The sequence below is a fragment of the Pseudoxanthomonas sp. genome (genome assembly GCF_036845285.1).
Lineage (GTDB): Bacteria > Pseudomonadota > Gammaproteobacteria > Xanthomonadales > Xanthomonadaceae > Pseudoxanthomonas_A.
Map to the genome: position 1 here is coordinate 1 of NZ_DAIUEE010000011.1, position 56,866 is coordinate 56,866.

Here is a 56,866-nt window from a genome sequence, read left to right on the forward strand (position 1 = left end):
GACTTCGATCCAGCAACTACGGCCCACTCTGGTCCGGAAAGGCTAGGAATTACCTACTCAATAGAGGACGCGCACGCGCAGAGTGCCCGGGATCGCCGCCATCGCGTCGCGCAGGCTGGCGGTCTGCGCTTCGTCGGCGGTCACGTCGATGACCACATAGCCGACCTTCGGGTCGGTACGCAGGAACTGGCCATCGATGTTGATGCCGCGGTCGCGGAAGATGTCGTTGATCTGCGACAGCACGCCCGGCACGTTGCGATGGATGTGCAGGATGCGGCGGCTGCCGTCATGGCCGGGCAGGGTGACCTCGGGGAAGTTCACCGACGACAGCGTGCTGCCGTTGTCGCTGTAGCGCACCAGCTTGGCCGCCACCTCGATACCGATGTTGTCCTGCGCCTCCAGCGTGCTGCCGCCAACGTGCGGGGTGAGGATGACGTTGTCCAGTCCGCGCAGCGGGGATTCGAAGGCATCGGCATTGCCCTTCGGTTCCACCGGGAACACGTCCACCGCCGAACCGCCGACATGCCCTGACTTCAGCGCTTCGGCCAGCGCGTCGATGTCGACCACGGTGCCGCGCGATGCATTGATCACGTGCGCGCCGCGCTTGAGCTTCGCGATCTGCGCGGCGCCGAACATGTCCTTGGTCGCCGCCGTCTCCGGGACGTGCAGCGTCACCACGTCGCTCTGCGCCAGCAGATCGTCCAGGCTGATGGCGGCGCGGGCGTTGCCGAGCGACAGCTTGGTTTCGATGTCGTGGAAAAGCACGTGCATGCCCAGCGACTCGGCCAGCACGCCGACCTGGGTGCCGATATGGCCATAGCCGATGATGCCCAGCGTCTTGCCCCGCACCTCGTGGCTGCCGGCGGCCGACTTGCTCCAGCCGCCGCGGTGGCATTCGGCGTTCTTCTGCGGAATGCCGCGCATCAGCAGGATCGCCTGCGCGACCACCAGCTCGGCCACGCTGCGCGTGTTGGAGTAGGGCGCGTTGAAGACCGGGATGCCGGCCAGTTCCGCCGCGTCCAGGTCCACCTGGTTGGTGCCGATGCAGAAGCAGCCCACCGCGATCAGGCGGCGCGCCTGCGCCAGCACGTCGTCGCTCAGATGGGTGCGCGAACGGATGCCGACGATGTGCGCGTCGGCGATCCGGCGCTTCAGTTCGTCTTCCGGCAGCGACTTCTCGTGGAGCTCGATCTGCGTGTATCCCGCCGCGCGGAACGTCTCGACCGCCGTCTGGCTGACCCCCTCCAGCAACAGCACGCGGATGTCCTGCTTCGGGTACGAGGTCTTCTTGATCGACATTGCCGGAAAGGTCGCAGCGGAGGGGAAAGGGCCGCCACTATGCCAGATGGAGGACAGCGATGGTGCGCCGCGCAATGGAAAGCTGGGTTGCCATTTTTCCGCTTGGTTGCCCGTGAAACGAAGGGGCGTATCGGCTGGACGTCGCACGGCATCGCTGGCACGCTGTGCGCCCCCTGGAATGCATCCACGCAATGAGCGATCCGCGTCTGGAAACCCTGCTGCATGCCGTGCCGGCACTGCGTCTGAAAACCGATCCTGCCGACCTCGAACACTACGGTCGCGACTGGACGCGGCGCTGGACGCCGTCGCCGCTCGCCATCGCATTGCCGGCGACGGTCGAGGAGGTGCAGGCCGTCGTGCGCTGGGCCAACGAGCATCGCATCGCCGTCGTGCCATCGGGTGGACGCACCGGTCTGTCGGGGGGCGCGGTGGCGGCGAATGGCGAACTGGTGCTGAGCCTGGAGCGCATGAACCAGCCGCTGGACTTCAACGCGGTGGACCGCACCCTGACCGTGCAGGCCGGCATGCCGCTGGAGGCCGTGCACAACGCGGCGCGCGATCACGGCCTGGTCTATCCCGTGGATTTCGCCGCGCGCGGCTCTTGCGCGATCGGCGGCAACATCGCCACCAATGCCGGCGGCATCCGCGTGATCCGCTACGGCAATACGCGCGAATGGATCGCCGGGCTGAAGGTCGTCACCGGTGCCGGTGAGGTGCTGGAACTCAACAAGGCGCTGATCAAGAATTCCAGCGGCTATGACCTGCGTCATCTGTTCATCGGTTCCGAAGGCACGCTGGGCATGGTGGTCGAAGCCACCGTGCGGCTGACCGACCCGCCACCGCCGACCAATGTCATGCTGCTGGCGTTGCCGTCGTTCGACGTGCTGATGCAGGTGTTCGCCGCATTCCGCGAACGCCTGCAACTGGAGGCGTTCGAGTTCTTCACCGACCGCGCGCTGCAGCACGTGCTGGCGCATGGCGCACAGAAGCCGTTCGACGAGGTTCATCCGTACTACGTCGTCACCGAGTTCGCGATTGGCGATGAGGCGAAGGAAGCGGCGGCGATGGCGGCCTTCGAAGCCTGCATGGAACAGGGCTGGGTCAGCGATGGCGTGATCAGCCAGTCCGACGCGCAGGCGGCCCAGTTGTGGCGTCTGCGCGAGGGCATCACCGAGTCGCTGGCGCGCTACGTGCCGTACAAGAACGATGTGTCGGTGCGCATCTCCGCCATGCCGGCGTTCCTGGCGGAGACCCAGGCATTGCTCGGCGAGGCCTATCCGCAGTTCGACGTGGTCTGGTTCGGCCATATCGGCGACGGCAACCTGCACATCAACGTGCTGAAGCCGGATGGCATGGAGAATGCGGACTTCGTGGTCCAGTGCGAGCAGGTCACCAAACTGCTGGCTGCGTCGCTGCAGCGGCACCAGGGCAGCATCTCGGCCGAACACGGCATCGGCCTGGTCAAGAAGGGCTATCTGGAAAGCACGCGCAGTGCCGAAGAAATCGCGGTGATGCGTGGCATCAAGCGCGTGCTGGATCCGAACGGACTGATGAATCCGGGCAAGCTGTTCGACACCTGACAATACGGCCGGATTCAGCCTCGCGATGTCGATTGCGGGTAGTCTTTGCGCACCGCGCCGACCCGGCGTTCCCCCGTTTGGATGTCCATGTCCCGATTGATCCTGGCTGGCGTATTGCTGGCGTTCTCCGTGCCGGTCTTCGCCGGCAGCTTCGCTGGTTCGTCCGCCGGTGCTTCCTCGGCCGGCTCATCCGCTTCCTCGGGCAGTTCTTCCGGCGACGACAAGGTCGTGGTGCAGGCGCGCGAAGATGCGGCGAGTTTCGTCGCCAGCGACGGCCGCATCCGTGGCGCGCAGCTCGAAGCCGCACTGCGCCACCTGCGCGAGAAGGACGAGTCCGCGCGCAAGGCCAGCGACATGCAGCTGGCGCAGGCCATCCTGGCCCGCTGATGCCACTGCGTCGGCCCGGGGGCCGGCGCATCGCCGCGCTCCTGCTGTGGGTGTGGCTTCTTGGCCCGGCCGCCACGGCGGCCGCACTCGAGATCGACGCCTCCCGTCTGGATGCCGACGACATCGCCGCGACGCAGGCGCTGGTGGATGACGTGCTGCCGCGTCTGCCTGCGGCGTGGCGCGAGGGGTTGCCGCCTAGTCTCACCCTGCAATGGCGCGACGATCTGCCGGCGCATGTCGCGGGACGGCGGCGCGGGGATCGCATCCTGCTTCCCCACCGCCTGCTGCAGGCATGGCGCGCACGCGACACCGCATCCCCGGACGATGCTTCCGTGCTCGCCGTCCGCCAGGCGCTGGTGCATGAACTGGCCCATGGCTACGACCGTGCGCAGCGCAACGTGCTGTCCGGCGATCCACGCCTGCGCGATCTGGCGGGGTGGCAGCGCAGCGTGTTCTCCATCGCCGGGCGCCGGTCGCGCAACGACTTCGTCGCGCGCACGCCCGATCCGTACGAACTGGCGCGTCCGTCCGAGTTCGTGGCGGTGAACCTGGAGCATTTCGTACTCGATCCGGCCTACGGCTGCAGGCGCCCTGCATTGCATCGCCATTTCGCGACGCACTTCAACGCATCGATCCCGACGAAGCCATGCGCGCCCGGGCTGCCGTTCCTGGACGTGGATGCCGAGGCAGGCGACGCCTCGCTGCTCGCCCTGGATCCCTCGCGCGTCTACGCGGTCGACTACCTGCTGGCCGAAGGCAACACGCAGGCGATGAGCCGCTGGGGGCACAGCATGCTGCGGCTGGTGGTCTGCGCGCCGGGTCGTGCGCCGGGACCGGATTGCCGTTTGGACCTGGCACACCATCGCGTGCTGTCGTTCCGCGCCTTCGTCGGCGACGTGCAGATCTCCGGCTGGCGCGGACTGACCGGTTCGTACCCCTCGCGGCTGTTCCTGCTGCCGCTGGACCAGGTGATCGAGGAATACACGCGCGTCGAGCTGCGCGGACTGCAGTCGATTCCGCTGCGCCTGCGGACGGAAGAGATCGCTTCGCTGCTGGAGCGCGCAGCGCAGCTGCACTGGAGCTACGACGGGCGCTACTACTTCATCAGCAACAACTGCGCGGTGGAAACCTGGAAGCTGCTGCACGACGGCGTGCCACGGCTGGCCGGCGAACCGCTTGCCAGCATCACGCCTACCGGCCTGCTGGGGAAACTGGAGCGCCGCGGCATCGCGGATGCCAGCGTCCTGGACGATGCGGAGAAGGCGAGACGGCTTGGCTACTACTTCGAGCCGATGAACGCGCGCTACGAGGCCTTGTTTGCCGTCGCGCGCACCTCGCTGTCGCTGCCGCAGCCGGACGCGCAGGCGTGGCTGGCGCTGTCGCCGACCGAACGCGCCGTCTGGTTGCCGCAAGCGGATCTGCGCACCAGCGCAGCGCTGCTGGTACTGGAGAATGCAGCGCGACGCCGCCAGCAACTGCTGTTGCGCGACGAGCTGAAACGGCGCTACCTGAGGCGTGATGCGCCGGCCGAAGTCGCGCAGGCGCTGCAGGCCCTGCGCACATGGCTGGGCGACACCGGCTTCGTCAGTCGGCCCTCGGAACTGTTGCAGGATGGATACGGACTGCCGCAGTCCGCAGAGCGCGCTCGCCTCGCTGAAGAAGCCAGCCTTCGCGTGGCCCGGCTGCGAAAACAGGACGGGGCGTTGCGGGAAGAACTGGAGCGCTGGCTGCCGGCGGACCGGCGCGAGGTGTTGCGAGGCATCGAAAAAAACCTCGAGACGATCAGCGCGCGCCTGCGCCTGCCGTAGCGTGCGCCATGCGCATGATCGTGCGGTTTCACTGGTCGTGCGCGCAGCGCACGCTACGTCACTCCGCGCAGCCGGGAGTACTGTTGGCTGATCCATGACGGCCCGCCGTCGTGGCGTGCGCCATGCGCACGAACGTGGTCGGCATGGGCTTGGACGCGCCCCGTTGTCCTGGCGAAGGCCGGGATCGAGCGACTTCATGCGTACGAACGCATCAACGCACCGCCATCGCATGCAATGCCGGGCGGTTTCAGTGGTCGTGCGCGCAGCGCACGCTACGTCACTCTGCGCAGCCGGCAGTATTGTTGGCTGATCCATGGCGGCCCGCCGTCGTAGCGTGCGCCATGCGCACGAACGTGGTCGTAGTGGGCTTGGACGCGCCCCGTTGTCCTGGCGAAGGCCGGGATCGAGCGACTTCATGCGTACGAACGCATCAACGCACCGCCATCGCATGCAATGCCGGGCGGTTTCAGTGGTCGTGCGCGCAGCGCACGCTACGTCACTCTGCGCAGCCGGCAGTATTGTTGGCTGATCCATGGCGGCCCGCCGTCGTAGCGTGCGCCATGCGCACGAACGTGGTCGTAGTGGGCTTGGACGCGCCCCGTTGTCCTGGCGAAGGCCGGGATCGAGCGACTTCATGCGTACGAACGCATCAACGCACCGCCATCGCATGCAATGCCGGGCGGTTTCACTGGTCGTGCGCGCAGCGCACGCTACGTCGATCTGCGCAGGCGGCATTGTTGTTGGCTGATCCATGACGGCCCGCCGTCGTAGCGTGCGCCATGCGCACGAACGTGGTCGTAATGGGCTTGGACGCGACCGGTCACCCCGGCGAAAGCCGGAGCCCAGCGACCTCCGTCACGCCTGCAGAGATGCACAAGCCAACAGGCGCTGGGTCCCGGCCTTCGCCGGGAAGACGATCGGGGGAGGGCGCGCTTCCGTGCGCGCGGAGCACGCTACCTCAGTCGGCGCGGCCGCCGAACTCGCCCGTGGTCGTGTTGACCAGGATGCGCTCGCCGTTGGTGATGTACTCCGGCACCATGATTTCGATGCCGGTGCTGAGCTTGGCCGGCTTCGGACGCTTGGTGGCGGTGCCGCCCTTCAGTTCCGGCGGCGTTTCCACCACTTCCAGCGTCACGTGTTGCGGCAGCTGCAGCGCGACGGGCAGTTCGTCGATCACCTGGACGTAGCAGCCCGCCAGCCCGTCGGTGATGTAGCCGGCGTCATCGCCGATGACGTTGGCGTCCAGCGTATACGGCGTGTAGTCCTCGTCGTCGAGGAAGACGAAGGCGTCGCCATCCTTGTACGAATACGTGGCCTGGCGGCGCAGCAGCTCGACTTCGCTCAGGTTGTCGTCGGCATCGAAGCTGGCATCCAGCTTGTTGCCGCCCGGCACGCTGTACATGATGAAGCGGAAGCGCACGTTGCCGCCGCGGCCCTGCGGCGAGCTGCGCTCGATGTCGCGGATCTGGTACACGCCGCCGTTGTGTTCGACGACGTTGCCCTTCTTGATGTCGAAAGCTTTCATGGTGGTAGGCCGTGATGGGTGATGGGTGATTCGCTGTGGGTGGAAGCGAAGCGAACAATGCTTCGCTTCGTGGACCGAGGCAATGCGTGGCTGGGCAGATGATCCGGCGGCTGCACGGAGCCGCTCTTTCGGATCACCAATCGCCCATCACGAATCCCGGCTTATTTCGGCGCCAGGCGCACGGCGCCATCGAGGCGGATGGTTTCGCCGTTGAGGTAGGTATTGCCCAGGATGTAGGCGACCAGGTCGGCGAATTCTTCCGGCTTGCCGAGGCGGGACGGGAACGGGATCGATGCGCTGAGCGACTGCTGCACGGCCTCCGGCATGCCATCGACCATCGGGGTCCAGAAGATGCCCGGGGCCACCGTCATCACGCGGATGCCGAAGCGGGACAGTTCGCGCGCCATCGGCAGGGTCATGCCGACCACGCCGCCCTTCGACGCCGAGTAGGCGGCCTGGCCGATCTGGCCTTCGTACGCGGCCACGCTGGCGGTGTTGACGATCACGCCGCGCTCGCCATCGGCGTTGGGGTCGTTGTGCTGCATCAGGTTGGCGGCGGCCTTGGCCACGTTGAAACTGCCGACCAGGTTGACCATCACCGTGGCCTGGAACGTCGACAGCGGCATCGGTGCCTCCTTGCCGAGCATGCGACCGGCGCCGAGGATGCCCGCGCAGTTGATCGCCGCATTCAGGCCACCGAGGAACTCCTTCGCCGCGGCGACATTCGCGGCCACGCCGGCTTCATCGGTCACGTCGGTGCGGAAGTAGCGGACATTGGCCTCGCCCAGGTCGGCGACGGCGGCAGCGCCCTTGTCGTCGTTGACGTCGAACAGCGCCGCCTTGCCGCCGCTGGCGACGAGGCGGCGGGCCACGGCCAGGCCCAGGCCGGAGACGCCACCGGTGATGACGGCGCGGGTATCGGAAAGCTGCATGCGGTGAACCTGCTGCGGAAAGGGCGGCATTTTACGCGATGGCGGGCAGGGGGCGCTCGGTGGCCGCGCTATGTTCCCTTGTAGGAGCGGCGTAAGTCGCGACCGTAAATCCTCCTCCCCACAGCCCCTTCCGCAGAGCCGCAGAACCGGGGGCGCACTCATTCGCCGCCCAAAAGATATGGGCTGCTCGGGTTTGCGGTCGCGACTTACGTCGCTCCTACAGAAATACTCGCCACTCAGGCGTGCAGTGCCCGCTCCAGCGGAGCATCGGCGAGCCGGCGCGCGAACTCGTCCGGCGACAGGCCGGGGGCGAACAGGAAGCCCTGGCCGACCGGCACCCCGAGGTTCAGCAGGAACTGGCGCTGGGCTTCCGACTCCACGCCTTCGGCCACCAGGCCCAGGCCCAGGCTGCGCGCAATGGCGGACACGGCCTGGCAGACCGCGACGTCGGAGCGGTTGTTCGGCACGCCCTCGGTGAACAGGGGGCTGAGTTTCAGGCCGTGGATTGGCAGGCGCCGCAGGTAGTTCAGTGCGCTGTAGCCCTCGCCGAAGTCGTCGATGGTCAGCAGCACGCCCAGTTGGCGCAGGTCGGCGAAGGTGCGCAGCGTCGCCGGCGCGTCCTCGATCAGCACGCGCTCGGTGAATTCCAGCTCCAGCGCACTGCCGGGCAGGTCGAACTCGCGCAGGATGGTGCGCACGCGGTCGGCGAGGTCGTCGCCCGCGAATTGCCGGTACGACACGTTCACGGCCACCCGCACGATGCCAAGGCCCATGTCGCGCCACGTCGCCACCTGGCGGCAGGCCTCGCTCAGCACCCAGCTGCCGATGCGCACGATGTCGCCGGTGGTTTCGGCGTGGCTGATGAACACGTCCGGGCGCAGCTCGCCGAGCTGGTGGTTCTGCCAGCGGATCAGCGCTTCGCCGGCGATGATGCGGCCATTGCGCAGGTCGACCTGCGGCTGGTAGACGAGGCGGAATTCCTCGTTGTCCACGGCACGGCGCAACTGCGTCTCGATCTGCAGGCGATCCTGCTGCCGCTGCGCCAGTTCCTGGGTGAAGCTCTGCCAGCCGTTGCGCGCACGATGCTTGCTGTCGTACATCGCGATGTCGGCGTTCTGGATCAGCTGCTGCGGTCGCAGGCCGTCGCCCGGCGCCACCGCCAGGCCGATGCTGGCGGTGATGGCGAACTCGTCCTTGCCGAAGCGGAACGCATCGGCGAACGCGCCGAGCACCCCGTGCGCCATCGCCTCGGGCAGGTGTGGATCGTCGCCGGCATCGCAGATCACCAGGAACTCGTCGCCGCCGAAGCGCGCGATCATGCCCTCGGTGCCGACCGCGCCGCGGATGCGGTCGGACGCTTGCACCAGCAGTTCGTCGCCGGCGTTGTGACCCAGCACGTCGTTGACCATCTTGAAACGGTCGAGGTCGATGTAGAGCACCGCCACGCGCGCGCGCTCGGGATCGGCCAGCCGCGCGCCGAGTTCGGTCAGCACGGCGTCGCGGTTCATCAGTCCGGTCAGCGGGTCGGTGCGCGCCTGGATGCGCAGCGTCTCCTCGGCCTGCTTGTCCTGCGAGATGTCCTGCATGGTGCCGGTGATGCGCGAGGCACCCGGGTCGCCCGGTTCGGCATCGCCGATCACGCGGATCCAGAACGGGTGGCCATCGGCCTGCGTGCCCTGCAGTTCCAGGTCGAAGCCCTGTCCGCCGGCAGTGATCAGGTCCAGCGCGCCGCGCAGGCGTCTGCGGTCGGTCTCGCGCAGGCACGACAGCATGTCGGCCAGCGTGACCAGTGGCCGTGCCGCACCGAGGATGCGCTGGGCCTCGTCGGTCAGGTACATGCGGTCGCGGCCCAGGTCCCATTCCCAGCCGCCGATGTGTGCCAGCGACTGCGCGCGGTCGAACAGTGCGCTGTCGCGCTTGAGCTCGGTGACGTCGCTGTACAGGGTGCTGACCTGGGCCGGCACGCTGGCGCCGGGCGCGAACTGCGGAACCGAGGTGGCGGTGAGCCACAGCAGTTGTTTCTTTTCGCGGTGATACAGGCCCAGCAGCACGCTTTCGATCATCTGGCCGGTATCGAGGGCGCGTTGCGCAGGCAATTCGTGGCGCGCCATCTCGCGGCCGTGCTCGTCGACGATGTGCCAGCGGCCCAGTGCCAGTTCCTGGTCGGCACGCTGGTCCTCGCGGATGCCGAAGATGCGCATGGCCGCGCCATTGCAGTACTGCACTTCCAGGTCGCGGTTCTGCACCACGATGCCCTTGTCGATCGTTTCCATCAGCTCGCGGTAGCGCATCTCGGCCAGCCGGCGGCTGCTGATGTCGCGGGCGACGGCGACGATGCTCTTGCGCCCGTCGAAGCTGATGCTGGCGGAGTGCACTTCCACCGGAAACCGCGTGCCGTCGCCGCGCATGTTGGTGACCTCGATGACATAGGTCACGCCGCGATTGAGGGTTTCCCACACCGGCACCAGGTGGTCGCGCGGCAGGTCGGGATTCAGCACGTTGATGTTGTTGCCGACGATCTCGTCGCGGGGACGGCGGTACGCCAGCATGCCGGCCTTGTTGAGGTCGAGGACGGTGCCGTCCTCGGCGATGATGCTGACCGGGTCGGGGACGGCGTCGAACAGGTTGCGGTAGCGGGAGCGCTCGGTGTCGGCTTCGTGCTGCTTGGCGCGCAGCGCCTCGCCTGCCTGGCGCAGGAGGGTGGCGGTCGCTGCGTCCAGGTGGCCGGCCGTGGCCGCGCGTTCGAGCGCGGCGGCCAGCGCCATCGCGTCGACGTCGCTGGCCGGGTCGTGGCTCATACGGCGGCCAATGCCTTGCCGACGCGGCTGCCGGTTTCACGGCCCAGCCGCGAGGCCAGCCAGCGGCCCGTGTCCGCCAGCAGTTCCAGGTCGACGCCAGTGCGCAGGCCCATGCCGTGCAGCAGGTAGACCACGTCCTCGCTGGCGACGTTGCCGCTGGCGCCCTTGGCGTAGGGGCAGCCGCCGGCGCCCGACACGGCCGAATCGACCACGCGCACACCGACCTCGAGGCAGGCGAGGAGGTTCGCCAGTGCCTGGCCGTAGGTGTCGTGGAAGTGCACGGCCAGCGCCGGCATCGGCACCTCGGCGGCGACCGCCTTCAGCATGTCGGCTGCCTTGCGCGGCGTGCCGACGCCGATCGTGTCGCCCAGCGAGATCTCGTAGCAGCCCATTGCATGCAGCTGGCGCGCCACCCGCACGACATCGGCCACCGGCACCTCGCCCTGGTAGGGGCAGCCCAGCACCGTGGACACGTAGCCGCGCACCTTCACGCCGTCGGCGGCGGCGCGCTCCAGCACCGGGCGGAAGCGTTCGATGGACTCGTCGATGGACGCGTTGATGTTCTTGCGGGTGAAAGCTTCGGACGCGGCGGTGAATACCGCGACTTCCTCGACGCCGGCGGCGCGTGCGCGTTCGTAACCCGTCTCGTTCGGTACCAGCACCGGATAGGCCGTCCCGGGGCGCCGCTGGATGGCGGTGAACACCTCGGCGGCATCGGCCAGTTGCGGCACCCACTTCGGGCTGACGAAGCTGGTGGCCTCGATGCTGAGCAGGCCGGTGCGCGACAGCCGGTCGATCAATTCCACCTTGTCGGCGGTGGCGACGAGCGTCTTCTCGTTCTGCAGGCCATCGCGTGGCCCCACTTCGACGATGCGGACGAAGTCCTCTGCGGAGAGGGGGGCGGTGCTCATGTGCGCTTTCCCGTCTTGGCGCGGCGCATGCGCAGTGTCTTGTCGCGACCATCGAAGGTATCGAAGAGGCCGGGTTCCGCCTGCAGCAGCGTGCGCAGCCGTTCCGGCCGTCCTTCGAACAGGTAGGTGCTGGCGTCGACCTCGCGCGCCTTCAGCGATCCGTCCTGCACGCGCTGCATGATGTCCACCGTGTCGAGCATCGCGATCTGCAGGATATCGTCGTGGATGCGGTATTTCAGCAGCGTGACGGCACCCGCCGGCATGCCTTTGGGGATCGGCGGGGTTGCGGCCTTGCCGGTGCCGAACAGGCCTTCCAGTTCGCTGAAACCCAGTGCGAGATACCGGTCGCCTTCCAGCTCGAAGCCGAGTGCGGCGAACTGCGGCGAATCGGCGCGGCCGTCGTCGTGCAGGCGCACGCGGCAGGCGGCGTCCACCTCGGCATAGTCGTCCTTGCCCAGCGGTATGCGGTCCTGCGCGCTGTCGGGCAACGGAATCCAGCGCCCGACCAGGGCGGGGTCGCAGGCGAGCGGGGCCGGCGCGTGTTCGAACATCACGCAGCCCGCCAGCATGGCCGCCGTCATCAGCACGGCGACGATGCGTGCGGGCGGCTGCGGGGCGGGCCTCACTCCAAAGCCACCAGGATCGCGTCGGCGTCGACGAAATCGCCGGCGGCGGCACGCACGTCCGCCACCACGCCGGCACGCGGCGCCCGTATCGCGAGTTCCATCTTCATCGCTTCCATCACCAGCAGTTCCTGCCCTGCGTCCACGCTGTCCCCCACTTGTGCTTTCACCACGACCACGCGTCCCGGCATCGGCGCGATGACGCGCCCATCCCCGCCACTCTCGCCACCGCCCGTCCGCTGATAGGCCGGCAGCGTCTCCAGCGTGGCGCGCCGTTCCCCATCGTGCAGGGTGAGGCGGCCACCATGGGCGTGGACGCGGAGGCGATGCGCCTGACCATGAATACGCAACTCGAGCACGCCAGCGGTCAGGCGGGCACCTTCGACCGGGTAGGCCGTGTCCTCCACTTCGATGACGTAATGCCCGGCATGGCCATGCGCGACGGCGTCCCAGCGCTGGTCGCGGTGCTGGAACGCCAGTGGCCGGCGTCCGGCATGGCCCAGGCGCCAGCCGTCGGCGATCGCCCAGGGCGATCCGGGGTCGTCCGACGCCGCGGCGGCATGGCGGGCAGCCGCCTCCTGGTCCAGCAGCATGGCCACGGCCGCGGCCACCCGCAGCGCCGGAGTCAACGTCGCCGCCGGCATGAACTCGTCCAGGTGGCGGTCCAGATAGCCGGTGTCGATGCGTCCCTCGACCACGGCCGGGTGGCGGGCGAGTTGCTCCAGGAAGCCGATGTTCGACTTCGGCCCGACGATGTCGCAGTCGGCCAGCGCAGCGCGCAACCGCGCCAGCGCGACGGGCCGGTCTTCGCCCCAGACGATCAGCTTGGCGATCATGGGGTCGTAGAAGATGGTGACCAGGTCGCCTTCCACCACGCCGCCGTCCAGGCGCACGTGCGTCGACGGCGTCGGCAGCACCAGCGACTCCAGCCGTCCGGACCCCGGCAGGAAGCCCGCTTCCGGATCCTCGGCATACAGGCGCACTTCGATCGCATGGCCATGTTGCGCGATGGCGTCCTGCGCCAGCGGAAGCGGTTCGCCCGCGGCCACGCGCAGCTGCCATTCCACCAGGTCCAGGCCGGTGACCATTTCGGTGACCGGGTGCTCCACCTGGAGGCGGGTGTTGATTTCCATGAAATAGAACCGGCCGTCGGGATCGACGATGAATTCGACGGTGCCGGCATTGGCGTAGTCGATGGCCTGCGCCGCCTTCACCGCGGCGTCGCCCATCGCCGTGCGCAGGGCAGGGGTCAGGAACGGCGAGGGCGATTCTTCCAGCACCTTCTGGTACCGCCGCTGCGCGGAGCATTCGCGCTCGTTGAGGTGCAGCGTGTGGCCCTGTGTGTCGGCGAACACCTGGATTTCGATGTGGCGCGGCGACTGCACGTAGCGCTCCAGCAGCACGCGGTCGCGTCCGAATGCATTGGCGGCTTCGCGCTGGCAGCTCTCGAGCTGGGCGATGAAGTCCTCGAGCCGGTGCACGATGCGCATGCCCTTGCCGCCGCCGCCATGCGCGGCCTTGATCATCAGCGGGAAGCCGATGCGTGCGGCCTCGCGCGACAGCGTGTTGGGGGACTGGTCTTCGCCCGTGTAACCGGGAACCACGGGCACGCCCGCCGCCGCCATCAGGTCCTTCGCCCCGGCCTTGCTGCCCATCTTGCGCATGGACGTGCCGGACGGACCGATGAACACCATGCCGGCGGCCGCGACGGCGTCGGCGAAGTCGGCGTTTTCGGAGAGGAAGCCGTAGCCAGGGTGGATGGCCTGCGCGCCGGTCTTCTTCGCGACTTCGATGATCGCCTCGCCGCGCAGGTAGCTGTCCGCCGGTCTCGGCCCGCCGATCGGGTGGGCTTCATCGGCCTGCCGCACGTGCTGGGCGTCGGCATCGGCCTCGGAATACACGGCGACGGTGCGGATGCCGAGCCGGCGGCAGGTACGGATGACACGGCAGGCGATCTCGCCGCGGTTGGCGATCAGGATCTTGGCGAACATCAGGGCTGGGCTTCCGCGGGCAGGTGGCAGACGGCTTCGATGTTGTGGCCGTCCGGGTCGATGGCGAAGGCGGCGTAGTAGTCCGGGTGATAGTGCGGGCGCAGGCCGGGGCCGCCGTTGTCGCGCGCACCGGCAGCCAGGGCCGCCGCGTGGAAGGCATCCACCTGCGCGCGGGTCTGTGCGCTGAAGGCGATGTGCGAGCCGTGGCCGGACGTGCCGCCTCCTTTGCCCACCCAGAAATGCGGGCGACCGGGCGGTCCGAAGCCGCAGCCTTCGTAACCGCCGGTCATCTCGCGCGTCACTTCCATAACGACGCCATGGCCGAGCGCGGCGAGCACGCGTTCGTAGAAACTGCGGCTGGCGGCGTAATCGGCAACGTCGATGCCCAGGTGATCGATCATGCCTTCACTCCTTGGTGGTCCATGCGGGTGAGCGCTTGTCCCGGAATGCGGACAGCCCTTCCTGGCCTTCCGCCGACACGCGCAGTCCGGCGATGAGGTCGGCGTTGTCGGCATCCAGCCGGTTGCGGTCGGAACCGGATGCCACGCGCGCGACCAGTTGCTTCGCGCCGGCCGCTGCCTGCGGGCCGGCCTTCAACAGCAGGGCCAGTTGGCGGTCGATGGCTGCATCCAACGCGTCCGCCGGCACCACATCGTGCAGCAGGCCGATCCGCAGCGCGGTGGCGGCGTCGAAAATCTCGGCGGTGGCGAACCAGCGCCTGGCCTCGCGCGGCCCGATGGCGGCGATGACATAGGGCGAGATCACCGCCGGCAGCAGGCCCAGCTTGCTTTCGGTCAGGCCGAATTTCGCCTCCGGCACGCCGATGGCGATGTCGCAGCAGGCGACCAAGCCCACGCCACCGCCGAATGCCGCGCCATGGACGCGCGCCAGGGTGGGCTTGGGGAGTTCGTCCAGCGTGCGCATCAGGCGGGCGAGGGCGAGGGCGTCGTCGCGGTTCGCCGCCTCGCTGGCCGAGGCCATCCCGCGCATCCAGTTCAGGTCGGCACCGGCGGAAAACGAGGCGCCGCTGCCTGCCAGCACCACGGCACGGATGCCGGCATCGGTGGCGATCTGCTCCAGGGTGGCCGTCAGCGCGGCGATCAGGTCGGCATCGAACGCGTTGTGGAGGGTGGGACGATCCAGCCGGATGCGCGCCACGGCGCCACTGCGGTCCAGTACGAGGGGATGTTCCTGCGGTGGTGCCGCCATGCCTGCCGTTCCCTGCAAAGTCGCCGAATGATAGCGGCACAGTCCGTTGCGGCCGTCGTGCAGTGCGGCGATGCTACAATGAGAACAGTTCGCATTTGAGGTTGCTGCGTGATCCTGACTGACCTTCCCCGGCGTACGCCCGCCATCGTGGACTCCGTGGAAGACCACGGACCGCAGGACACCATTGCCCGTCGCCTGCGCGAACTCGGCTTCGTCAACGGCGAGGAAGTCGAGGTGGTCGCGAAGGGTCCGCTGGGTGCCGAGCCGCTGCTGGTGCAGGTCGGTTTCACCCGCTTCGCGCTGCGCCGCTCCGAAGCCGCCCGCGTGCGCTTGCGCAACGGAGCCACGACATGAGCGCCGCCGATGCATCGACCTTGCGCCTGGCCCTGGTCGGCAATCCCAACTGCGGCAAGACCGCGCTGTTCAACCAGCTGACGGGCAGCCGGCAGAAGGTCGCCAACTACGCCGGCGTCACCGTCGAGCGCAAGGAGGGTCGCTTGCATTCGGCCGCGTCGGGACGCAGCTACGCCGTGCTGGACCTGCCCGGTGCGTACAGCCTGCATGCCGCCAGCCTGGACGAAGCGGTCACCCGCGATGTCTGCCGCGGCTTCTATCCCGGCGAAGCGGCGCCTGACGTGCTGGTCTGCGTGGTCGATGCCACCAACCTGCGCCTGCACCTGCGGTTTGCGCTGGAAGTACGCGAACTCGGCAGGCCGATGATCCTGGCGGTCAACATGATGGATGCTGCGCATCGACGCGGCATCGCCATCGACCTGGGCGCGCTGGAGCGTGAACTGGGCGTGCCGGTGGTGGAAACGATCGCGGTGAAGCATGGCGGCGCGCGCGCGCTGATCGAGCGCATCGACGCGGTCGCCGCGCAGCCGCACGAACCCCGCGCGCAGCTGGCGGAGGGCGCCGACCTGCACGCGGAGACGCGCCGCCTGCTGTCGCTCGCCGTGGCCATGCCGACGCGCACCGCCAAGATCGACGATGCGCTGGATCGCTGGCTGCTGCATCCCGTCTTCGGTCTGCTGGCCCTGGCCGTGGTGATGTTCCTGATCTTCCAGGCGGTGTACGCCTGGGCCACGCCGCTGATGGACCTGATCGAGGCCGGCACCGGCGCATTGGGCGCATGGGCGGGCGACGCATTGCCGGAAGGTCCGCTTTCCAGCCTGCTCGTCGACGGTGTCATCGCCGGTCTCGGTGGCGTGATCGTGTTCCTGCCGCAGATCCTGATCCTGTTTGCCTTCATCCTGGCGCTCGAGGAAAGCGGCTATCTGCCGCGCGCCGCGTTCCTGCTCGACCGCATGATGGCGTCGGCCGGCCTGTCGGGACGCTCCTTCATTCCGCTGCTGTCGAGCTTCGCCTGTGCCATCCCTGGCATCATGGCGACGCGCAGCATCCAGGATCCGCGCGACCGCCTGGCGACGATCCTGGTGGCGCCGCTGATGACCTGCTCGGCACGCCTGCCGGTGTACGCGCTGCTGATCGGTGCGTTCGTGCCGGACGAGAAGGTCGGCATCTTCAATCAGCAGGGCCTCGTCCTGTTCGGCCTGTATGCCGCCGGCATCGCCAGCGCATTGCTCGTATCTTGGGTGATGAAGAAGTGGCGCCGCGACAAGAGCGAGCACGCGCTGCTGCTGGAACTGCCGTCCTACCGCATCCCGCATCCGCGCGACCTGCTGATCGGCCTGTACGAGCGCGCGATGATCTTCCTCAAGCGCGTCGGCGGCATCATCCTGGCGCTGACCATCCTGCTGTGGTTCCTGCTGAATTTCCCGGCGGCGCCCGCGGATGCGGTCGGACCGGCGATCGATTACAGCTTCGCCGGCCGCATCGGTCATGCGATGGCGGTGTTCTTCGCGCCGCTGGGCTTCAACTGGCAGATCTGCATCGCGCTGATCCCGGGCCTGGCCGCGCGCGAAGTGGCGGTGGCCTCGCTGGCGACGATCTATGCGCTGTCGGCGGCGGACGACGACGCGGCCATCCAGGCACTGACGCCGGTCATCAGCGACGGCTGGTCGCTGGCCACCGCGCTGTCGCTGCTGGCGTGGTTCATCTACGCGCCGATGTGCATCTCGACGCTGGCCACGATCAAGCGCGAGACCAATTCGTGGAAGCAGATGGGCTTCGCGGCGTTCTACCTGTTCGCGCTGGCCTACCTTGCCTCGCTGGTGACCTACCAGGTCGCCAGGGCGCTGGGCGCGGGCTGACCGTGGATGCATCGCTCGCCGTGCAGTACGTGGTCATCGCGGTCGCGGTGGTGGTGAGTGCCTGGGTGGTGCTGAAGAAGCAGTTTCCCGGCCCGCTGCGCAAGGCACGGATCGCACTGGCGTTGCCGCTCCTGCGCGAGGGCAAGCCGGGATGGATGCAGGCACTGGGGCGCCGGGTCGCCCCGGCACCGCAGGGGCAGGCGGATGCCGCATGCGGTGGCTGCAGCAGTTGCGGCCCCGACGACAAGAAAGCCTGACGGCGCGCGCGGCTCAGTGCCGGGTCCTGCGTCCGGCGGCCTTGCCTGTCGCAGGATTGAGTTCCACCGACAGCACGAAGCTGCGTTGCTCGTGCGGCTGCATGGCGCCCACGCCCACCACTTGGCGGGTGACTTCCTCGCCGCGGTCGTTGCGGATCGACAGCACCACGCTGTACTCCCACGCCGCGCCCTCGGCCGGGGGCTGCAGCGTGCCCTCGATCCGCAGCGGCGTCAGCGCGGCCACCGCCTGGGTACCCGCACCGGGTTCGAAGCGCAGGTGATGACGGCAGCCCGGGCAGACCGCCGCGCTTTCCAGGATGGTCGCCTTGCAATGCGGACAGGTGCGGGTGGCGCCCGCACTTCCCGGGCGGGGCTGGCTCATGTGCCGGCGCCGGACTCCGTGCCGTTGCCCTTGCCACCCTTGCCGGGTGTTTCGTCCCAGCCGAACTCCGCATTGCCACGCATGCGCGAACCGGCCGCGACGGTGAGGGCGCCGGCCTTGACGTCACCGACCAGCACGCCAGACGACAGCAACTCGACCCGTGATGCCGATTCGATGTTGCCTTCCAGTTCGCCGGCGATGGTGACCTTCTTCGCGCGCACGCCGCCATTGAGCTTCGCGCCGGTTTCGATGGTCAGGTCGCCTTGTACGTTGACGTCGCCCTTGAACTTGCCCGCGATGCGGATATGCCCGGTGCCCTCGATCTTGCCCTCGATGGTCAGGTCCGCCGCGATCAGCGACTCCTTGAGGGCTTCCTGCGGTGGAGTCCGCTCGACCGGCCGCGTGCCGGGCGGGGCGCTGACGGCGGGCGAGAAGTCTGCTGCGGCCGCTGGCGTATCGCGTACGGGGGCGAGGGCAGGTTCTGGCGGCGGGGCGTCTTTCTTCGCGGGGCCTTGGTCTTTCCAGATGGACATGCAGGGGATGCTCCGGGTGGCAGGAATTCCCGACTATCGCCGCCATCACCCGCGCATGCTGTGACCGGCGCAACCGATTGACGGCTCCGCGGATCGCGCGTCCCCGCGATTCATGGGCGAGTCGGTCTTGTGCACGTGGCGATCACATCCATGAAGAGGCGCGCCGTCGCTCGCCCGGGCGCGTTCCTACATGCGGAACACGCCGAACTTCGCCGGTTCGATCGGCGCGTTGAGCGCGGCGGAGATGCCGAGGCCGAGTACGCGACGGGTATCGGCCGGATCGATGATGCCGTCGTCCCACAGGCGCGCAGTGGCGTACCACGGGCTGCCCTGGGACTCGTACTGGTCGCGGATGGGGGCCTTGAAGGCGTCCTCTTCTTCCGGCGTCCAGGTCTTGCCGGCGGCCTCGATGCCGTCGCGCTTCACCGTGGCCAGCACGCTGGCAGCCTGTTCGCCGCCCATCACGCTGATGCGCGCGTTCGGCCACATCCACAGGAAACGCGCGCCGTAGGCGCGGCCGCACATCGCGTAGTTGCCAGCGCCGAAGCTGCCGCCGATCACCACGGTGAATTTCGGCACGCTCGAACAGGCCACGGCGGTCACCATCTTCGCGCCATCCTTCGCGATGCCGGCGTTCTCGTACTTGCGGCCGACCATGAAGCCGGTGATGTTCTGCAGGAACACCAGCGGGATGCCGCGCTGGTTGCACAGTTCGATGAAGTGCGCGCCCTTGAGTGCGCTCTCGCCGAACAGGATGCCGTTGTTGGCGACGATGCCGACCGGATAGCCGTGCAGGTGAGCGAAGCCGGTGACCAGCGTCTTGCCGTAGCGGGCCTTGAATTCGTCCAGTTCGCTGCCGTCGGTGATGCGCGCGATCACTTCGCGGATGTCGAACGGGCGGCGCGTGTCCTTCGGCACGATCCCGTACAACTCCTCGGCTGCGTAGCGCGGCTCCCGCACCTCGCGCACGACGACGGGGAGCGTCTTGCGGCGATTGAGGTGGCCGACGATGCCGCGCGCGATCTCCAGGGCATGGCGGTCGTCCTCGGCGAAATGGTCGGCCACGCCGGAGATGCTGGTGTGTACGTCGGCGCCGCCAAGCGCCTCGGCATCGACCACTTCGCCGGTCGCCGCCTTCACCAGGGGCGGGCCGCCCAGGAAGATCGTGCCCTGTTCCTTGACGATCACGCTTTCGTCGCACATCGCGGGCACGTAGGCGCCACCGGCGGTGCAGCTGCCCATCACCACCGCGATCTGCGGAATGTTCTCCGCCGACAGCCGAGCCTGGTTGTAGAAGATGCGGCCGAAATGCTCCTTGTCGGGGAATACCTCGTCCTGCAGGGGCAGGAAGGCGCCGCCCGAGTCGACCAGGTAGATGCAGGGCAGCCGGTTCTCGCGTGCGACTTCCTGTGCGCGCAGGTGCTTCTTGATCGTCATCGGGAAGTAGGTGCCGCCCTTGACGGTCGCATCATTGGCGACGATCACCACTTCGTTGCCCATCACCCGTCCGATGCCGCAGACCATGCCCGCCGCAGGTGCGGCGCTGTCGTACATGTCCTCGGCAGCGAGCGGAGCGATTTCGAGGAAGGGAGAACCGGGGTCGAGCAGGGCGGCGATGCGGTCGCGCGCGAGCAGCTTGCCGCGTTCGGTGTGCCTGGCGCGCGCCTTGTCGCCACCGCCGTCGGCGGCATGGGCCAGCCGGCGATCGAGTTCCTGCACCAGCACGCGGTGGTACGCGGCGTTGGCAGTGAAATCGGGCGAGCGCGTGTCGAGTTGCGAAGCGATGGCGGGCATGCGGCACGAGGAGGCAGGAAAGGCGGCATCAGACCACAAAGCCCCGCATGCGCCAAACCGCACTGCAAAAGAAGACGAGCCACTTTCACCGTCGCGTGGGGATGACGGGCGCCTGGACGCCTGGATGGGCGGCCACAAACAACAAGGCCCGCTTGCGCGGGCCTTGTCCGATTCGCGAAGGTGCGAGTCGATCAGTGCTTGGCTTCGTCGGCCTTGGCTTCAGCCTTGTCGGCCACTTCGGCGGCCTTGTCGGCGGTGGCCTGGGCGGCATCGGCGGTGGCCGAAGCAGCAGCGGCGGCAGCGTCGGTGGCAGCGGCGTGGGTCGTGGCGGCGGCATCGGACGCAGCAGCGGCGGTGGCGTCGGCAGCGGCTTCCACGGCGTCGCCAGCGGCGCTCGCGGCGTCACCGGCAGCAGCGGCGGCCTGGTCGGCGGCAGCAGCGGCGTCGGCGGCGGCCTTGTCGGCCGATTCGTTCTTCGCGCAGGCGCCCAGGGCCAGGACGGCGGCAACCAGCAGGACGGTGGACTTGATCTTCATGTGTATCCCCTAATCGATATGTGTGGAAGAAGGTGGCGCCGGGAAGGCGACGTCCGTTCGTCCCAGAACCGAAGGGCGAACCAGGGCGCCATGACCCGGATACAGAAAGGGCCGCCAGCGGACTGGCGGCCCCTTCAATTTTAACGCCAAATCAGGCAACTGCCAGCAGATTACTGCTTGGCGGCTTCCTTGGCAGCGTCGGTCGCGGCTTCGGCGGTGTCGGCAGCCTGGGCAGCGGCGTCGGCAGCAGCGTCAGCGGCTTCCGTCGTGGTGGCGGCAGCAGCGTCGGTCGCGGCGGTGGCAGCGGCGTCGGCAGCGGCGGTGGCGGCGTCGGCGGACTGCTGGGCAGCGTCGGCGGTCACTTCGCCAGCGGCAGCAGCGGCGTCGGCAGCGGCCTGGGCTTCGGTCGCGGTCGCGGCGGCGTCAGCAGCGGCGTCGGCAGCCTGTTCCTGGTTCGAGCACGCAGCCAGGGCGAAACCCAGGGCCAGCGCGATCAGAGCCTTGTTCATGGTCATCGTTGCATTTCCTCGTCGTTAGTTAGGCAACGCGCAATTGCGCGCCTGCAACATGATGACAAGCCCGTTACCCGTGTCAAGCGGTTGGCCGGTTATCTTTGTCAATCCGTTGTTAAACCTTATGGGGCGGGCGAAAGCGGCGCGCGCCGCCCCTCTGGACTGCGCAGGGCGTCAGGCGATCTCTACCGCGATCGCGGTCGCTTCGCCGCCACCGATGCAGAGCGTCGCGATGCCGCGCTTCGCGCCGCGCGTGCGAAGCGCGTTGATCAGGGTCACGACCAGGCGCGCGCCCGATGCGCCGATCGGGTGGCCGAGTGCGCAGGCGCCACCGTTGACGTTGACCTTGTCGTGCGGGATGCCCAGCTCCTTGATCGGAGCCATCGCGACCACGGCGAAGGCTTCGTTGACTTCGAACAGGTCCACCTGGTCCACCGTCCAGCCGACCTGCTTGAGCAGCTTGTCGATGGCGGCGACCGGGGCGGTGGTGAACCATTCCGGTGCCTGCGAGAACGTGGCATGGCCGACGATCCTCGCCAGCGGCTTGAGGCCGCGCCTGGCGGCTTCGTCGGCGCTCAGCAGCACGGTGGCGGCGGCGCCGTCGGAGATGCTGGACGAACTGGCGGCAGTGACGCTGCCGTCCTTCTTGAAGGCCGGCTTCAGTGTCGGGATCTTGGTGATGTCGGACTTGCCGGGTTGTTCGTCGGTGGCGACCTCGACCTCGCCCTTGCGGGTGGCGACCTTCACCGGGACGATTTCGTCGTTGAACGCGCCCGAGGCCTGCGCCGCCTGCGCGCGGGTGACCGACTCGATGGCGAACGCGTCCTGCTCCTCGCGGCTGAAGCCGAACTTGTCGACGGTCGCCTCGGCGAACACACCCATCGGCTGGCCGTCGTACGGGCTGGTCAGGCCGTCCCACGCCATGTGGTCGACCGCCTGGAAGTTGCCGTAACGGTTGCCGGTGCGCGAATTGGGAATCAGGTGCGGGGCATTGCTCATCGACTCCATGCCGCCCGCCACAACGATGCTGGCCGAGCCGGCCTTGATCAGGTCGTGGCCCAGCATGATGGCCTTCATGCCCGAGCCGCAGACCTTGTTGATGGTAGTGGCACCGGCGGCGTCCGGAATGCCGGCCGCACGCGAGGCCTGGCGGGCGGGTGCCTGGCCCAGGTTGGCCGGCAGCACGCAGCCCATGATGACTTCGGACACGTCGGCGGCGGGAATGCCGGACTGCTCCAGCGCGGCGGCGATGGCGGCGGCGCCGAGCGTCGGGGAGGGGACGCCGGTGAACTGGCCAAGGAACGAACCGATGGCGGTGCGCTTGGCAGCGGCGATGACGATGTCGGACATGGAGGACTTCCCGCGTGGAGTGAAGCCCCGATTATCCCGCCCCTGCCCGACGGCGGGCAAATCGGCCGTTGGTACAGGGTCACGCGTCCCGCCGTGCCGGGCGTATGCTGGCCGCCAGGGGAGGGAGCATGACGGAAGGATCATCGACAGAACCGGCCGCACGGCCTTTCGTCGTACCGTGCGCAGACCTCGACAATGGCGCTCCGTGGCGCTGGCTGCGCGCCGGCTGGCGCGACCTGCGCCGCGCGCCCGGGCTGACCCTGCTGTTCGGCACGGTGATCGTGCTGGTCAGTCTGGGCATCTCCTGGCTGGCCTACCTGCTCGGGCGGTTCGCCCTGTTGGCGACGTTGCTGTCCGGCTTCGTATTCGTGGCACCGCTGATCTGCGTGGGCCTGTACTGCGTCAGTCGTGCGCTGGAGCAGGGACGCACGCCGCGGCTGCGCGATTCCTTCGTACTGGCGAAGCGCGTACTCGGACAGGCGGGCGTCTATGCCCTGGGGCAGGGCGTGATCATCCTGTTGTGGTCGCGTGCCGGCATGATGGTCAGTGCGTTCTTCCCCTTCGATGGCAGCGACCCGCCGGCGTTCTGGGAGTTCCTGGCATTGGGCTCGGCCGTAGGCGCGGTGTTCGCGACGCTGACTTTCGCCGTCACCGTCTTTTCGCTGCCGATGATCGCCGACCGCGACGTGGACATGGTCACGGCCGCGGTCTCCAGCGTGCACGCCGTGATGCGCAACAAGCGCGTGATGGTCCTCTGGGGCCTGGTGCTGGTCACGCTGACGGCGATGGGTTTCGCTACCGCGCTACTGGGCCTGGGCTTGCTGATGCCATGGCTGGCCTACGCCAGTTGGCATGGCTACCGGGAGACGCTCGACGCGTCCGCCTGGGCTGCATTGGAATAGGGCACGCGGTAAAGTCGGGCCGGGCGATGCAGGGGTGCACCGCCACGATCAGGGAGAACGGGGATGAAGGGATTGCACGACGGCTTGGCCGTCCGCGCACGCGCGGCAGGCTTGGGGATGTTCGCACTGGTGCTGGCCGCATGCGGGGGCGGTGGTGGAGGCTCGACGGTGCGGCCGGATCCGCCGCCACCGACGGGCGTGGGGTTTACGCCCAATGTGGCCATCGATGCCTCGCTGACCCAGGTGAATCCTCCCGTCGCGCCGACGCAGTCGCCGCCGGCATCCTTGCCGCAGTACAGCCAGCACCTGCAGCTGATTGGAGCGGCCCGTTCGCTGGGTGCGGGGTTGACCGGGCAGGGCGTGACCATCGGCTTCGTCGACACCGGCGTGAACCGCAACCATCCCGCACTAAGTGGCCGGGTCAACGCCAACTTCGTCAACGTCAATCCTGCGACCAACAACACCAGCGTCGACGACGTCGTGGGGCACGGCACCATCGTGGCGCAGATCGCTGCGGGCCGCGGCATCGGCAACTGGGGCGGGGGTGTGGCGCCGGGGGCGAGCATCGTGTCCTCGCGCATCATCGGCGACACGCGTCCGGACGACGATGGCACCGGCGAAGGCAACGAAATCGGAGCCGGCCAAGGCTACGGTGACTTCTTCCGCAGCATCAACAGCCAACTGGCCGGGGCGGGCGCGCGGATCATCAACAATTCGTGGGGCGGGCTGTACTGGAACGACGCCGCGCTGACGACCGAACTGGCGGCGGCCTACCGCGACTTCGTGATCGGCCGTGGCGGCCTGATCGTGTTCGCCAACGGCAATGCGGGAGACATCCCGGCATTGCGTGCCAATCCCTCCGACAATGCCGCACTGCCCAGCCTGTCCGCAGCGGCGGCCCACCTGGAGCGCGGGTGGCTGACGGTCGCTGCGCTGGACCCGGACAATCCCACCCGCCTGACCGACTACTCGCAGGCCTGCGGCATTGCGATGAACTACTGTCTGGCCGCGCCCGGCAACGTCGTCTTCATCGATCCCGCCGCGCGCACGGGCGATGCCAGCTACAGCCTCTACCTCGGGGGCGGCACGTCGTATGCGGCGCCGCAGGTGTCGGGTGCAGCGGCCGTGGTGTGGTCGGCATTCCCGTACTTCAACAACGATCTGGTGAGGCAGACGCTGCTGGGTACCGCACGTGACCTGGGTGCGACGGGCGTCGATGCCGAGTTTGGTTGGGGCGTGCTGGATGTGGGCCGCGCCGCGAACGGCCCCGCGCAGTTCGCGTGGGGCGACGTCACCGTGTCGTTCACCGGCACCTCGGTCTGGCGCAATGCCATTTCGGGTCCCGGCGGGCTGATCAAGCAGGGGGCAGGAACGCTGATCCTGGCCGACCGCGCCTTCTACACCGGCGACACCCGGGTGGAAGCGGGTGGCCTGTACCTCGCGAACGGCAACGGGTTCTCCAACATCCACGTCAGCCCCGGCGCCACCGTGTGGTCGGGTGGCTATGCCTCGTCGATCAACAACAATGGCACCTACCTGACTGCAGCGACCAACACGGTCGGTGCCTACCGCTTTGCGCAGGGTCCCAACGGCAATCTCGGCGTGTGGCTCGGCAATCCGTTCAGCGCGTCGATCGAGGCGCGCCTGGATGGCCAGATCAGCGTGCTGGGTGTCAAGAGCGGCTATGTCACGACCGCGCGGGAGGTGCTGCTGAACTCGGGGCAGATCATCGGGCGCTTTAGCAGCCTGAAAGCGGCACCCAGCGTTTTCCTGGATGCATCGCTGGCCTACGACGCCAACAATGTCTACCTGGACATCAAGCGCATCGACGTGTCTCGCGCCATCGCGGGGCTGTCGTTGCCGAAGTCGGCGCAGGCGTCGGCCGTCAGGATGGAAGCGGCCATGTCCGCCATCGACGGGCAACTGGCGGGACAGGCCACGACGCGCATCGGCCAGGGATTCATCGACGGCGCCGGCGCGCTGCAGCAGTCGGGGAGCATCGCGGAAGCCGATGCCTCGCTGCGCAGCCTGTCTGGCGATCTGCATGCGGTCGCGGACGCGATGACGTACGACGTGATCGGTGCCGGCCGCCGCGCACTGGGTGAACGCGCCGAACAGCGCGCATCGCGCGGTGCCACGGGTGCCGACTGGTACCAGGCCCTGGGCGCACCGGGGCAGGGTGCGCTGGGCGTGGCGCGATACCAGGCCGATGGTTGGCTGCTGGGCAGTGACGGGCAGTTGGGTCGCCAGGGCTTCGCCGGCATGGCATTCGGTGAAGCCCGCGCCAGCGGTGGCGCGCAGGCGGGCCGGGACCGCGGCCGCGATCGCCAGACCCAGGCGCTCGCTTACGTGGGCGGCGACTGGAACGGCACGCATCTGGTCGGCCTGCTCGGTGCGGGACGTTTCGACCGGCAGATCGATCGTGGCCTGCTGGTCGGCGGGAAGATGCAGGGCGTGGCCACCGGTTATGCCGGTCGCTATTTCACGGCGAGTGTGGAGACCGGTCGCCGTCTCGGCCATCCCCTGGCGTGGGTGTCGCCGTATGCCGGGCTAGAGTTCACCCGCCTGCAGCGCGATGGATTCACGGAACTGGGCGCGGAGGGCTTCGGCCTGACGACGCGCGACAGCCGCACCGACCGGCTGCAGGCGCTGGCTGGTGCACGTGCGTACCGTGGCTGGGAAACGTCGAAGCGGGGGACCGTGTCCTTGCAGGCCTATGTCGAGTGGCAACGTACGCTGGATGGCCGTGGCCTGGATGTGGACGCCAGTTTCGTCGGCGTGGACAGTTGGGCGCCGCTGGCAATGGCGGAACGCACCAGCACGCACCTGGGCGTCGTGCTGGAACTGTCGCCATGGCGCAAGGCGATGCTGTCGTTCGGCTATGACCTGCGCGATGGCAGCGGCGAGCGCAGCGACAGGCAGTGGTCGTCGCGATTGCGCGTGGGGTTCTGAGCGCGCAACGGATGCCATCGCGGGGCGGGCTTGAGCCCGCCATCGCCATCAATGAAGCAGACGGTGGGCCAAGGCCCACCCTACGGTGCCAGGCGGATCAGCTCCGCCCGTCGAACAACTCCCGGCCGATCAGCATCCGGCGGATCTCGTTGGTGCCGGCGCCGATCGCATAGAGCTTGGCGTCGCGCAGCAGGCGGCCGGCCGGGTACTCGTTGATGTAGCCGTTGCCGCCGAGCGACTGGATCGCTTCCAGCGTGACCTGCACGGCGGCTTCCGACGCATGCAGCAGGCAGCTGGCCGCGGCAGCACGCGAGCCCTGGCCTTCGTCGAAGCCGCGTGCCACCTGGTAGGCGAACGCACGACTGGACTGCAGCGCGGTGTACATGTCCGCCAGCTTGCCCTGCATCAGGCCGAACGTGCCGATGGCGGCATCGAACTGCTTGCGCTCGCGCACGTAGGGCAGGGTGATGTCGAGCGCGGCCTGCATCAGGCCGATCGGGCCGCCGCTCAGCACCAGGCGCTCGGTGTTCAGGCCGCTCATCAGCACGCGCACGCCCTGGTTCACTTCGCCCAGCACGTTTTCCTGTGGGATTTCGCAGTTCTCGAACACCAGTTCGCAGGTGTTGCTGCCACGCATCCCCAGCTTGTCCAGCTTCTGCGCCGTGGAGAAGCCCTTCATGCCGCGTTCGACGATGAAGGCGGTCATGCACTTGCTGCCTGCGTCCTTGCCGGCGGTGCGCATGTAGACCAGCAGCACGTCGGCTTCCGGTCCGTTGGTGATCCACATCTTGTTGCCGTTGGCGATCCAGACGCCGTCGCGCAGCTCGGCGCGGCAGCTCATCGAGCCGACCACGTCGGAGCCGGCGCCGGGTTCGCTCATCGCCAGCGCGCCCTTCCACTCACCGCTGCACAGCTTCGGCAGGTACTTCGCGCGCTGTGCGGCGTTGCCGTTGAGGTAGAGATTCGAGACGCACAGGTTGGAGTGCGCGCCGTAGCTCAGGCCGACCGAACCCGAGGCGCGCGAGATTTCCTCCATCGCGACCAGGTGGGCCAGGTAGCCCATGCCGCTGCCGCCGAACCCGGGGTCGACGGTGATGCCCAGCAGGCCCAGTTCGCCCAGCTTCGGCCACAGGTCCTGCGGGAACACATTGTCGTGGTCGATCTGCGCCGCACGCGGCGCGATCTCGGTCTGCGCGAACCGCTGCACGGCTTCACGCAGCGCGTCGATGTCCTCCCCCAGTGCGAATGCCTGCATGGCTCCCCTCCTCATCCCAAAAAGTACGGCCGCTGCGTGCGGCCCTGCGCGAAGTGTAGCGGGCGGCGCAACAAATGACGGCCTGCACCGCAGCATGCGGGATGGTGGTCGTGCAGCGGAGTTGCGAAGGATGCTGCGATGCGCTCCTTCCCCCGCGTGCGGGGGAAGGTCGGGATGGGGGCGACGAAGCCGCGATGCCTGCGGACGGCAGATACCCATCGAGTGATGCGCGAAACACTGTTCCGAGTGCCTGGTGCAGAGAAGTTTCAGGGCTTCGGCTTGCCCCCACCCCATCCCTCTCCCGCAAGCGGAGGAGGGAGCAATCTTGTTACCTCGGATCGAGAGCGGGACGTCGTCGGCGCATTGCCCGACGCATGCGCGTCAGTGCTCCCCGCGCAGGTGCCCCATGAAGCGCGGGGCGGTGCGGCCCAGCGGCAGCTTGAGCTTGCCGATCGCGGTCATGCGCGCTTCGGCGATGCGGTCGGCGGCGTACTGCGGTGCGATGTTTTCCTTCTCCGCCAGATCGAAGATCTTGCCGACGGTGTGGTAGATGGTCCGCATCATGCGCATGGCGCGTTCGCGGTTGTAGCCGTCGATCTCCAGCGACACGTTCATCACGCCGCCCGCGTTCACCGCGTAGTCCGGCGCGTACAGGATGCCGCGCTTGGCCGCTTCCACGCCGGTGACGTGCGACATCTGGTTGTTGGCGGTACCGCAGATGACCTTGGCCTTCAGGCGCGGCAGGGTCTGTTCGTTGATCGCGTACTCCAGCGCGCACGGGCTGAACACGTCGACCGGCAGGTCATAGATTTCGTCCGGCTTGATCGCTTCGGCGCCGTATTCCTCTACCGCGTGCTCGACGAGCGCCGGATTGAGGTCGGTGACGAACAGCTTGGCGCCGCGTTCCTTCAGCAGCTTCACGTACTCCATGCCGATGTGGCCCAGGCCCTGCACGGCGATGCTGTACTTGCCGATCTCCTCGTTGCCGAACTTGCGGTTCAGCGTGGCCATCAGGCCCTGCAGCGCGCCGTAGGCGGTGAACGGGGCGGGGTCGCCGGAACCGCCGTGCACCTGGTGCACGCCGACCACGTATTCGGTCTCGCGGTACACGTTTTCCATGTCGTTGACGTCGGTGCCGACGTCCTCGGCGGTGATGTAGCGGCCGCCCAGCGAATCGACGTAGCGGCCGAAGCTGCGGAACAGTACCTCGGTCTTGTCCGCGCTGCTGTCGCCGATGATCACCGCCTTGCCGCCGCCGACGTTCAGGCCGGCCAGCGCGTTCTTGTAGGTCATCGTGCGGCTCAGGCGCAGCGCGTCGTTCAGCGCCAGCGCGCTGTCGGCGTAGGGGCGCATGCGCACGCCACCCAGGGCCGGACCCAGCACCGTGCTGTGGATGGCGATGATGGCCTTCAGCCCGGCATCCGGGTTGTGGCAGAAGACGACCTGTTCGTGGCCAGAGGTGTCGAGGGTTTCGAAGATCATGGGTGGGCTCCGGTGCGCGGGCGGGGACCGGCGCGGGCTTGCCTTCTGGGCGGCTAACGGGTGGTCAGAAAAGAAAAAAGCGACGTTTCCGGATCAGGCCGTGCTCGTCGCAGGGCGCCAGTCTAATCCAAGTCGCCGAGTGCCGAGATGACGCCCGCGCGACGGTACGGGGTGACCTCCAGCCTATTGCTGGAATAGAACGACCGTGCTATTCGTGTCGCCATGACGCCACAAGCCGCCACCCACAAGGGCAACGCCACCCGCGAGATGATCGTCGCGCGTGCCTATGACATCGCGGCCAGGCATGGCCTGGAAGGGCTGTCGATCGGCGAACTGGCCACGGCGGCCGGCATGTCGAAGAGCGGGGTGTTCGCCCATTTCGGTTCGCGCGAGGACCTGCAGCTGACCGTGCTGGAATGGACGGCCGAGCGTTACGCCCTGGCGGTGATCGTCCCGGCGGTCGGGTTGCCGCGCGGCCTGCCGCGCCTGCGCGCGATCATGGAGAACTGGTTCCGCTGGGTCTGCGACAACCCGGATGGCTGCATCATCCTGGCCGCCGCCCACGAGTACGACGCCCGTCCGGGCCTGCTGCACGACCGCATCGTCGACTGGCTGCGCCAGCTGCGCTTGCAGTTGCTCAAGGCGATCGGCATGTGCGTCGACACCGGCGAGCTGTCACGCGATACCGATCCGGTACTGCTGGCGTTCGAACTGTTTGCCATCGCCCAGGGCTTGCACGATGCCCGTCTTTACGACGCCGACCAGGCGCCGCAGCTCGCCCACCGCTCGCTGGACCGCCTGCTGGCGTCCTACGGCGCTCCCGCTGTTTCCACCTCCGCCTGATTCCCCTTGAGGTTTCCGCCATGGCCGCTGTCTCTGTCTCCCGGAATAGCACGACCGTTCGTAAATCATGGATGCTGTCGCTGCTGAGCGCGCGCTTCACCGTCGGCAGCTGGCTGGCCCCGCGCAGCACGCTGGCCAGCGCCTTCCAACTGTTCTGCACGCCCATGCCGGGTGCGCGCACGCGTGCCCGCCAGGCCGAGACCGGCGGCGCCCGCATCGGTGAACTTGCCTTCGGTCGCGAACGCTTGGCCACCTACACCTGGGGCGACCCGCAGCGCCAGCCCACCGTGCTGCTGGTGCATGGCTGGTCCAGCTTCGGGCTGCGCTTCCTGCCGTGGGTGGAACCGCTGCGCCGCGCCGGCTACGCGGTGGTGGCGTTCGACCAGCCCGCGCATGGCCGCAGCAGCGGGCGACGGGCGACGCTGCCGATGTTCGCGGAAGCGGCCCGCCGCGTCGCCGACAGCATAGGTCCGCTGGCCGCCATCGTCGGTCACTCGCTGGGCGGTGCGGCCACGGCAATCGCGATGACGCGTGGCCTGCAGGCCGAGCGCGTGATCCTGCTCGCGCCGGCCGCCGATCCATTCGATGCCGCAAGACGCTTCGGCGGCATGGTCGGGCTGGCGCAGTTCCTCAGCCGGCGTCTGTTCGACGAATACCAGGAACTTACTGCGCACGACATCCGCGACCTGCACGCGCAGGCCACCGCACCACAGATCGCGCGGCCGGGCCTGATCGTGCACGACCTGGAAGACACCGACGTGCCCTGGTGCGAAGGCGAACGCTATGCGCGCTACTGGCCGCAGGCGACGCTGCTCAGCACGACGGGCCTAGGCCATCACCGCGTGACCATCGCACCGGAAACGCTGGACGCGTCGCTGTGCTTCCTGCGCGGCGAAGCCGTTGGCCAGCGCGTCGTCTCCACGCGCGAGTTGCCGTTCGGATTGTGCTGAACCGCTGACCGCACGCCCCCGTAGGGTGTGAGGCGCGTGTCCATTGGTATGCCTTTGGTGAGGTGCCGACACGCGAACGGCTACAATCGCCGGTCTATACAGCACGTGAGTGAGGGCACGCGTGAGCACACCTGCCAGCCAGTTTCCCGCCGCACAGGCCGACGCCACGCCGTTGCGCTTCGTCACCGCCGCCAGCCTGTTCGACGGGCACGACGCGGCCATCAACATCATGCGACGCCTGATCCAGGGCGAGGGTGCGGAAGTCATCCACCTGGGCCACAACCGCAGCGTCGAGGACGTCGTCCGCGCCGCGCTGCAGGAAGACGCCGACGGCATCGCGCTGTCCAGCTACCAGGGCGGCCACGTCGAATACTTCAAATACATGGTCGACATGCTGAAGGAACGCGGCGCCGGTCATGTGCGCGTGTTCGGCGGCGGCGGCGGCACCATCACCCCGGAAGAGATCGCCGAACTGCAGGCCTACGGCGTGGAGCGCATCTACCACCCCAACGACGGCATGAAGATGGGCCTGGTGGAAATGATCCAGGACGTGGTGGGCCGCGCTGGCGCGGCCCGTGATTCGTCATTGGTGATGGGTGATTCGATGCAGGGTGCGGCCCCTGCGCTCAACGACGAGGCGGGCATTGGCCGCATGCTCAGTGCAATCGAGGATGGCCTGTTCTCTGAGGCCGAACTCGCTCTTCTGCGCAAAGGCTGGGCCAACTCGCGTTCCAGCGAATCACAAATCACAAATCACAAATCACGCCCGACCACGCCGGTGGTCGGCATCACCGGTACCGGCGGCGCCGGCAAGTCGTCGGTCACCGACGAACTGATGAACCGCTTCCTGTCCTGCTTCCCGCAGATGCACATCGCGGTGATTTCGGTCGATCCCACCCGCCGCCGCACCGGCGGCGCGCTGCTCGGCGACCGCATCCGCATGAACGCCCTGCGCAGCGAACGCATCTACATGCGCTCCATGGCCACGCGCCGCCAACACGTGGCGACGAATGCCGTGCTGAAGGATTGCATCGCGTTCCTGAAGTCGCTGGGCTTCGACCTGGTGATCGTCGAGACCGCCGGCATCGGCCAGAGCGATTCGGAGATCGTCGACCTGGTCGACTTCCCCATGTACGTGATGACCAGCGACTACGGCGCGGCTAGCCAGTTGGAGAAGATCGACATGATCGACTTCGCCGAGCTGATCGTGCTGAACAAGTACGACAAGCGCGGCGCCGAAGACGCCCTGCGCGACGTGCGCAAGCAGTGGAAGCGCAACCGCGTGGCGTTCCAGACCCCGGACGCCGACGTGCCGGTGTATCCCACCATCGCCAGCCAGTTCAACGATCCCGGCGTCAGCTGGATGTTCGCCAACCTGTGCCGTCTGTTGCGCGATAAGCTGCAACTGCCGGCGGAGAAGTGGACGCCCGCGCTCGATACGGAATTGAAGGAACCGCGCGCCACCGTGCTGATCCCCGGCAGCCGCGTACGCTACCTGGCCGAGATCGCCGAACAGGGCCGCGGCATCAACCGCCGTATCGAGACCGAAGCCGAGACCGCCAGCCGTGCGCAGCATTACTGGAATGCGCTGAAGGATCTTGAGGATCCGGCGTTGCCGAAGGCGTTGGAGCTGTATGCATCGGATGCGCTCCTTCCCCTGCTTGCGGGGGAAGGTGCCCGGAGGGCGGATGGGGGCCAGCGCGGTGACACGGGCCCCCATCCCAGCCTTCCCCCGCGAGCGGGGGAAGGGGCCGTTTCAGTGGACCGTTCGTTGCTGACGCTCCGCCAGCGCTACAACGACGCCATCCAGTCGCTGTCGTCCGAGGCGCTCAAGCTGCTGCGCGAGTGGCCGGCGCGGCACAAGGCGGTGACCGATCCGGTCAACGAGTACCAGGTGCGCGGCAAGACCATCCGCATCGACAACTACACCACCTCGCTCAGCCACCAGCAGATACCGAAGATCGCGCCGCCGCCATACCAGGGCTGGGGCGAGCTGCTGACGTTCCTGCAGAAGGAAAACCTGCCCGGTAGCTATCCGTACACCGGCGGTGTGTATCCGTATCGCCGCACCGGCGAGGATCCCATCCGCATGTTCGCCGGCGAGGGCACGCCGGAGCGCACCAATCGCCGCTTCCATTACCTCTCGGTCGGCCAGCCGGCCGCGCGCCTGTCCACCGCCTTCGACAGCGTCACCCTGTACGGCGAAGACCCGGCGCCGCGCCCGGACATCTACGGCAAGATCGGCAACTCCGGCGTCAACATCCCCACGCTGGACGACATGAAGAAGCTGTACTCCGGCTTCGACCTGTGCGCGCCCACCACCTCGGTATCGATGACGATCAACGGCCCGGCGCCGATGATCCTGGCGATGTTCATGAACACCGCCATCGACCAGCAGGTGGAGAAGTACCTGAAGGCCGACGACGCGCGCTGGGCCGAGGCGCAGCAGAAGATCGACGCGTTCTTCGAAGGCCGTGGGCGCCCGCAGTACCACGGCGAACTGCCGCCGACGAACACCGGCCTGGGCCTGGGCCTGCTCGGCATCACCGGCGACCAGCTGGTGGACGAGGAGACCTACGCGCGCATCAAGACCGAAACGCTGGCCACCGTGCGCGGCACGGTGCAGGCCGACATCCTGAAGGAAGACCAGGCGCAGAACACCTGCATCTTCAGCACCGAATTCGCCCTGCGCATGATGGGCGACATCCAGCAGTACTTCGTCGATCACGCGGTGCGCAATTTCTACTCGGTGAGCATTAGCGGTTACCACATCGCCGAGGCCGGGGCGAACCCGATCAGCCAGCTCGCTTTCACGCTGAGCAACGGCTTCACCATCGTCGAGTACTACCTGGCGCGCGGCATGAAGATCGACGACTTCGCGCCCAACCTGTCGTTCTTCTTCAGCAACGGCATGGACCCGGAGTACACCGTCATCGGCCGCGTCGCCCGCCGCATCTGGGCACGCGCCATGCGCGAGCGCTACGGCGCCAACGAACGCAGCCAGATGATGAAGTACCACATCCAGACGTCGGGCCGCTCGCTGCACGCGCAGGAGATCCAGTTCAACGACATCCGCACCACGCTGCAAGCTCTTTACGCACTCTTTGACAACTGCAACAGCCTGCACACGAATGCCTATGACGAGGCGATCACCACGCCGACGGAAGAAAGCGTGCGCCGCGCGGTCGCCATCCAGATGATCATCAACAAGGAGCTGGGGCTGAACTTCAACGAGAACCCGTGGCAGGGCAGCTTCGTGGTCGACCAGCTCACCGACATCGTGGAAGAGGCGGTCTACAAGGAGTTCGAAGCGATCAGCGAGCGCGGTGGCGTGCTCGGCGCGATGGACACCATGTACCAGCGCGGCAAGATCCAGGAAGAGTCGCTGTACTACGAACACAAGAAGCACGACGGCAGCCTGCCGCTGGTGGGCGTGAACACCTTCCTGCCGCGCGAGCACGGCGGCGAGATCGCCACCGAGATCGAGCTGATCCGCTCGACGGAAGAGGAGAAGGCCCAGCAGATCGCCAACGTCCGCGCCTGGCAGGCCTCGCGCAACGCGCTGGCGCCGGAAGGCGAGACCGACCACAGCCACGTGTCGGCGCTGGAAGAACACGCCGAACCCGAAGTCCACGACGGCCACGGCCTGGCTTACCTGCAGCGCACCGCCCGCGAACGCCGCAACGTGTTCGCCTCGTTGATCGAAGCGGTGAAGACGCACAGCCTGGGGCAGATCAGCCACGCGCTGTACGACGTGGGTGGCGAGTACCGGCGGAATATGTAGGAGTCCGCGTCAACGAAAACCCCGCCTCGGCGGGGTTTTCCATATAGCGCGGCAGTGAGCCACGACGTGTGGGTGGGAGGCGCGCGGACTTGGCGGGCCTGCGTTTCGCGCCGGCATTCCGGGACTTTGTCGGCGGTGACGGACGTTCGGCGCGCCGGCCTGTCCGCGTGGGGCGCGCGTCTGTAAGTTACGCCGCAGCTCGCGCCTCCAGCGCGTCCCGATCCCTTCATGCCCACTGTCCGAGGCTTTGCATGCCGCTCTTCTTCCTGCGTTGCGCCACCGTGCTGGCTGCTGTCACCAGTGCGGCTTGCGCGAGTGCGTCTCCGGTAACCACCTCCCGCGATGCCGACCTCGACGCCACGCTGTCCGCGATCGTGAAGGACACGGGCGTGCCCAGCGTCTCTGTGACCCGCATCGAGGAGGGCAGGATCGTCGCCGTGGGCGTGGCGGGCGAACGCGCGGCCGGCCAGCCGGCGACCCGTGCCACCCGTTACAACGTCGCGTCGCTGACCAAGCCCGTCGCCGCCGAGGTGGTCCTGCGGCTCGCCTCGGAAGGACGGTTCTCGCTCGACGACCGCATGGCCGATGCCTGGGTCGATCCGGACATCGCCGGCGATCCCCGGCACGCGCTGCTGACACCGCGTTTCGCGCTGGCGCACCAGACCGGATTTCCGAACTGGCGCAGTCCGTCCGGGCTGGCCTTCATCGCCGATCCCGGTGGCGCGCCGGGCTATTCGGGCGAAGGCTACGAGTACGTCGCGCACTACGTCCAGGCACTGACCGGCGACGGTCTCGACCAGCACGCACAACGACTCGTGTTCGGGCCGATGGGCCTGCGCGCCATCGCCTTCACCGCCACGGACGCCGTCGATATCGCCAGCAGCAGGCGAGAGGGCCAATGGCATCCACCGGTCTTCCGCGCTCGCCCATCGGCCGCCGATGACCTGCTGACCACGGCCGAGGACTATGCGGGATTCGTGGTGTCGGTGATGGCGGGCGAGGGCGTCAGTCCGTCGCTGCTGGCGGAGCGCCACCGTGTGCAGGCCGATCGCCGCGGAGAAATCTGCGCCGGCATTCCTGCGGATGTCTGTCCCGACCGCGCAGGGTTCACGCTGGGCTGGGAGCTGTTCGACTTCGGCGGCACCCTCTATTACCTGCATACCGGGATGGACGAAGACACGTTCGCGTTCGCCTACTGGGTGCCCTCGACGCGCAGTGGCACGGTCATCCTGACCAACAGCCCGGACGGGTATCGCGCGGTGCTGCCTGTGCTGGATGCGATCGGAGCGGACGCGACGTTCGTCGGGATGTTGCGCGCACAAGCATCGCGCTGACCTTCCGCCGGCGCCGTGACCTCTGGCGGGACGGTCGTCCGCGCCACGCGACGTTCAACGGTACGCCTCCGGCCCGTGCCGGATCGGGTCGCCGTAGCGGCAGATCGCATGACATTCCCTCGCCCTGCAAAGGGGGGGGGAGAGGGTGCCGAAGGCGGATAAAGGGGGAACTAGGAGGCGGAGGTGTCGACGCACGATGACGTGCCGCGCTTGCCCTTTACGTAGGGCGGGCTCCAGCCCGCGTTTGGGTGCGCGATGGCGGGCTTGAGCCCGCCCTACGGCACTCGACGCACTTCACCGTCATCCCCGCGTAGGCGGGGACCCAGCGCCTTGAGCGCATAAAAGCGAAGTCACTGGGCCCCGGCCTTCGCCGGGGTGACGGGGTACGCGCGATGCGTCGTTCGTCCCCTCGCCCTGCGAAGCGGGGAGAGGGTGCCGAAGGCGGGTGAGGGGCGAACGGAGGAGCGGAGGTGTCGGCGCACGATGACGTACCGCGCCCGGCCCCTCATCCGCACTCCGGGCACCTTCTCCCCGCTGCGCAGGGAGAAGGGAACAGCGCATACGGCGTTGCGGTTGCCCACTTATCGGTATACCCCCGGCCCACGCCAGATCAGCTCCCCGCGGCGGTAGATGCGCATGACGTCCACCACGTCGCGGGCGTCGCCGATGGTGCCCAGTTCGGGGTCGCCGGGTTGCACCAGGCGGCAGCCGCCGGAGCCGCGGGTGGCGACGATCTCCAGGGCGCAGACCATCAGGTCGCGGCGGCCGGGCAGGGGGAAGGAGATCTCCTTCATGCCCTGGAGCTGCCATTCGGCGATCTTCCGTTCGTTGCGCAGGTCGTAATAGATCTGGTGGCCGTCCACTTCCATGCTGGGGGTGGCGGCGTTGCCCTGCTGGTTGCCTTGGCGTTGGCCGGCACCGACGGTGGGGCCGTAGTTCTCGGGGGCGGTGTCCTGAGCCAGCATGCCGGGCGGTTGGCCCCAGCGGCTGTTGCGGCGCCAGGCGGGAGTGGGCTGGCTGGCGGGTGGGCGGGTTTCCTGCTGGACGACGGCCTGGTCGGCCTGGGGCGGGGTGGCCTGTTCGTCGGGGCTGAGCGGGTTGTCGGCTTCGGTGACGCGGGTGGTGTTGACGGGGGAGGTGACGGCGGTGGTCACCAGGGGTTTGCGGGGGCGGGGGCGGTCGCTGGGTGGGGTGGCGGCGGCTGGGGGAACGGGGACGCGCTGGTCGTCCTGGGTGGCTTCGCCCAGGAAGTCGACTTTGACGCGGGCGCCGCCGCTGGCGCTGCCTTCGGGCGGGGCCAGGGTGATCTGGGAGGAGTACAGCAGGGCCAGCAGGAACAGGACATGCACCAGTAGGCTCACGAGGGAGCCGATGCTGCGCTCGTGCCGTTTGATGTGGAGGTCTTCCCTGTCCAGCGGACTCAGCGACGCCGCGCGACCGCGACTTGGCGCGTCGCTCATGTGGGGGTGAGGGCGTCGGGGGAGGGGGACTTCATGGGGGAGGAGAAGCGGGGGAGTGAGGAAGGCATTATCAAGCACGCTGCAACATGGTGGTATTCGTCCGAGCCGCACTAGAGCGGCTTCAACCCGCTCTGCCGACTTCAACCCTCTCTCAGGACGGAAAAACCGAACCCCGAGCGGGAATCACCGAACCCAAAGCGGGAAACACCGGACCCGGGCAGGGTGCCAACGAACCCCGAGCGGCGCCCCGACGCGCCGCGCACCCGCCTCAGGCGCCCGACACCCGCGCCTTGTTCCGCAACGACAGGCAGTACGCCACGGTCACTCCGATGCCGAGCAATATCGCCACCGAACCGCCGACCACCGCCACGCCCTCCGGCGCCGCGATCCAGAACCCCGCATAGACCAACCCGCTGAGCGCCAACGACCAGCCCGCGAACCGCTGTGCCTGCCGCGCCCGCGCACTCGGCACGAACCGCTTCGGCATCTGGTTGCCGAACCACGCCACCATCAACCCGATCGCCCCCATCACGATGCGATCGACAGTCGCACTGTCGATATAGCCCCGCGACCGGGCGAACGTCGCGCACAGCGCCAGCACCACGATGCCGATACCCCACGCCAGACTGGTCATCACTTCTCTGTTCATTTCGCAGACTCCTTCTTGGACTTGGGTGCGGCACTGCCCGCACCGAACGAATGGACGAAGCCGAGCAGCGCGTCTTCCAGCACCGACAGCTTCAGGTGGTAGATCACCGACTTGCCGACCTTTTCCGCATGCACCAGGTCGGCCTCCTTCAACACCGCGAAGTGCGCCGACATGGTCGGCTTGGACACGTCGAACTGGTCGGCCAGTTCGCCCGCACTGAGCGGACCCTGGCGCAGCAACTGCAGCACCTGGCGGCGGGTGGGATCGGAAAGGGCGCGGAAGACCTGGCTCATGATGCGATAATTAGCTAAACATCGAAATGTGTCAACCGCCGTTGGTCAGGAGGGGCAGGGCAGCGCTCAGCCGTTGCCACAGTCGGCCTGATGAACCACGTTCGCGGGGTGACTAACGACCCTCGTGCACGGCGCGGGATGTCTCACAATCCCATCCACCTGGACATGGAACGACCACGATGACGCCCGCCCGCCTGACCCCCGCACTGCTAGCCCTGCTGGCCGCCACCCTCAGCGTTACTGCTCCGGCACGCGCCGCCGGCGCCGACGACGAAGGCCGCCTGATCACCCGCAACGGCGACGGCGCCTGGTTCCTGCAGCAGCCCGAGGGTGCGCCCGGCAAAGGCTGTGCCGCCCGCTTCACGTCGGCCAAGAAGGACCAGTCGCAACTGGCCCTGGTCGGGCCCACCGCAACATCGCCCACCGCCGCCATCCTGCTGCACGGCCCGCGCATCGCCGCGCCGCCGGCCGCCCGCGAGGTCAGCGTGCAGGTGCAGCAGGACGGCCTGCCGCCGGCGACGATGCGTGGCGCGCTGATGCCGGCCGCCGGCGCCAAGGGCGGCGGCTTCGTGATGATCCCCGTCGGCGACCTGACGCAGACCATGGCCTCCATGCGTGCGAAGGAAACCGGCATGACCGCGCGCGTCGACGGCGTGGACGTGTTCGGCCTGTCCTACGACGGCCTGGACCAGGCGCGCAGCGCGATGCTCGATTGCCTGGCCGGCAAGCGCTTTACCGGCGGCAAGAGCCTGGCCGAGGCGACCGCCGAGATCCGGCCCGTCGGCAATTCCACCATCGCCGGCAGCGCCTTCTTCAAGCCCGCGGCGCTTGCGAAGAAGCTGTACCCGCCGAAGGGCAGCCAGGCGGTCGGGCTGATCTGGATGAGCGACGAGTTCAAGCAGTGGTTCGAGAGTGTGAAGCAGAGCCAGAAGATGCCTGACCAGATCCCCGAGCGCATCGCGAAGCACTTCATGGTCACCACGGTGCTGGACGACCAGGGAGGCTTCCGCTTCACCCGGCTGCCGCCGGGCGAATACCTGCTGATCGCCGACTTCTCCTTCAAGCAGAGCGTCACGCGCAGCGAGGTGACAGGCCGCACCGATGTCTACGCCGGCAACCGGTACATCGGCTCCAACGACCACCTGTCGATCTGGTTCGAAGACGTGAAGCGGCAGACCACCTTCTCCAGGACCGTGCACATCACCAAGGACGGCGAGACGCTGCAGGTGAGCCTGGACAAGTCGATGCTGGGCTGCTTCTTCATCTGCCGCTGACGGCACGCCTGCGTGGCGTCGTAGGGCGGGCTCAAGCCCGCCATCGCGCACTCGACGCACGCAGGAACGCGAAGCCGGCGAAGCGTGAACGCGGCACACTGCACATCGTGGCACCCTGTGCGCCTTCCCGATGACGTGAGACCACGATGCTGCGTACGCTCGCCCTGATCCTCTGCCTGTCCGCTGCCACGAACGCCATGGCGGCGAACCCCGTGTTCGACGTGCACGTGCACCTGCGCGATGGCGAGACCTCGCTGCAGCAGTACCGCGACGACGTGCGCGCCGCAGGGCTGGAACTGTCCGGCATCGGCGTGATGTGGTTCGGCGGCCCGCACCAGGCACGGCAGGGCGACCTGGCGAAGATCCGCGCCGGTAACGACCAGGTGATCGCCCTGGCGAAGGCGCATGCCGACGTGCTGCCCATCGCCACCGTGCATCCCTACGACGGCGACGCCGCGCTGGCCGAACTCGCGCGCGTCGCCGCGGCGGGCGTGAAGGTGCTGAAAATCCACGCCCATACGCAGGGCTTCGACGTATCCGATCCGCGTGTCGAAACGCTGGTGCGCAAGGCGGGCGAACTCGGCCTCACCGTGCTGCTGGACAATGCCAACATCCTGCCCGGCGACAGCGAGAAGCTGTTCAACCTGGTGGTGCGCGTGCCGAAGACGAAGTTCATCCTCGCCCACATCGGCGGCCTCAACTTCCGCTTCTGGAACATCCTCGCCCTCGCGCGCACCGCTGACGGCTTCGGCTTCGAGAACCTCTACTTCGACATCTCCGCCACCGTGCTGGTGGTCGCCGATTCCCCGGTGGAAGAGGAATTCCTCTGGACCCTGCGCAACGTTGGCCTCGACCACGTGCTGCTGGGTTCGGACTACCCGCAGATCGGGCTGGATGCGACGGTCAAGGCGTTCGAGCGCCTTGATCTGACGGATGAGGAGAAGGCGAAGATCCGCAGCGGGAATGCGATGACGCTGTTCGGAAGGTGACGCGGCATCACGTGTACTGGCGACAAAGCGCCCCTCATCCGTCTTCGGTGCGTTCTCCCCGTTGTACGGGGAGAAGGGAAGTGCGCATGCGTGTGTGGTGTTCGCGAGAAGCAACATTCACTGTGGTAAACGCATGCAGCAACACGCGTGATGACGCGCCGCTGTCACCTTCAAGCTGAAGCGGCTCATCACGTCAATGAATGTACGTGGTTGTCGGTGATGGATTCGCGTCGTAGCATCGGTCAACGCCGGTCGGGAGGGATTCTGGATGCGTAGATGGACTATGGTGGCGCTGTTGGGTCTGGTGGCATGCACGGGGATGCGCGCGGGGCAGGGGGGCAGCGAAGCGGCCCCTGCTTCCGCTGGTGCAAGCGGCACGTTCGCGGGGGAATGGGAGGCTTGCCCGGGCACGACTCCATCAGATCAATGTAGTCGCTACGTGCTGCTGCAACGTGGCAGCCGCATCTGCGGTACCTGGTTTCATTTTGCTTCCGGAAAAGAATACTCAGGCAGGATCGTCGCGCACGCAGACTCGTCCACGGAGGCACGGCGCACGCGCGTGTGCGGTCGTCGGAGCGTCGAGTCCGATACCGAATGCGAGGATGGTTGGCAACGCATCGATAAGCCGCTGCGGATCTGTAAGGGCAAGCTTTCCGACTTGACGCGCGCGGATGGCAGCTGCTTCGCCGATTACCGGTCCATGCCGCTGGCAAATGAAGTGCGCGACGCCTTGCAGGCAGAGCCATGGATGCAAGCGTGTCTATCGGGCGATCCGTGACCGGCAGGAAGCGGGTCGGTTGCTGACGTAGGGTGGACGCAAGCCCGCCATCGCGGAGTCAGATGGCGGGATTGAGCCCGCCCTACGGTGTATGTTCGCAAAAGATCAGCGTCGCGTTTGCTACACGGGTACAGCACTTCGCGTGACGATGCGTCGTCGTCTTCAACGCCGTAGCGATTCGTCACTGCGTGAATGTGAGTGGTTGTGGGTGATGTAGTCGCGTCGTAGCATGGGACAACGCCAGTCGGGAGGGATTCTGCATGCGTAGATGGATGATGGTGGCGTTGTTCGGTCTGGTGGCATGCACGGGAATGCGCGCCGGACACGCGGGCGATGAAGCGACCCCTACTGCGACTGCCGCAAGCGGCACGTTCGCGGGTGAATGGGAGGCGTGCTACGGCTCGACCACGCCGGGAGAATGCGGCCGTTATCAGCTGCTGCAACGTGGCGACCGCATTTGTGGGACTTGGTTCTATTTCGCCACCGGAAAAGAGTACAGAGGCAGGATCATCGCGCGCGCAAACTCGCCCACGGCGGCGGTGCGCACGCACGTCTGCGGTCGGCCGGGTTCCGAAACCGATACCGAATGCGAAGACGGCTGGCAGCGCATCGACAAGCCGCTGCGGATCTGTAAGGGCAAGCTTTCCACGTCGACGCGCACGGACGGCTCCTGCTTCGGCTACTACAAGGCCGTGCCCATGGCTAACGACCAACGCGATGCGCTGCTGGCGGAACCGTGGATGAAGGACTGCCTGTCCGGTATTCCCGGTGACGCCCGCTGAAGCCCCGTGAGAACCCATAAGGAAATGGACCATGACGAATCCGAATCCCCTGACCGACAACGAACTGCGGGCCGCCGCCTACTTCGCCGTCGGCGTCACCTCGGAAGGCAGCATCGCAGGCCGTGACGTCGCCTACCGCCTGAGCTTTGCCGGAAACGTCGGCGCCGGCGGACGCATGGAGCCGGTCGCCGACAGCGGTTACACCATCGGTACGCTGCAGATCGATTTCGGATGGCGCCCCGACGTGGCGCGTGACATGCTGGACAACTACCAGACTTGGGCGCGTACGCAGCCGGACCGCGCCGCGCTTGAGCTTGGGCGGGACGACTACAGCGCCACGCTCGAGTCGCTGCAGCGCAGGGGGCGTCAGATGGAAGCGGTTGGCGCCGTCGACATCGACCGCTCCGGCATCAATCGCTTTCTCGCCTCAGATGCAGGCCGCACGTTCGTGCATGGTCTTGATACCGAGCACGTCAATGGCGTGACCGCGACCGATGCGGTGGTCGGCAACCAGGATTCGGCCCTGGAGCGTCTGCAACGCACGGACCTGTACCGTGGCAGCACCGGTGATGAGCAGGCCGAGCTCGCCGGCATGATGATGAAGCTGCAGAACCAAGCCGGTCGCGGGTTCTGGCCTGGGCTGCTGCGACAAGTGGAAGCGGGCACGCTGACCTCGCCGGACGACGTCAAGGCCGCCGTCGATGCGCTCCGACCCAACGAGCGCAACGGCAATCCTGACTATCTGCAAAGCGGGGCGGACAACACCTTGCGCGGCATCGGGGTGCTCAATGCCCTGCGTGGCGCCCATGCGGACAGTCCGCTGTCGCAGGCCTACGCCAACGTCAGCGCGAACTCGCTGATCGGACCGGTCGCCGCGCATCAGCCGAACGCGGAGCATCCCAACCTCGGTCACGAGTACGACACGGTGCGGTCGCTGTTCCTCACGCCGGAAGGCTCGCGCCGGATGATCGAGGCGCTCGACCGGGGCGGGTCGCTGGCCGAGGGCAATCCGCAGCCGAATGCGCAGGGTCGCCGCGAAGCGGGCTTCTACGTGTCGGGCCACGATTTCGTGCACTGGAACCGCAACGGCGAGGGCCAGGCCTATATCGGCGGGCAATGGCGCAGCCTCGATCCCAACAACGTGACGCGCGTTCGCAATGCCGATGGCACGACGACGCTGACCATCGACGAGAACGGGCAACGAGAGACCTTGCTGCGCGTGGATCCCAGGACGCCCAACCTGCGCGTCGATGCGGGCATGTCGCAGGAGCCGGCCGTTATCGGCGCAGACGCGCCGGTGCGACGCGCGGATCACGTACCAACGCCCACCTTCGAGAGTCCCTACCTCAACCGCATGCTGGCGGCCGTTGCCGCGGGCGACGAGGCGGGTGCCGATCGTGTCATGCGCGAGTATGCGCAGTCGCCGGAAGCGGCCGCGTTCCGCGAGAGGGGCGAGCCGCAGACCGTGCGACAACCGGTCGCCGAAGAACGCGACGTGCAGCCGTCGCTGGGACGGCAGGTCTAGGCGGTTCGCAAGCACGAACGCGTCGCGGCTTTTCCTTCTCCCCGCATGCGGGGAGAAGGTGCCCGGAGGGCGGATGAGGGGCCGGCGCGGTGTTGCATCGCGCGCGATCTGATCGCGATGCATTCGTCGTGAAAGTGTGGGGGAAGCCTTGCGAGCGCGGATGGCAAAGCGCCCCTCATCCGCCTTCGGCACCCTCTCCCCGTTGCACGGGGAGAAGGGAACGGCTGGATGCTCAGGCTCCCGCGATATCGCTATCGTCCTCACGCAACTCCTCCAGCAGCCTGCGCGGCGTGCTGCTGGCGATGGCGTGGAAGTCGGCGATCAGGTGGGCCTGGTCGTAGTAGCCGGTGTCGGCGGCGATGGCGGACCAGTTGACCGTGTCGGCGGCTTGCGCGGCGCGCACCGCCTGGGCGAAGCGTGTCAGGCGCGCGTAGGTCTTGGGGCTGAGGCCGAGGGCATCGTGCAGCACGCGGCGCAGGTGGCGTTCGCTGATGCCGAGCTCGCGCGCGACCTGGCCGAGGCTGGCGACCTGCAGGCGGTCCAGTGCGACGGGGAGGAAGGCTGGTGCCGTGTCTAGCGTCGGCTGCCGCGCCACGCGCGACGACACAGCGACGTCGAGCAACGCACCGGCGGCCTGCGTATCGGTCGCATGGATGAGTTGCTCGCGTAGGCGTTGGACTTGGGCGGATCCCCACAACGCCTCGAGTGGTACCGGTGCGCCCTGCAGTTCCGCGGCGGAGATGCCGAGTGCCGCTCGGTAGGTGCCTGGGCGCAATCGCGCGAGCACTGCACGCTGTCCGCCACGGATGAACTTGCGATGGACCTGCCTGCGCGGGCCCATCGCGTGTACGTCGATGCCGTCGGGCAGGGTCGGACTAAAGCGCACGACGAGTTGGGCTTCCACCTGCGGGATAGCCACGCGCTGTCGGTCGCGCGGGTACTCGCTCACCGTCCATGCGACGACCGGGCGCATGGCGGCGCCGGCGGTGACCACGGGCGAGCGGGCGAGGGCGGCAGGCATGCGGCCATTGTGGTCGCCGCGTCCGTGGCACCGCAACCCGCGTGCGATGGCCGGTTTTTACAATGCATCGGACGATAGCGGCCGCTATCGTCGCTGCCATGAACGTACTCGTGACCGGCGCGACCGGAAAAGTGGGAAGCAGACTCGCGATGCGGCTGGTGCAGCAGGGCCACGCCGTGCGTGCCCTGGTGCGCGATGCCGCACGTGCCATCGAACTGTCGGACAACGGCATCCAGCTCGCCGTCGGCGACCTGATGCAGCCGGCCACGTTGCCGGCGGCCGTGCAGGGCGTGGACGCCGTGGTGCACTGCGCGGCGTTCTTCCGTGGCGCCACGCCGGAAGAGGCGCATGCGGTGAACAACCTGGGGACGCAGTATCTGGCGCAGGCGGCCCTTGAGGCGGGCGTAGCGCGGTTCGTGTTCACCAGTACCGGCCTGGTCTATGGGCCGAATGGCGGCATGCCGTCGCAGGAAGACGATGCCTGCGCTCCGATCGATGCCTATCCGCAGAGCAAACTCGCCGCCGAACGGATGCTGCTGGCGATCGAGAGCCTGGACGTGCGCGTGCTGCGCTTGCCGTTCGTTTATGGCGACGGCGATCCGCATATCCAGGGCGTGGTGCCGTTCATGCGCACCTTCCCGCCGGACCAGCGCATGTCGCTTGGCCATCATGCGGACGTGGCGCAGGCGGTGATCCGCTTGCTGGAGAAGGCGTCGCCGACGTACCGCATCTACAACATGGTGGACGACGAGGCGCCGGACCTGGCGACGCTGTTCGCCTCGGTCGGCGAGCCGGCGCCGGATGGCTCGGACCCGGAGCGGGCGAAGGCATTTTCCGCCATGATGGATGGACGGCGGATCCGCGAGGATCTGGGCTTTCGGCCGCTGTATCCGCGGTTGGCGGATGCGGTGAGGGCGGGGGAGGCGTAAGCCGTTATTGCGCGCTTCGATCGTCGCGACGTCATGATGCGCGATGGCGGGCTCGAGCCCGCCCTACGAGGGGTACGGTCGCCGGGCGGACGTAGGGCGGGCCCAGGCCCGCCGTGTTGATGCGTGGATCGCAGCTACCGCGTCATCGTCCGGGTGACGGACGGCGGGCTTGAGCCCGCTCTACGGCATACGCCCGATCAATCCTCGTTCTGCGCCTCGCGGCCCTGCTGCCGGATCAGCGCGAGTTCGCGCGCATCGTTGATGGCGTCGCGCACGCCATCGAGATCGACGCTGCGTTCGTCCGGGGTGAACTGCCCCGTCAGTACTGTGTCCGGCAACAGCGTGCCGGCTTCGAACAGCAGCCACATCTCTTCGCCGTACCAGGTGTCGAGCAGTTCCGGCGCCCAGCGGCCGAGGGTGGCGGTGAGGTTGTTGACGTCACGCAGCAGCATGGTGCGCGCGGCGTTGTTGCCGGCGGCGCTGACCACCTGGGGGAAATCGATCACCACCGGGCCGTCGGGACCAACCAACACGTTGTACGCCGACAGGTCGCCGTGGATCAGGCCACAGCACAGCATGCGCACGACCTGGCGCACCAGCACGGTGTGGTACTCGCGTGCCTGTTCCGGCGTCAGTTCCACCTCGCCCAGGCGCGGGGCGGAGAAGCCTTCGGCATCGGTCACCAGTTCCATCACCAGCACGCCATGGAAGAAGCCGTACGGCTCGGGCACGCGCACGCCGGCCTCGCGCAGCTGGTACAGCGCATCGACCTCGGCGTTCTTCCATTCGGCTTCCTGCTGCTTGCGGCCGTAACGGCTGCCGCTGGCAACGGCGCGCGATTCGCGGCTGCCGCGCGACTTGCGGCCTTCCTGATATTGCGCGCGCTTCTGGAAGCTGCGCTGCGCCATGTCCTTGTAGACCTTCGCGCAGCGGACGTCGTCGCCCGCGCGCACCACGTACACGGCCGCTTCCTTGCCGCTCTTGAGCGGTCGCAGCACCTCGTCGATGACGCCTTCGTCTATCAGCATCAGCAGGCTGGCAGGGGTCTTCACGGCGTCCTTGCAGGGGCGCGGCGGACGCCGCGACGGGCGGGAAGTTTGACTGAAAGCGGCGGGGCGTGCAGGGATTGGGATCGCGGAAGCGTGACCTCGCCTCGTCCTAACGTCGTAGGCCGGGTAAGCGGAGCGCACCCGGGGTGGACGAGGGACGGCCTCGAACGTGAAAGCCGCATCGGGTGCGCTGACGGGAAAGCGCCCCTCATCCGCCCCCGTATCAAGTACGGGGCAGGCTCTTCGGGCACCTTCTCCCCGTTGTGCACAGGGAGAAGGAAACAGCGGATGCGTCGCGGCTTTTCCCTTCGCCCTGCGTGGGGGAAGGCTGGAACGTGGGAAGCGCCACCGCTTTTCCCTTCTCCCCGTTGTACGGGGAGAAGGAAACAGCGGACGGCGGGCCTCGACCTGCCTTACGAGCCGCCGTCGTCGCGGATACGCGTCACGCGCTGCCGGTACGCGCGCACGTTGTCGCCGTCGATGCGGGTGCGCTGGGTGCCGGTGACGGTGTCGATCTTGCGGTCGTCGCCGGTCACGGGCTTGGCCTCGACGTCGGTCTCATGCTCGAACGCGTGCGACTTGTCGGTGTTGCGGTAATACCGGTAGATGGCCCAGTACAGCGCCGCGGCGCCGGTGGGGCCGAGGGCCAGCAGCCATAGGCCGTTGTCGTCGCTCATGTGTCGTCGCTCATGATCCGGCCCAGATGATCCAGAGGGCGATGCCCTCCAGGAAGGTGCCTACGGTGAGCGCGGTGAGCAGCAGCTTCCACTGCTGCACGGGCACGCTGCCCATCGTTTCTCCGGTGCGGCCGTTGACCGCGATGTAGTGCAGCAGGCCGCCGTTGCTGCCCGGCTGGTGGTAGGAGTACAGCCACACCGGCAGGTACATCGACACCCAGCGAGTGCCATGCACGTCCAGTTTTTCCTGTTCCCAGCGCACGCCGCGGTCGTAGCGATTGACCGAACTCTCCACCTGCGCGCGCGCGATCGACAGCAACTGGTCTTCCAGCCGCGGGCGCAGCTGCTCCACGTCGGTGTCGCGCTTCTCCGAGGTGAAGCCGGACAGGTAGGAGGCATTCCACTTCACTGCGTTCTTGGTGTCGAACGGCAGGATGGTGTTGATGATGTTCTGCGTATTGATCTTGGTGTCGAGGTTGCCGCGCTCGCGCGAGGATTCCAGCGGCAGGTCGTCGACGGTGAAGTCCACCGCGCGTTCTACCCGGTAGATGTCGGCGTCGTAGTAGGTCTTCTTGTCCTTGTCGGTGCCGCGCGTGTAGGTGCGCGTCAGGATCTCGCCCTTGCCGCTGACGCTGGCGCTCGCGTTGCCGTCGACGATCATGTACGGCAGGTACACGCCGACGACGTTCTCCGGCGAGAACTGGTCCTTGAACGCCTTCAGTGCGAACAGCTTGCGCTTGTCGACGAACTGGCGGATGCGCGCCACCGCATCGTCCTTCCTGATGTGGAACGGCAGGACCGCGTCGGGCACGGCGCCGTTGGGGATCTGCTCGTTGACGCCGAACACGTGGCGGCACCAGTGGCAGCGCGCCGTCATCGCGTTCTCGGTGTTCACCGTGACCTCGGCGCCGCAGCCGGTGCACTTGAACGTCATCAGCACGGCGGCGTCGGCCTGGATGTCGCGTGCGCCGGAGGCGATGACCGTGCCGTGCAGCTCGGCGATGCCTTCGCCGAAGCCGAAGGCTTCCTCGACGCGCTCGCCGACCCATTCGTTGCGGCAATACAGGCAGACCAGCACGTCGCTGCCCGGCTTGTGGCGGATGTCGGTGGCACCGCACTTCGGGCAGCGGTTCTGTCCGTCCTTCAGCTCGGCCGCGGCGGTATCGATGGCGACCGGATCGGGCGCTTCGATTTCGTTGCGGATGGCGTCGGGCAGGGTGGCGGGATCGACCGGGAAACTTCCGGGCAACGGTGGCACCTCCTGCGGCGAGCCGGGACCCAGCGCAGGAGGCACCGGCGGCAGCGGCGGGGGCGCCGGACGGTGCGGGGTGGACATGCGTGCTTCCGCTTACAGGCCCAGGGCCTTCGCCTTCAGCGCGTCGTAGTCGGACTGCGTGATCAGGCCGAGGTCGAGCATCTCCTTGGCCTTCTTCAGCTTGGCGACCGGATCCTCCGCGGCCGGTGCCGCGGGGGCGACCGGCTGCTGCATCGCGCCCACGCCCATCATGCCGGAGGCCATGCCGATGCCCATCAGGCCCGCCGCGCCGCCGTTCTCGCCGGCGGACTGGATACCCTGCGCGACGCTGGCCTGCAGGTTGGAATTGCCGCGCGAACCCGACAGCGCGTCGGCGCGCTGCACGGTCTTCAGCAGTTCACGCGTGTTGGCGTCGTACTCGATGGAGACGATGGCGGTCTTGACGATGGCCAGGCCGCGATCGGAACTCCACTGGTAGCCCTGCTCGACGGCGGCCGACAGGCTCTGCGCGAAGCCCAGCGAATCCTGCTGCAGCTTGGTGATGCGGTTGCCCTTGGACGGATCGTTCGTGTACAGGCTGAAGGCCGGTGCCAGCGAACCCACCACTTCGTTGAACAGCTGGGTGGCGGCGGCGTTGTCCAGGTCGGTGAAGTCGAACACCTTGCCCGGCTGCAGGTAGGTGGCCGGCACGAAGTTCTTCACGAACAGGATCGGGTCGACGATCTTCAGCGTGTACGAGCCGCGCGTGACCGCGCCGACCTGGGTGTTGAGGAAGCCGTCGTCCCAGTAGATCTCGGACTGGGTGCCGAAGCGGTTGTCGGGCAGTTCCTTCAACGAGACGAAGAACGCCGCCTGCTGCGAGCCCGGCTGGCCGCCGAACTTGAAGCGCTCCCAGCTCTGGGTGATGAAGGTCGAGACGATGCCGTCGCCGGCGAAGATCGACTTGGAGTTGATGTCGTCCGAGCGCCACTCGTAGCCGCCCGGCTCGGCAACGAACGCGGTGATCGCGCCGTCCTGCATCAACAGCAGGCCGTAGCCTTCGGGCACGACGATCTTCGAGCCGTTGGTGATGATGTGGGACGACCCGCTGGTGTTGGATCCGCGCCCGGCATTGGTGCCCTGGGGCACCGCGGCGAACAGCGCCGCCGTCGACGGCAGGCCCTGCGGCACCGTGTAGAAATCCTTCCACTGGTCGCCCAGCACGCCACCGACCGCACCCACCACCGCCTGTACAAGACCCATGACATCGCTCCGTGATTCGAAGGCGGGAAGGGGCACCCGCCGAGTGTGACCGAGTATACATAGCACTCCGTTACCGCCATGGCGCAGAGGTCATGCGGTGGACCTGCCGGAAGTCACTTGCCGGCGCGCGTTACCTTGGCTGGCTTGGCATGGGCGTGTGCTGGTCTGCATCTGAGGCGTTGATCCGTACGACGGGTGGGGCGCGACGGCGGGCTTGAGCCCGCCCTACGACCGTGATCCGTAGGGCGGGCTCAAGCCCGCCGTGTTGACGCATCCGCCTAGGGATTCCCCGACGAGGCATCGCGGTACCGGACGACGGTCGTAAGTGCGGAGGTACGCCACGCTCCCTCCAAGCCCAACTATCGCCGCCTGCAGGTACCGGGAGGTACCTACTTCTTCACCGTGAACCTGCTGGATCGGCGCAGCCGTTTGCTGGTCGACCATATCGGGTTGCTACGCGAAGCGTTCCGCGAGACGCGGCGCGTGCGGCCGTTCGACGTGCTGGCGATCGCCGTACTGCCCGACCATCTGCACTGCGTGTGGCGATTGCCGGTAGGAGATGCCGACAACGCAAACCGCTGGGCGCAGATCAAGTCCCACGTCAGTCGTCGCTTGCCGAAAGATGAAGCGCGTTCACGACGCCGCATCGTCCGACGCGAACGCGGGCTGTGGCAGCGCCGCTATTGGGAGCACCTGATCCGCGACGAGGACGACCTGCGGCGTCATGTCGACTATGTGCATCTCAATCCTGTGAAACATGGCCATGCGCCGCGTGCATGTGACTGGCCGTACTCGTCATTCCCTCGATGGGTGGCGCGCGGCGTCTATGCGTGGGAATGGATGGGACAGTGACGGCGAGTTCGCGACGGCGGGCTTGAGCCCGCCCTACGATGCGCCGCGATCCCGTAGGGCGGACCCTGGCCCGCCATGTCGATGCATCCGTCGCGGGGTTCCTCGACGAGGACTCGCGGTGTCGATGCGTGCGAATGGGCGAGCGGATGACGGCGGGGCCGCAATGGCGGGCTTGAGTCCGCCCTACGGCAATGGGCGGGTCAACGTCATGTCGCCGGCAACGCCCGGTTCCTTCCGTCTGCCTTCGCGCGATACAGCGCGGCATCCGCCGCGTGCAGCAATGCATCGGGGGTGCCGCCATGCGCCGGGCGCAGGCTGGCGGCGCCGATGCTGACGGTGAGGATGTCCGCGACGCTCGAGCCGCGATGTGGCAACGCAAGCTGCCGCACGTCGGCGACCAGCCGTTGTGCCAGCGCGAGTGCGGCGTCGGCGTCGCAGTCGGGCAGCAGCACGGCGAACTCTTCGCCGCCGTAACGCGCCGCCAGGTCGTCCTCGCCGCGCAGGTGGTCCGCCAGTTGCGTGGCGAGGGTAGCCAGCGCGGTGTCGCCGCCCAGGTGGCCGTAGCTGTCGTTGTAGGCCTTGAACTCGTCCACGTCGATCAGCAGCACTGCAAGCGGCGCATCGCGTGCCGCGTGGTCGTCCCAGGCCAGCTGCAGACAGCGGGTGAACTCGCGCCGGTTGGCGATGCCGGTGAGCGCATCGCTGGCGGCCAGGTGCTGCAGGCGCGCATTGGCTTCGCGCAGCGCGTCGGTGCGCAGGGCGACTTCGTGGGTCAGCGCACGCTCGCGTTCGCGCGCCGCACGCAGGCGCAGCCGGACCAGCGTGGCGAGCAGGCCCAGCGCGGCCAGCGCGGCCAGCGTGCGCAACCACCAGGTCTGGTGCCATTGCGGCAGCAGGGTGAAGCGCAGTTGCGCGCCTTGCTCGTTCCACACGCCGTCGTTGTTGCTGGCCATCACCCGGAACACGTAGTCGCCGGGCGGCAGGTTGGTGTAATACGCGGCGCGGCCGGTGGCGGGTTCGCTCCAGGCGCGGTCGAAGCCGTCCAGCCGATAGCGGTAGCGCACCGCCGAGGGTGCCACGTAGCTCATCGCCGCGAAGTGCAGTTCCAGCCGCTCCACGCCCGGGCCGAGCCGGCCGGCGGCCTGCGGATCCATGTCCACGCCATCCACCAGCAGGCGCTCGATCGAGACCGGCGGCGGTTGCGGATTGCCCTGCATGCGGTCCGGGTCCACGACGACCACGCCCTTGGCCGTGCCGAACCAGAGCCGGCCATCGTCGCTGCGGTCCGCCGGCGTCTGCGAGGCGCCGTTGCCCTGCGCATTGAGCATGCCGTCGCTGGTGCCGTACCAGTGCGGTGCGAGCTGCTGCACCTCGCCACGATCGAGCGCGGTGAAATCCGCCTTGGCCAGGCGGCCGATGCCGCGGTTCGAACTGAACCACAGGTTGCCGCGGCCGTCGTCCAGCAGCGCGAACACCGCATCGCCATGGAAGCCGGCGCGCTCCAGATAGCGGGTCACCTTGCCGCCGTGCACGCGCATGATGCCGACGCTGGTGCCGAGCCACAGGCTGCCGTCGGCGGCTGGATGGAAGGCGAACACGCTGGTGCCGGGCAGGCCGTCGGTGCCGCAGGTATCCACCGTGCCGCGGGTCAGGCAGCGCAGGCCGCTGCGCAGGCCGATCCACAGCCGGCCATCGGCGTCTTCGAACAGGGCACGGGTGTCATCGCCGCGGGTGCCTTCCACCACGTCGACCCGCGTGCCGTCGATGCGGGCCACGCCCTGCAGCGTGCCGGTCCACATGCCGCCCTGTCGGGCCGGGGCGAAGGCGAACACGATGGTGCCCGGCAGGCCGTCCGCCAGGCCGAAGCTGCGGGCCTGGCCGCGCGCGTCGAAGCGGGTGACGCCTTCGGTGCCGGCCACCCACAGCTGGCCCTGCGCATCGGACAGGATGGCGCGCACCAGTTGGCTCGGCAGCTGGCGGTTGTAGTCCACGGCGGGCTGCAGCGCAGATCCGCCATGGCGCGACAGGCCGGCGCCGTCGGTGCCGATCCACAGCGCGCCGCCGGGCACCTGGTGTACCGCGCGCACGGCATTGGAAACCATCTGCCCGGTCACCGTGACCAGCTTGGACGGGCTGAGCCGGTGCAGGCCGCTGGAGGTGGTGCCGATCCACAGGTTGCCTTCGCGGTCCTCGAACATCGAGCGCACGGTTTCGCCCTGCAGGCCGGCCAGGGTGTTGTCGCAGCTGAAGTCATCGGCGACCAGGCGACACAGGCCCATGTCCAGCGGGGCGAACCACACACTGCCGTCGCGGTCGCCATACAGCGTGTAGATGCGCTGGCCGTCGAGCGCGGCCGCGCGCGGGTCGCGCTGGAAGCGGCCGTCGCGGAAAAACGCCGGACCGGCCTGGGTGCCGACCCACGCCGTGCCGGCGGCATCGACGGCCAGGCTGTAGACCGCGTTGCTGGGCAGGCCATCCCGTTCGTCGTACACCCGTGCCTTGCCGTCCTGCCAATGCACCACGCCCACGCCGTCGGCCGCGATCCAGATGCCGCCGCCGTGGTCGGCGACGATGGCCCGGTAGAAGCCGCGCGGCGGGAAGCCGTCGGCATCGCCCAGCAGGCGCGGTCTGCCGTCCGCCATCCGCACCACGCCCGCGTTGGTGGTCAGCCACACGCCGCCCGCGGTGTCGCCGACGATGCCGAACACGCTCTCGATGCCATCGGGCAGGGGCACCGGCTCCAGCGTGCGGCCCTGCCGGCGGTACAGGCCGCCATTGAGGGTGCCGACCCACAGGCCGCCGCTGCGGTCTGCGCTGACCGCGGTGATGGCCGAACTCTTCAGTGCCGGTGCGAAGCGCGGGTCGATGGTCTCGAAGCCGTCGCCGCTGTGCCGCGCCAGCCCGCCATAGGTCGCCAGCCAGATAGCACCGTCGGCCTGCTGCGCGATGGACAGCACCGTGCCCTGCGGCAGCTGGTTCTCGTACCAGACATGGGTGAACTGGCCGATCGCCCGCCGCGCTTCCAGCGCATGGGCGGGAAACAGGAGGAGTGCGCACAGCACGCCGGCCAGCAGGGCGCTGGCGCGCCGTGCATCAGGAAACATGCGGAATTCCGGACATCGGTTCCCCCACCGGTGACGCGCCATGCTATCAGCAACCTCGATAGCGGCTGCGAGGGCGCCGGATTGAGGGCGCTGGACCTGCCGCCCGCCATCGCCCGTGGCTTCATGGAACCCTGGACGCAGGGCATCCGTGCCGCCATGGCGTGGGTCACAGCACCGGCCACCACATGAAGGCCACTGCCGCCGCGCTGCCGACCAGCGTCGCGAGGGCCAGGACGCCGAAGAGGCCGGCCATCGCGACTTTCACGGCGGCATGGCGCGTGCGCTCGGCGCGGAAATACAGCTCCAGCACGGCCAGCGGCAGCAGCCAGCTGGCGAGGCTGGTGAGGATGAAGACCGGGCCCTGGTAGTCGATCTTGACGCCGAGCGGGGTCAGCACCAGCCCGGCCAGCATGATGCCGATGCGCAGGAACCAGACCCCGTTCACCAGCAGCCAGGCGCGCAACGCATGGCGGCGATGGGCGGCGAGGTCGCGTCGCATGGCGCTGCGCCACGCCAGCAGCGCGAAGCACACGATGAGCAGGCCGTTGAGGCTGATCGACACGTCGCTGCCGATCCCGAGCCGGGAGCCTCGCAGCCAGACCAGGGAGAAACCGGTCAGCGTCACCACCAGCGCGACGCAGAGGAACAGGCGCCCGTTCCACCGGTGCACGGCCGGCCAGCGGCGCCGCAGTGCGGGGACCAGTTGCCAGACGCCGGCAAGGGTCACCAGCCCGCCCAGCAGCGCATGTCCCAGGAATTGCAGGTTGCCGGGCAGGTCGCCCGGCACGTACCCGGTGATGTGCGGTTTGTTGTTCACGCCGGCGGGATCGCCGGTGACCAGTGCGCCGCCGAAGAACAGCGCGATGAAGGCGACGAAGGCCCATTGGCCGAGCAGGGCGGTGACGAACCAGGCGGTTGCGCTGGCGGACAGGGCGCGGGACGGGGTTGGCAGGCTGGGCGGAGCGGGCATTGGCAGGCTTTCCTGTGGGAGAAAGCCGGCACGATGGCGCTGGCTGCGAGGGCCGTCCTGCCGATTCGCGAATCGGCCAGCCGGAGCGGCCATCGCGGATCGGCGTTCAAGCGCGGGTTGGTCATGACCGATGGCGCTTGCCGCCGTGGACGTCCGGCATCGACCCTGTACGGACTCACGGGAGGGCGTCGGCATGCACGGTTGGCAGGCAGCAATGACGGTGGTCGCGGTCGCGGTGGCGTCGATGTCGCTGCTGGCCTTGCTGTGGCAGCGGCCGAAGCGCGATGCCGAAGTGCTGTTCGCCGTGGTCAGCGGTTCGATGGCGCTGTCGCTGATGTCGCCGTGGATGGACGATGCGCCGGGCTGGATGCGATGGGCGGTCGCCATTGGCGGCAGCGCCACCTGCAACGGCTTCTGGCTGGTGTCGCGGGCGCTGTTCCGTGGCGAGGACGGCGTACACCGCATGCACGTGCTGGTGGCGGCGGGCGTGGCCCTGCTGATCGCGGGCTACCGGGGCGCCACGCTGGGCGCGCATGCCGCGGCGTCGCCGTGGGCATCGGCGCTGGACAGCCTGCTGACCCTGGCCAGTTCGACGCTGCTGGTGTTGACCTTCCTGGAGGCGCTGCGGGGTTGGTCGATGCCGCTGCCGCAGGCCGAGCGTCGCCTGCGCATCGCCTTCATGGGCGTTTTCGCCGCCTGCGTGCTGTCGACGACGCTGGTGGGCGCGATACCCGCGACCAGCGGTGCGCGCACGGGCGTGGTGGCCCTCTGCGCGATGGCGATGGTGCTGTTCACCCACGTCGCGCTGCGGCACCGTCGGCGCGTCCCGGTGCCGTCACCGGGCGGGTCGAGGGCGACGGTCCGCGCCGGCGGCCCGCTCTGCGATGGGGACGCGCGGTTGGCCGACGCCCTGCAGCATCACCTGGAGGTGCTGCAGGTGTACCGCGAGCCGGAACTGAAGGTGGCGGACCTGGCGCAGCGGTTGCGCACCGCCGAGCACCGCTTGAGCCGGCTGATCACGCAGGGCCTGGGCGAGAAGAACTTCAACCAGTTGATCAACCGGCACCGCATCGCGTACGCCTGCCGCCGGCTGGCCGAACCGGACGCGTCGGCCAGCATCCTCGACATCAGCGGTGATGCCGGCTTCGCGTCGCTGGGGCCGTTCAACCGTGCGTTCAAGGCAGCGATGCACTGCACGCCGTCCGCGTACCGCGCGGCCTGCCGTGCGCCGGCCGCGCAGGCGGGCTGCGCCGACGACGTCGCCACGGCTCCCGCGCTGTCGCCGGCAGTGCGCTGATTCTCCGCCAGATCAGCCGCGAACCGCGGCTTCGATCGTGGCGACGTCGATCTTCTTCATCGTCATCATCGCCTCGAAGGCGCGCTTGGCGACGGCGCGGTCCGGATTCGCCATCGCATCGGTCAGCACGCGCGGCGTGATCTGCCAGTTCAGGCCCCACTTGTCCTTGCACCAGCCGCAGGCGCTCTCGCGCCCGCCGTTGCCGACGATGGCGTTCCACAGGCGGTCGGTTTCTTCCTGGTCGTCGGTGGCGATCTGGAACGAGAACGCCTCGCTGTGCTTGAACGCATCGCCGCCGTTCAGGCCGATGCAGGGAATGCCGTAGACGGTGAACTCCACCGTCAGCACGTCGTCCTTCTTGCCTGACGGATAGTCGGCCGGTGCGCGATGCACGGCCTTCACCTCGCTGTCGGCGAAGGTCTTCGCGTAGAAGGTGGCCGCCTCCTCGGCGTCATTGTCGTACCAGAGACAGAGTGTGTTCTTCGGGGTCATGGTGTTCTCCACGGGGAAGGAAGGGAGAGAGAGGCGGGGCGATCATCGCGCCACGGCCGAAACGCGGGGTGAAACCGGGGTCGCGT

49 protein-coding genes are annotated in these 56,866 nt (G+C 67.9%); 21 read left to right on the forward strand and 28 right to left on the reverse strand.

Translation table 11 applies throughout. The features are described from left to right. Window positions 1–57: 57 nt before the first annotated feature. The gene (serA, locus tag V7060_RS13365) at window positions 58–1,299 is read right to left on the reverse strand and encodes a phosphoglycerate dehydrogenase (RefSeq protein ID WP_334179747.1); all 1,242 of its coding nucleotides are present in this window, start codon (window positions 1,297–1,299) and stop codon (window positions 58–60) included. A gap of 191 nt (window positions 1,300–1,490) precedes the next feature. Between serA and V7060_RS13370 the strand changes: the two genes are divergently transcribed. The 3 genes from V7060_RS13370 to V7060_RS13380 all read left to right on the forward strand — a co-directional run bounded on the left by V7060_RS13370 (window position 1,491) and on the right by V7060_RS13380 (window position 5,074). Then, the gene (locus V7060_RS13370) at window positions 1,491–2,879 is read left to right on the forward strand and encodes an FAD-binding oxidoreductase (RefSeq protein ID WP_334179748.1); all 1,389 of its coding nucleotides are present in this window, start codon (window positions 1,491–1,493) and stop codon (window positions 2,877–2,879) included. An 87-nt stretch (window positions 2,880–2,966) separates the two neighbouring features. Beyond that, complete coding sequence (locus V7060_RS13375) at window positions 2,967–3,266, forward strand: DUF2388 domain-containing protein (RefSeq protein WP_334179749.1); 300 nt, start codon at window positions 2,967–2,969, stop codon at window positions 3,264–3,266. After that, complete coding sequence (locus V7060_RS13380; RefSeq protein WP_334179750.1) at window positions 3,266–5,074, forward strand: DUF4105 domain-containing protein; 1,809 nt, start codon at window positions 3,266–3,268, stop codon at window positions 5,072–5,074. The genes V7060_RS13375 and V7060_RS13380 overlap by 1 nt, the downstream gene beginning before the upstream one ends. 958 nt (window positions 5,075–6,032) lie before the next feature. Here V7060_RS13380 and yeiP read toward each other — a convergent pair. The 8 genes from yeiP to V7060_RS13420 all read right to left on the reverse strand — a co-directional run bounded on the left by yeiP (window position 6,033) and on the right by V7060_RS13420 (window position 15,063). Continuing rightward, window positions 6,033–6,599 (reverse strand): elongation factor P-like protein YeiP, encoded by a 567-nt coding sequence (yeiP, locus tag V7060_RS13385; protein ID WP_055942515.1) that lies wholly within the window; start codon window positions 6,597–6,599, stop codon window positions 6,033–6,035. A gap of 161 nt (window positions 6,600–6,760) precedes the next feature. Further along, complete coding sequence (locus V7060_RS13390; RefSeq protein ID WP_334179751.1) at window positions 6,761–7,531, reverse strand: SDR family NAD(P)-dependent oxidoreductase; 771 nt, start codon at window positions 7,529–7,531, stop codon at window positions 6,761–6,763. 236 nt (window positions 7,532–7,767) lie between these two features. Further along, window positions 7,768–10,329 carry an EAL domain-containing protein gene (locus V7060_RS13395; RefSeq protein WP_334179752.1) on the reverse strand — a complete coding sequence of 854 codons (2,562 nt, stop codon included), beginning with the start codon at window positions 10,327–10,329 and terminating at the stop codon, window positions 7,768–7,770. Beyond that, entirely contained in the window at window positions 10,326–11,240 is a 915-nt protein-coding gene (locus V7060_RS13400) for a hydroxymethylglutaryl-CoA lyase (protein ID WP_334179753.1), read from the reverse strand. Before V7060_RS13400 ends, V7060_RS13395 begins: the two co-directional genes overlap by 4 nt. Then, window positions 11,237–11,866 carry a hypothetical protein gene (locus V7060_RS13405; protein WP_334179754.1) on the reverse strand — a complete coding sequence of 210 codons (630 nt, stop codon included), beginning with the start codon at window positions 11,864–11,866 and terminating at the stop codon, window positions 11,237–11,239. Before V7060_RS13405 ends, V7060_RS13400 begins: the two co-directional genes overlap by 4 nt. After that, window positions 11,863–13,854 carry a biotin carboxylase N-terminal domain-containing protein gene (locus tag V7060_RS13410; protein WP_334179755.1) on the reverse strand — a complete coding sequence of 664 codons (1,992 nt, stop codon included), beginning with the start codon at window positions 13,852–13,854 and terminating at the stop codon, window positions 11,863–11,865. The genes V7060_RS13405 and V7060_RS13410 overlap by 4 nt, the downstream gene beginning before the upstream one ends. Next, the gene (locus V7060_RS13415; RefSeq protein ID WP_334179756.1) at window positions 13,854–14,255 is read right to left on the reverse strand and encodes a VOC family protein; all 402 of its coding nucleotides are present in this window, start codon (window positions 14,253–14,255) and stop codon (window positions 13,854–13,856) included. The genes V7060_RS13410 and V7060_RS13415 overlap by 1 nt, the downstream gene beginning before the upstream one ends. A 4-nt stretch (window positions 14,256–14,259) precedes the next feature. Next, window positions 14,260–15,063, reverse strand: a complete 804-nt coding sequence (locus V7060_RS13420) for an enoyl-CoA hydratase-related protein (protein ID WP_334179757.1) — start codon at window positions 15,061–15,063, stop codon at window positions 14,260–14,262. 108 nt (window positions 15,064–15,171) lie between these two features. Between V7060_RS13420 and V7060_RS13425 the strand changes: the two genes are divergently transcribed. Genes V7060_RS13425 through V7060_RS13435 form a run of 3 tightly spaced genes read left to right on the forward strand, consistent with a single transcriptional unit; the run spans window position 15,172 to window position 17,533 of the window. Then, the gene (locus V7060_RS13425) at window positions 15,172–15,417 is read left to right on the forward strand and encodes a FeoA family protein (RefSeq protein ID WP_334179758.1); all 246 of its coding nucleotides are present in this window, start codon (window positions 15,172–15,174) and stop codon (window positions 15,415–15,417) included. After that, on the forward strand, window positions 15,414–17,276 hold the full coding sequence (locus V7060_RS13430) for a ferrous iron transporter B (protein WP_334179759.1): 1,863 nt from the start codon (window positions 15,414–15,416) through the stop codon (window positions 17,274–17,276). The genes V7060_RS13425 and V7060_RS13430 overlap by 4 nt, the downstream gene beginning before the upstream one ends. Before the next feature lie 2 nt (window positions 17,277–17,278). After that, window positions 17,279–17,533, forward strand: coding sequence for a DUF6587 family protein (locus tag V7060_RS13435; RefSeq protein WP_334179760.1), 255 nt, complete (start codon window positions 17,279–17,281; stop codon window positions 17,531–17,533). A 13-nt stretch (window positions 17,534–17,546) separates the two neighbouring features. Here V7060_RS13435 and V7060_RS13440 read toward each other — a convergent pair whose 3' ends face one another. The 6 genes from V7060_RS13440 to V7060_RS13465 form a co-directional block, all read right to left on the reverse strand. Then, window positions 17,547–17,915 (reverse strand): hypothetical protein, encoded by a 369-nt coding sequence (locus tag V7060_RS13440; RefSeq protein ID WP_334179761.1) that lies wholly within the window; start codon window positions 17,913–17,915, stop codon window positions 17,547–17,549. Then, window positions 17,912–18,448: a polymer-forming cytoskeletal protein gene (locus V7060_RS13445; protein ID WP_334179762.1), complete on the reverse strand. Its 537-nt coding sequence runs from the start codon at window positions 18,446–18,448 to the stop codon at window positions 17,912–17,914. The genes V7060_RS13440 and V7060_RS13445 overlap by 4 nt, the downstream gene beginning before the upstream one ends. 186 nt (window positions 18,449–18,634) lie before the next feature. Further along, on the reverse strand, window positions 18,635–20,242 hold the full coding sequence (locus V7060_RS13450; RefSeq protein ID WP_334179763.1) for a carboxyl transferase domain-containing protein: 1,608 nt from the start codon (window positions 20,240–20,242) through the stop codon (window positions 18,635–18,637). Between the two features lie 191 nt (window positions 20,243–20,433). Then, window positions 20,434–20,778, reverse strand: a complete 345-nt coding sequence (locus tag V7060_RS13455; protein WP_334179764.1) for a hypothetical protein — start codon at window positions 20,776–20,778, stop codon at window positions 20,434–20,436. Window positions 20,779–20,948: 170 nt separating this feature from the next. Continuing rightward, a complete protein-coding gene (locus tag V7060_RS13460; RefSeq protein WP_334179765.1) occupies window positions 20,949–21,293 on the reverse strand; it encodes a hypothetical protein in 345 nt (114 codons plus the stop codon). Window positions 21,294–21,464: 171 nt separating this feature from the next. Continuing rightward, entirely contained in the window at window positions 21,465–22,640 is a 1,176-nt protein-coding gene (locus V7060_RS13465; protein ID WP_334179766.1) for a thiolase family protein, read from the reverse strand. Between the two features lie 128 nt (window positions 22,641–22,768). Between V7060_RS13465 and V7060_RS13470 the strand changes: the two genes are divergently transcribed. After that, a complete protein-coding gene (locus tag V7060_RS13470) occupies window positions 22,769–23,542 on the forward strand; it encodes a DUF2189 domain-containing protein (RefSeq protein WP_334179767.1) in 774 nt (257 codons plus the stop codon). Between the two features lie 63 nt (window positions 23,543–23,605). Beyond that, complete coding sequence (locus V7060_RS13475) at window positions 23,606–26,494, forward strand: S8 family serine peptidase (RefSeq protein WP_334179768.1); 2,889 nt, start codon at window positions 23,606–23,608, stop codon at window positions 26,492–26,494. Window positions 26,495–26,591: 97 nt separating this feature from the next. Here the strand turns inward: V7060_RS13475 and V7060_RS13480 are convergent, their stop codons facing one another. Both V7060_RS13480 and V7060_RS13485 read right to left on the reverse strand, forming a co-directional pair. Beyond that, on the reverse strand, window positions 26,592–27,764 hold the full coding sequence (locus V7060_RS13480; protein WP_334179769.1) for an isovaleryl-CoA dehydrogenase: 1,173 nt from the start codon (window positions 27,762–27,764) through the stop codon (window positions 26,592–26,594). 366 nt (window positions 27,765–28,130) lie between these two features. Further along, on the reverse strand, window positions 28,131–29,231 hold the full coding sequence (locus tag V7060_RS13485) for a Glu/Leu/Phe/Val dehydrogenase dimerization domain-containing protein (protein WP_334179770.1): 1,101 nt from the start codon (window positions 29,229–29,231) through the stop codon (window positions 28,131–28,133). Between the two features lie 222 nt (window positions 29,232–29,453). On the opposite strand from V7060_RS13485, the gene V7060_RS13490 reads away from it, so the two are divergent. The 4 genes from V7060_RS13490 (at window position 29,454) to V7060_RS13505 (ending at window position 36,142) form a co-directional block, all read left to right on the forward strand. Further along, on the forward strand, window positions 29,454–30,074 hold the full coding sequence (locus V7060_RS13490; protein ID WP_334179771.1) for a TetR/AcrR family transcriptional regulator: 621 nt from the start codon (window positions 29,454–29,456) through the stop codon (window positions 30,072–30,074). Window positions 30,075–30,145: 71 nt separating this feature from the next. Beyond that, window positions 30,146–31,024: an alpha/beta hydrolase gene (locus V7060_RS13495; RefSeq protein ID WP_334179772.1), complete on the forward strand. Its 879-nt coding sequence runs from the start codon at window positions 30,146–30,148 to the stop codon at window positions 31,022–31,024. Window positions 31,025–31,145: 121 nt separating this feature from the next. After that, a complete protein-coding gene (locus V7060_RS13500) occupies window positions 31,146–34,808 on the forward strand; it encodes a methylmalonyl-CoA mutase family protein (protein WP_334179773.1) in 3,663 nt (1,220 codons plus the stop codon). Between the two features lie 251 nt (window positions 34,809–35,059). After that, complete coding sequence (locus tag V7060_RS13505; protein ID WP_334179774.1) at window positions 35,060–36,142, forward strand: serine hydrolase domain-containing protein; 1,083 nt, start codon at window positions 35,060–35,062, stop codon at window positions 36,140–36,142. A 581-nt stretch (window positions 36,143–36,723) separates the two neighbouring features. Here V7060_RS13505 and V7060_RS13510 read toward each other — a convergent pair. From V7060_RS13510 to V7060_RS13520, 3 genes are all read right to left on the reverse strand, one after another. Beyond that, window positions 36,724–37,602 (reverse strand): type II toxin-antitoxin system RelE/ParE family toxin, encoded by an 879-nt coding sequence (locus V7060_RS13510; protein ID WP_334179775.1) that lies wholly within the window; start codon window positions 37,600–37,602, stop codon window positions 36,724–36,726. A 268-nt stretch (window positions 37,603–37,870) separates the two neighbouring features. Further along, window positions 37,871–38,251 carry a hypothetical protein gene (locus V7060_RS13515; RefSeq protein WP_334179776.1) on the reverse strand — a complete coding sequence of 127 codons (381 nt, stop codon included), beginning with the start codon at window positions 38,249–38,251 and terminating at the stop codon, window positions 37,871–37,873. After that, window positions 38,248–38,544 (reverse strand): autorepressor SdpR family transcription factor, encoded by a 297-nt coding sequence (locus V7060_RS13520; RefSeq protein ID WP_334179777.1) that lies wholly within the window; start codon window positions 38,542–38,544, stop codon window positions 38,248–38,250. Before V7060_RS13520 ends, V7060_RS13515 begins: the two co-directional genes overlap by 4 nt. Before the next feature lie 179 nt (window positions 38,545–38,723). Between V7060_RS13520 and V7060_RS13525 the strand changes: the two genes are divergently transcribed. From V7060_RS13525 to V7060_RS13545, 5 genes are all read left to right on the forward strand, one after another. Then, window positions 38,724–39,818, forward strand: coding sequence for a carboxypeptidase-like regulatory domain-containing protein (locus V7060_RS13525; RefSeq protein ID WP_334179778.1), 1,095 nt, complete (start codon window positions 38,724–38,726; stop codon window positions 39,816–39,818). A gap of 146 nt (window positions 39,819–39,964) precedes the next feature. Continuing rightward, window positions 39,965–40,807, forward strand: coding sequence for an amidohydrolase family protein (locus V7060_RS13530; protein ID WP_334179779.1), 843 nt, complete (start codon window positions 39,965–39,967; stop codon window positions 40,805–40,807). A 283-nt stretch (window positions 40,808–41,090) separates the two neighbouring features. Then, entirely contained in the window at window positions 41,091–41,585 is a 495-nt protein-coding gene (locus V7060_RS13535; RefSeq protein WP_334179780.1) for a hypothetical protein, read from the forward strand. A 260-nt stretch (window positions 41,586–41,845) separates the two neighbouring features. Further along, the gene (locus V7060_RS13540; protein WP_334179781.1) at window positions 41,846–42,367 is read left to right on the forward strand and encodes a hypothetical protein; all 522 of its coding nucleotides are present in this window, start codon (window positions 41,846–41,848) and stop codon (window positions 42,365–42,367) included. Window positions 42,368–42,398: 31 nt separating this feature from the next. Beyond that, window positions 42,399–43,892 (forward strand): hypothetical protein, encoded by a 1,494-nt coding sequence (locus V7060_RS13545; protein WP_334179782.1) that lies wholly within the window; start codon window positions 42,399–42,401, stop codon window positions 43,890–43,892. Window positions 43,893–44,124: 232 nt separating this feature from the next. Here the strand turns inward: V7060_RS13545 and V7060_RS13550 are convergent, their stop codons facing one another. Then, window positions 44,125–44,913 (reverse strand): helix-turn-helix domain-containing protein, encoded by a 789-nt coding sequence (locus V7060_RS13550; RefSeq protein WP_334179783.1) that lies wholly within the window; start codon window positions 44,911–44,913, stop codon window positions 44,125–44,127. 98 nt (window positions 44,914–45,011) lie between these two features. On the opposite strand from V7060_RS13550, the gene V7060_RS13555 reads away from it, so the two are divergent. Further along, entirely contained in the window at window positions 45,012–45,842 is an 831-nt protein-coding gene (locus V7060_RS13555) for an NAD-dependent epimerase/dehydratase family protein (protein ID WP_334179784.1), read from the forward strand. 197 nt (window positions 45,843–46,039) lie between these two features. Here V7060_RS13555 and V7060_RS13560 read toward each other — a convergent pair whose 3' ends face one another. The 4 genes from V7060_RS13560 to V7060_RS13575 form a co-directional block, all read right to left on the reverse strand. Beyond that, window positions 46,040–46,894 carry a PA4780 family RIO1-like protein kinase gene (locus V7060_RS13560; RefSeq protein WP_334179785.1) on the reverse strand — a complete coding sequence of 285 codons (855 nt, stop codon included), beginning with the start codon at window positions 46,892–46,894 and terminating at the stop codon, window positions 46,040–46,042. Window positions 46,895–47,304: 410 nt separating this feature from the next. Further along, complete coding sequence (locus tag V7060_RS13565; RefSeq protein WP_334179786.1) at window positions 47,305–47,568, reverse strand: hypothetical protein; 264 nt, start codon at window positions 47,566–47,568, stop codon at window positions 47,305–47,307. 10 nt (window positions 47,569–47,578) lie between these two features. After that, window positions 47,579–48,904 carry a TFIIB-type zinc ribbon-containing protein gene (locus V7060_RS13570; RefSeq protein WP_334179787.1) on the reverse strand — a complete coding sequence of 442 codons (1,326 nt, stop codon included), beginning with the start codon at window positions 48,902–48,904 and terminating at the stop codon, window positions 47,579–47,581. 12 nt (window positions 48,905–48,916) lie between these two features. After that, on the reverse strand, window positions 48,917–50,065 hold the full coding sequence (locus tag V7060_RS13575) for an SPFH domain-containing protein (RefSeq protein WP_334179788.1): 1,149 nt from the start codon (window positions 50,063–50,065) through the stop codon (window positions 48,917–48,919). Window positions 50,066–50,467: 402 nt separating this feature from the next. Between V7060_RS13575 and V7060_RS13580 the strand changes: the two genes are divergently transcribed. After that, complete coding sequence (locus V7060_RS13580) at window positions 50,468–50,917, forward strand: transposase (RefSeq protein WP_334179789.1); 450 nt, start codon at window positions 50,468–50,470, stop codon at window positions 50,915–50,917. Between the two features lie 206 nt (window positions 50,918–51,123). Here V7060_RS13580 and V7060_RS13585 read toward each other — a convergent pair whose 3' ends face one another. Next, window positions 51,124–54,021, reverse strand: coding sequence for a two-component regulator propeller domain-containing protein (locus V7060_RS13585; protein ID WP_334179790.1), 2,898 nt, complete (start codon window positions 54,019–54,021; stop codon window positions 51,124–51,126). A 30-nt stretch (window positions 54,022–54,051) separates the two neighbouring features. Between V7060_RS13585 and V7060_RS13590 the strand changes: the two genes are divergently transcribed. Continuing rightward, the gene (locus V7060_RS13590; protein ID WP_334179791.1) at window positions 54,052–54,210 is read left to right on the forward strand and encodes a hypothetical protein; all 159 of its coding nucleotides are present in this window, start codon (window positions 54,052–54,054) and stop codon (window positions 54,208–54,210) included. Here the strand turns inward: V7060_RS13590 and V7060_RS13595 are convergent. Continuing rightward, window positions 54,188–54,991 carry a DUF2306 domain-containing protein gene (locus tag V7060_RS13595; protein ID WP_334179792.1) on the reverse strand — a complete coding sequence of 268 codons (804 nt, stop codon included), beginning with the start codon at window positions 54,989–54,991 and terminating at the stop codon, window positions 54,188–54,190. The two genes, V7060_RS13590 and V7060_RS13595, sit on opposite strands and share 23 nt — an antisense overlap. 214 nt (window positions 54,992–55,205) lie before the next feature. Between V7060_RS13595 and V7060_RS13600 the strand changes: the two genes are divergently transcribed. Further along, window positions 55,206–56,288 carry an AraC family transcriptional regulator gene (locus V7060_RS13600; protein WP_334179793.1) on the forward strand — a complete coding sequence of 361 codons (1,083 nt, stop codon included), beginning with the start codon at window positions 55,206–55,208 and terminating at the stop codon, window positions 56,286–56,288. A gap of 12 nt (window positions 56,289–56,300) precedes the next feature. Here V7060_RS13600 and V7060_RS13605 read toward each other — a convergent pair whose 3' ends face one another. Further along, entirely contained in the window at window positions 56,301–56,780 is a 480-nt protein-coding gene (locus tag V7060_RS13605) for a VOC family protein (protein ID WP_334179794.1), read from the reverse strand. Between the last annotated feature and the right edge of the window lie 86 nt (window positions 56,781–56,866).

Excerpts from the sequence above, each read along its gene's own strand:
- V7060_RS13445 (WP_334179762.1), bottom strand. The coding sequence starts at position 18,448 with ATGTCCATCTGGAAAGACCAAGGCCCCGCGAAGAAAGACGCCCCGCCG.
- V7060_RS13475 (WP_334179768.1), top strand. The coding sequence starts at position 23,606 with ATGAAGGGATTGCACGACGGCTTGGCCGTCCGCGCACGCGCGGCAGGC.
- V7060_RS13520 (WP_334179777.1), bottom strand. The coding sequence starts at position 38,544 with ATGAGCCAGGTCTTCCGCGCCCTTTCCGATCCCACCCGCCGCCAGGTG.
- V7060_RS13605 (WP_334179794.1), bottom strand. The coding sequence starts at position 56,780 with ATGACCCCGAAGAACACACTCTGTCTCTGGTACGACAATGACGCCGAG.
- V7060_RS13465 (WP_334179766.1), bottom strand. The coding sequence starts at position 22,640 with ATGTCCGACATCGTCATCGCCGCTGCCAAGCGCACCGCCATCGGTTCG.
- V7060_RS13595 (WP_334179792.1), bottom strand. The coding sequence starts at position 54,991 with ATGCCCGCTCCGCCCAGCCTGCCAACCCCGTCCCGCGCCCTGTCCGCC.
- V7060_RS13480 (WP_334179769.1), bottom strand. The coding sequence starts at position 27,764 with ATGAGGAGGGGAGCCATGCAGGCATTCGCACTGGGGGAGGACATCGAC.
- V7060_RS13410 (WP_334179755.1), bottom strand. The coding sequence starts at position 13,854 with ATGTTCGCCAAGATCCTGATCGCCAACCGCGGCGAGATCGCCTGCCGT.
- V7060_RS13540 (WP_334179781.1), top strand. The coding sequence starts at position 41,846 with ATGCGTAGATGGATGATGGTGGCGTTGTTCGGTCTGGTGGCATGCACG.
- yeiP (WP_055942515.1), bottom strand. The coding sequence starts at position 6,599 with ATGAAAGCTTTCGACATCAAGAAGGGCAACGTCGTCGAACACAACGGC.
- V7060_RS13530 (WP_334179779.1), top strand. The coding sequence starts at position 39,965 with ATGCTGCGTACGCTCGCCCTGATCCTCTGCCTGTCCGCTGCCACGAAC.
- V7060_RS13535 (WP_334179780.1), top strand. The coding sequence starts at position 41,091 with ATGGTGGCGCTGTTGGGTCTGGTGGCATGCACGGGGATGCGCGCGGGG.
- V7060_RS13390 (WP_334179751.1), bottom strand. The coding sequence starts at position 7,531 with ATGCAGCTTTCCGATACCCGCGCCGTCATCACCGGTGGCGTCTCCGGC.
- V7060_RS13450 (WP_334179763.1), bottom strand. The coding sequence starts at position 20,242 with ATGCCCGCCATCGCTTCGCAACTCGACACGCGCTCGCCCGATTTCACT.
- V7060_RS13545 (WP_334179782.1), top strand. The coding sequence starts at position 42,399 with ATGACGAATCCGAATCCCCTGACCGACAACGAACTGCGGGCCGCCGCC.
- V7060_RS13495 (WP_334179772.1), top strand. The coding sequence starts at position 30,146 with ATGCTGTCGCTGCTGAGCGCGCGCTTCACCGTCGGCAGCTGGCTGGCC.
- V7060_RS13585 (WP_334179790.1), bottom strand. The coding sequence starts at position 54,021 with ATGTTTCCTGATGCACGGCGCGCCAGCGCCCTGCTGGCCGGCGTGCTG.
- V7060_RS13575 (WP_334179788.1), bottom strand. The coding sequence starts at position 50,065 with ATGGGTCTTGTACAGGCGGTGGTGGGTGCGGTCGGTGGCGTGCTGGGC.
- V7060_RS13375 (WP_334179749.1), top strand. The coding sequence starts at position 2,967 with ATGTCCCGATTGATCCTGGCTGGCGTATTGCTGGCGTTCTCCGTGCCG.
- V7060_RS13470 (WP_334179767.1), top strand. The coding sequence starts at position 22,769 with ATGACGGAAGGATCATCGACAGAACCGGCCGCACGGCCTTTCGTCGTA.
- V7060_RS13485 (WP_334179770.1), bottom strand. The coding sequence starts at position 29,231 with ATGATCTTCGAAACCCTCGACACCTCTGGCCACGAACAGGTCGTCTTC.
- V7060_RS13395 (WP_334179752.1), bottom strand. The coding sequence starts at position 10,329 with ATGAGCCACGACCCGGCCAGCGACGTCGACGCGATGGCGCTGGCCGCC.
- serA (WP_334179747.1), bottom strand. The coding sequence starts at position 1,299 with ATGTCGATCAAGAAGACCTCGTACCCGAAGCAGGACATCCGCGTGCTG.
- V7060_RS13550 (WP_334179783.1), bottom strand. The coding sequence starts at position 44,913 with ATGCCTGCCGCCCTCGCCCGCTCGCCCGTGGTCACCGCCGGCGCCGCC.
- V7060_RS13555 (WP_334179784.1), top strand. The coding sequence starts at position 45,012 with ATGAACGTACTCGTGACCGGCGCGACCGGAAAAGTGGGAAGCAGACTC.
- V7060_RS13380 (WP_334179750.1), top strand. The coding sequence starts at position 3,266 with ATGCCACTGCGTCGGCCCGGGGGCCGGCGCATCGCCGCGCTCCTGCTG.
- V7060_RS13400 (WP_334179753.1), bottom strand. The coding sequence starts at position 11,240 with ATGAGCACCGCCCCCCTCTCCGCAGAGGACTTCGTCCGCATCGTCGAA.
- V7060_RS13525 (WP_334179778.1), top strand. The coding sequence starts at position 38,724 with ATGACGCCCGCCCGCCTGACCCCCGCACTGCTAGCCCTGCTGGCCGCC.
- V7060_RS13415 (WP_334179756.1), bottom strand. The coding sequence starts at position 14,255 with ATGATCGATCACCTGGGCATCGACGTTGCCGATTACGCCGCCAGCCGC.
- V7060_RS13510 (WP_334179775.1), bottom strand. The coding sequence starts at position 37,602 with ATGAGCGACGCGCCAAGTCGCGGTCGCGCGGCGTCGCTGAGTCCGCTG.
- V7060_RS13430 (WP_334179759.1), top strand. The coding sequence starts at position 15,414 with ATGAGCGCCGCCGATGCATCGACCTTGCGCCTGGCCCTGGTCGGCAAT.
- V7060_RS13460 (WP_334179765.1), bottom strand. The coding sequence starts at position 21,293 with ATGACCATGAACAAGGCTCTGATCGCGCTGGCCCTGGGTTTCGCCCTG.
- V7060_RS13505 (WP_334179774.1), top strand. The coding sequence starts at position 35,060 with ATGCCGCTCTTCTTCCTGCGTTGCGCCACCGTGCTGGCTGCTGTCACC.
- V7060_RS13570 (WP_334179787.1), bottom strand. The coding sequence starts at position 48,904 with ATGTCCACCCCGCACCGTCCGGCGCCCCCGCCGCTGCCGCCGGTGCCT.
- V7060_RS13515 (WP_334179776.1), bottom strand. The coding sequence starts at position 38,251 with ATGAACAGAGAAGTGATGACCAGTCTGGCGTGGGGTATCGGCATCGTG.
- V7060_RS13565 (WP_334179786.1), bottom strand. The coding sequence starts at position 47,568 with ATGAGCGACGACAACGGCCTATGGCTGCTGGCCCTCGGCCCCACCGGC.
- V7060_RS13600 (WP_334179793.1), top strand. The coding sequence starts at position 55,206 with ATGACGGTGGTCGCGGTCGCGGTGGCGTCGATGTCGCTGCTGGCCTTG.
- V7060_RS13420 (WP_334179757.1), bottom strand. The coding sequence starts at position 15,063 with ATGGCGGCACCACCGCAGGAACATCCCCTCGTACTGGACCGCAGTGGC.
- V7060_RS13490 (WP_334179771.1), top strand. The coding sequence starts at position 29,454 with ATGACGCCACAAGCCGCCACCCACAAGGGCAACGCCACCCGCGAGATG.
- V7060_RS13455 (WP_334179764.1), bottom strand. The coding sequence starts at position 20,778 with ATGAAGATCAAGTCCACCGTCCTGCTGGTTGCCGCCGTCCTGGCCCTG.
- V7060_RS13370 (WP_334179748.1), top strand. The coding sequence starts at position 1,491 with ATGAGCGATCCGCGTCTGGAAACCCTGCTGCATGCCGTGCCGGCACTG.
- V7060_RS13440 (WP_334179761.1), bottom strand. The coding sequence starts at position 17,915 with ATGAGCCAGCCCCGCCCGGGAAGTGCGGGCGCCACCCGCACCTGTCCG.